The sequence below is a fragment of the Anaerococcus hydrogenalis DSM 7454 genome, from assembly GCF_000173355.1.
Taxonomy (GTDB): Bacteria; Bacillota; Clostridia; order Tissierellales; family Peptoniphilaceae; genus Anaerococcus; species Anaerococcus hydrogenalis.
The window spans coordinates 1-41,539 of sequence record NZ_ABXA01000004.1 but is presented as its reverse complement, the minus strand read 5'-3'; the positions used below and the strand labels follow the sequence as shown (position 1 = coordinate 41,539).

Sequence of the window (41,539 nt, the reverse complement as noted above, 5' to 3'; positions counted from 1 at the left end):
GTTCGACTTGCATGTGTTATGCACGCCGCCAGCGTTTATCCTGAGCCAGGATCAAACTCTCAATTAAAGTTTGATCTTGACTATTGTCATTTTCATTTGGTCTCAAAGTATTAACTTTGTAGTTTTATTTGTTTATTAAAGGTTCATGTGTCATTTGTAATGACTATTTAAGTCTACCACCTTTTTGAAAGCTTGTCAAGTTTTTTTAAGATTTTTTAATTTCTTTTGTTTAACACGACCTCTTTCTTGGTGCCGACTATTATATTATATCTCGTATTTTTTCTGTCAAGTTTTTTTGTAAGTTTTTTTAAAACTTTTTTCTTGACTTATTTTTGAGATAAAAAATATAGCTGTTAATCAAACAGCTATATTAGTATATTATCTTTTTTGACTTTTGTCAAATTGTTTTTTTATTTTTATTTTTCCCTAATTTTCAAGGAACTTACTACATAATATTCTCTGGCTGAGCTTATTAGGGCAGCATTTCCTATTCTCATATATGGGGAGATGAATTTTTTATTGTAGGCAAATAGGCCTGTTACAAAGGAAAAGTCTTCTAGTTTTGCTTTGTCATCTTCCATTTTTATAAATTTTATTGGTTTTACTGTGTAGTATTCTTGGTAGATATAGTCTTTGTCTTTTATTTGATCTAATATCTTTTCAAATTCTTTTTTATCGTGTTCTTTTCCTACATATATTCCATGGGATGCATAGCCTTGGATAGGTTTTAGGATATATTTGTCTTTTTCTTCTAATATTTTTTCTTTGTCTTTTTTATAATTGAATTTTTCTGTGTATGGTATGTGTTTTTTATAAATTCATTTTCTTTTTCTGATAGAATTTTTTGGCTTTCTTCTAGTCTTAGGATTCTAAATATGTCTTTTGTGTAAAATAAGGTTGACCTAAAGGAGCCTATTGTCATTACCTCATCATTGAGATAAGCATCTATTAGGTTTTTACCTATATCTTGGTTTTCTATTAGATCACTTGTCACAAGTCTTCTATATACTAGGTCTATTTTCATATCATCTATATATAGGCCGCCATCTTTTCTTTCTAGATCTTTTAGGTTGGCGATTTTACACCTATGTCCTTTTTTTTTCGAATAGTTTTTGTATGGTTTTAAATTCTATATTGTCAAATTCTACTATGTCTACTATGGCTATGTTTATTTTTTCTTCGGTTTTTTTTGTTTTGTAATACAAACCTTCTATAGAATCTACTAGACTTTCTAGTAGGTCTATGTGGTCTATGACATATTTTTCTTTTAATTTTTCTATAGCCTTTGTTTCTTTCATCAAGTCTGCTAAAGACTTGTCTTCTAGCATTGCAGATGATCCGTCTGTGTTTAATTCACAAAATTTATAGTCTTCTCTTCCATCATACATTACATCAAATCTTGCTATAGGTGTTGATATATTATAGCCTGGATCTTTTAATATTAATTTTTCTGTCAAGGGGTCTAGGGCAAATAATTTTCTGTAAGATTCATTTTCTACATATTCTCTAGTTACTTTTTCTACTATAGACATAAAGGTATCTATCATATCATCATAAAGTTTATAGTCTTCTTGGCTATAAAAATATGCATCATATAAGGTAGGAATTTCTTCTTCCTTATATGTTGCTCCATATTCTTTTCTATTATTTAGTAATTTTTCATAGTCTTTTTTATATTCTTGGTAGTTTTCATTTATTATCTTTTCATAATCAATTTTTATTTGGTCATTTATCATTAATTCCTTTTTCTCCTTTAGTCTTCTGGTTCGTAGTTTACTATTGATACAAATTTTCCTTCTTTGTTTTGTATCTTTCTAATTCTTTTGTCAAAGTCCATTCTTTTTAACCAAACTAATTTATCACAACCTAGACACCTTAGTTTCATATCTGCTCCCATTCTTTCGATTTTCCATTTATTTTCTCCACAAGGATGGGGTTTTTTTAAGCTTACTATGTCGTTTATTTTATATTTTTTCATATATTTCCTCTTCTAATAAACTGCTTTTTATATTTCTTTTTTCCATTTCAATTTTTATTAGCTCTCTTACTTTTCTTGAAATCTCCCACTGAGTTCCTATTTTTACTAGGGATGTTACCCTTACCTTATAGGAGAAGTCTTTGAATTCTGTTATTTCAAAAAAACTTAAGTCTTCTATAAAGGCCTTTTTGTATTTTGGCATATTTTTTATTTTTTGTGAAACTGTTTCAATCATAGCTTTTACATCTTCAAGTTTTGTATCGTTTGATACGCAAAAATATGCCTCACTTCTTTGGGCTCCCCTGTTGTAGTTTTGAACATTTGTTATATTTGAATTTGGAATTATGTGAAGAGATCCGTTGTAATCTCTTATTTTTGTAATCCTAAGATTTACTTCTTCTACTGTTCCTTCTACTCCAGAGCATACAACCCATTCTCCAACCCTTAGTTTATCATCAAATATTATAAAAATTCCCTTTACAAAATCTGCAATTAAGGTTTGGGCACCAAGGGCTATGGCTATACCTCCGATTCCTGCAGTTGCTATCAGACTTGAGGTATTTATGCCAAATATATCCAAAATTATTGTAATAGCTATAAAAATTATTATTACCCTAACTGTTGAATAGAATACTTTTGTTAGGGTTTCAAGTTTTGCTGCATTTCTATTTATTCTCTTCTTATTCCTATTAAAAAACTTAATTATAATTTTGTGAACAAGTTTTAGTACAAAAAAGCAAACTAAAACAACAATAGCTACTGAAATTATATCTATAATTATTTTATTTCTCATAAATTCAGGCAATAAGGAACTTTTTTCTACCATCTTATCAATATCATTTATTTCATCCATTTATATCATCCTTTATAATTTTCTCGATTTTTTCTGCTAACTTTTGGTGAAAAATCTTTCCCATATGAAGCCCATCTAGATAGTAGGGCTCAATTTTTCTTGAATCTAAAATAAGGGCATCCAAATCGTACAATTTCTCTGCAAAATTATTTATTTTTTCATTTACATAAGCATAAATTGGATAGGCATCTTCCTCTTCTAGAAGGGGTGGGATAATTATTAGATTTTTCTTGGCAGTCGATAAGTCTAATATACTTTTGACATTTGAATATGCAAGATTCACACTTTCTCCATTCAAAAAATCATTAGACCCACCAAAAATTATTAAATAATCAATATTCTCGTATTTATTTTTTATTTTTTTATACCTTTTAACCATATCAGAGCTTGTAGAACCATTTATGCCAAGATTTATAATTTCAAAACCCGCCTTTGTTAAAAAGCGGGTGTAATTATTGCATTCTACAAGATAACCTTGGGTAAAGGAATCTCCTAAGCAAATTATTTTCATTATTCTACCTTCTTTAAGGCAAGGGCTGTTCTTGATGGGATATAAATTTCAATTCCATCATAGTCAGTATTTTCCAAATTTTTAGATTCATAAATTATATCTTTAGATATCCTATCAAGTCCACCAAATTCTTCATCATCTGTATCTAAGATTACTTTAAATTTTCCCTTATCGTGGATTGGCACTTGGAAAGAGTCGTAGGAATTTTGTGGGTGGAAGTTGAAAATATAAACTATATCCTTATTTCTGTAGGCAATAACCTTCCTATCATTATCAAGCCATAGCCTAAAAATATCATTTCCTAATTGATCATATTCTTTTATTTGATCAAGCATTTTCTCGTCCCATTTTAAGAGCCAATCATATTTTAATAAATCATTATCTGCCAATGACCAAAGACGTCTTGCATAATGGAAGGAATAATTATTTCCTTCTCTTGGAAAATCTATCCATTCAGGATGGCCAAATTCATTACCCATGAAATTTAAATATCCTTCAGCCCCCATGGAAATTGTAATCCACCTTATCATCTTGTGAAGGGCAATGGCCCTATCTATTATAATATTATGGGTTTTCTTTTCCATATCCCAATACATAGCAGAATCTGCAAGCCTAAAAATTGTAGTTTTTGATCCAACAAGGGCTTGGTCGTGACTTTCTACATAAGAAATTCTTTTTTCTTCCGGCCTATAGGTTGAAAGTTCATACCACATCCTTCCCATATCCCAGTCTTCATCTCTTTTTTCCAAGACCTTTTCCCAAAAATCTGGCATGCCCATAGAAAGTCTATAATCAAAACCAATTCCTCCATCTTTTATTGGAAGACACATTCCTGGCATGGCTGACATATCTTCAGCAATTGTTATAGCATCTTTTTTAACTTCTCTTATAAGTTCGTTGGCAAGTTGGAGGTAATTTATAGCTTCAATGTCCGTATTCATAGAAAAATATTTTGAGTAATTATCAAAGCTTTCTCCTCTTCCGTGATTTTTATAGATCATAGAAGTTACCCCATCAAACCTAAAGCCATCAAAGTGAAATTCCTCTAGCCAATATTTTATATTTGAAAGTAGGAAGTGACATACTCCAGGTTTGTGATAGTCAAATAATTTGGAATCCCAATCAGGATGGTTTCCCTCATCTCCTTCATGGAAAAATTGGTATTCTGTTCCATCAAAGAGGTTTATTCCCTCGTTAGTATTTTTTACAGAATGAGAATGAACCAAGTCCATTATCACATTAAGACCCATTTCATGAGCTGTGTTAATCAAGGATTTTAATTCGTCATTTTCTCCATACCATGAAGATGGGGCAAAGAAATTTGAAACTTGATAACCAAAAGATCCGTAGTAAGGATGCTCTGCTATGGCCATAAGTTGGATGGTATTGTAACCTTCTTTTTTAATTCTTGGAAGAATATTTTTTTCAAATTCCTTGTAAGTTCCAACCCCTTCTCTCTCACAAGCCATACCTATATGGGCCTCATAAATTAAGAGATCATCTTTTTTTATCTTAAATTTATCGTCAGTCCACTCAAATTTTTTTCTAGGATTTTCTAGGATTGCTGAAAAATCGTGGTTTTCATCTCTTTCTACCCTTCTTGCAAAAAGAGGTATCCTATCTTGGAAACTATCTCCATAATCAACCATAACCTTAAGTCTGGATTTGTGGGGAATAGTTCTTATCCCCTTTATGAAAATTTCCCAATCACTATCATTTATTTTTTTTAAAGGATGGGAATGTCTATCCCAATTATTAAAATCTCCAACTAGGTAAAGTCCCTTAGCATTAGGTGCCCATTCCCTATAAATCCAACCTGTTTTTGTTTTATGAAAGCCGTAATAATTGTGGGCATTGGCGAAGTCTTTTAATTTTTCACCTTTTTTCAAAAGTCTATTCTTTTGTTTTTTATACTCTTCCATCCTAAGGTCTATATCATTTTTGTAGTCCTTTATCCAAGGATCAATTTCCAAAATTTTCCAGTCTTTCATTATTTTGCCCCTTTTCTAAACTATATTTTAAATAAGATTTTATTCTTTTTTATTAGCTTCAACTATTTTTTCAGTCAAATCTTTTGGCACTTCTTCATATTTCTCAAATTCCATTGAGAAAGATCCACGAGCCTGAGTCATTGACCTTAAATCTATAGAATATGTTAAAACTTCACTTTCTGGTGCAAGAGCTGAAATTATTTGGGAGCCGTCTTCTTGTGGTTCCATTCCCAAAATTTTTCCACGTCTCTTGTTCATATCTCCCATAACATCGCCCATGTACTTATCATCAACTTTAATTTCAAGTTTCATAATAGGCTCAAGTAGGATTGGTTTTGCTTCTTCAACTCCTTTTTTAAAGGCAATTCTTGCAGCAGATTTAAAAGCTTGCTCGTTTGAATCAACTGGATGGTAAGAGCCATCATATAAGGTAGCCTTGATTCCAACAACCTTATATCCTGCAAGAGGTCCTTCTTCCATAGAATCTTTAAGTCCCTTTTCAACTGCAGGGAAGTAATTTTTAGGAACTGCCCCACCAAATACTTCTTCTTCAAAAATAAACTCTTCATCACAAGGTTCAAACCTAACAAAAACATCACCATATTGGCCGGCACCACCGGATTGTTTTTTGTGTTTACCTTGAACGTCAGATTTACCCTTAATAGTTTCCCTATAAGGAATTTTCAAATCAACCACTTTTGTATTAACAGAATAATTATCTTTTAGCTTATCCATCAAAACCTCAAGTTGAACATTTCCAAGTCCTGCCAAAACTTCTTGGTGGGTTTCAACATCTCTTCTATCTTCAAAAGTTGGATCTTCTTCAGATAATTTTTTCAAAGCTGCTGATATCTTATCCTCATCATTTTTACTTTCAGCCTCTATTGCATAAAATAAAACTGGTTTTGGATATTTAATTCTCTTATATTCAATAGGATTATCCTTAGTGCATAAAGTATCTCCAGTTTGAAGGCTATCTTGTTTAGAAAATGCTCCAATATCTCCAGCAACAATTCTTTCAGTTTTAAATTGTTCTTTGCCTCTTAAATAGAAAATATTAGAAGCCTTTAACTCCTTATCCTTAGAAATATCATAGAAAGTTTGGTCTTTTTTAATAGCTCCAGATAAAACCTTAAATATTGATATTTTTCCCAAAAATGGATCTGCAATTGTTTTGAAAACAACAGCAGAAAAAGGACTATCTTCACTAACTTCAAACTCTTCATAATCATCAGTAACTCTAAATCCAATATTTGCAGCCTTGTGGTCTGGAGATGGCATAAATCTTGTAATAATATCTAATAATAAATCAAGACCAATTTCTTTTTCTAAACTTCCTGCCAAAAGAGGAACAGCGCTACCGTTTACAATAGCCTTTCTAAAACCTTCCTTGAATTCTTCTTCTGTAAAACTTTCACCAGAAAAATACTTATCCATCAAGGCATCATCACTTTCAGCAACAACCTCTAAAATTTCCTCATAAACTGCATCTACTTCTTCAAGTCTAATTTCTGGTATTTCGACTTCTTCTCTTACACCATCTTTATATTTATAAGCTTTTTTATCTACAACATCGATTAAACCTTCAAAGTCTTCCCCTTCACCAAGGGTTAAGGTTAGTGGGATTATTTTTTTAGAAAATTCAATGTGCAAGTCACTAACTGCTTGGTTAAAATTAGCATTTTCCTTATCTAATTTATTAACAAAAATTATTCTTGGCAAAGAAATATTTTCTGTATATTTCCAATATTTTTCAGTTCCAACTTCAATCGGATTTTCTCCATCAATTACAAACAAAGCTGATTCACTTGCCCTAAGAGCATTTAAAACTTCACCTTCAAAGTCAAAAAATCCAGGAGCATCGATAAAGTTTACCTTATAATCTTTATATTCAACAGGAATTATTGATGTTTGGATAGAAATTTTTCTTTTAATTTCTTGCTTCTCATAATCAGAAACAGTGTTTCCATCAGAAACTTTTCCTACCCTATCAATGGCCTTTGTATGGTATAGTAAAGATTCAGTTAGGCTAGTTTTACCTGCTCCTGAATGCCCTACTAAAGCTAAATTCCTTAATTTGTTTGTTTTATAATCTTTCATAATAAAATAACCTCCATTTAGTCGATGAAAACATTTTTTTCATTCTATGTATTTTATATACCCAATTTATCAAATTTAATTTATATATTTTTATAAAGAAGTCAGATTTTTTTGGTGAAAAAGTTTTTATTGTTAAAATATCTTCTAAAAAAACTTATCCAATTAAAATTTCCCATAAAAAAAGACCCAGAAAATCTGAGTCTATTTTTTTATTAAATTTTTAATCCCTCTTTTAATTACTTCAAAAAACGATAGGGACCTTCTTAATTTATTTGAATCTATATAATTATTTAAAACTCTTAAAACTTTTTTATTATCCCTACTTGTGAAAATAAAATTCCCATTTTTCTTTGTATGAATTGCAAACCTATTTATTTTTTTGCCAAATAAAACTGATGCGCTTACAAAAGAAATTTCATTGTAAGGAATTTGTATATAATCTCCTAGATTTTTTTTCATTATAATATTCAAAGGCCTTGTCCCCTATCATTATATCCCCATCAGAAGTAAATCCATTAAGGCATCTTGCCTTAATGGATAAATCTACTTTTTTATTTTGACTTTGAACCATTACATAATTCCAAGTACAGATGCTATAATTCCTATAATAAATAGGGCTATAATTATAACAATTGGTGATACATTTTTCTTTAATAATTTACAAATACCAAGAGTAAGTAACATTGGAACAAGTCCTGGTATTAATTGGTTTAAGTTATCTTGTAAAGTTGTAACTTTTACTTGGTCAAGTCCTGCTGATCCTAATTGATCATAAAGTTTGAAAGCTTCTTGAAGGCCCTTGCTTCCGCTTGATAGAGAATTCCAATCAATAAAAGATCCCGCTTGTTGGGTTACTTCTGATACATTTACTGTAAATGTAACATTTACCCATCTTTGTACCAAAGCTCCAACTATAAACATACCTACAATTGATGCAACTAGGTTTACCTTTCCTAAAAGACCACCTGATAAGTCTTTGGTAATTTCATTTCCTACCTTATAACCAAACTCTTGACTCTTCCATTCAAATAACATTCTTAAAACATTCCATAATACAAAGAATAATATTGGTCCAATAGGATTTCCTGTAAGGGCCATTGATGCACCAAGGGCTCCTATGATTGGTCTTGCTGTAAACCAGAAAACAGGATCTCCTACACCTGCCAAAGGTCCCATCATTCCTACCTTTACAGAGTTTATTGTTTTATCTTCGATTGGAGCCCCGTTTGCTCTTTCTTCTTCCATAGCAAGGGTAACTCCCATTACTGGGCTTGAAAGATATGGGTGGGTATTATAAAACTCCAAGTGTCTTTTTAAGGCAGCTTTTCTGTCTTCGTCTGATTTGTATAATTTTTTGATAGCTGGAATTATTGAATAACACCAACCGCCATTTTGCATACGTTCGTAATTCCAAGAACCTTGTAGGAGTTGATGACGATTAAATACTTTTATCCTATCAGATCTTGATAATTCTATTCTTTTTTCATTTACTTCAGTCATATTTCCTCCTAATAATCATTTATAATATCGCCAAGTGGATCTCCAGTATTATTTGATCCATTTGATGAAGATGATTCTTTAAGTTTTAAATAAATTAGGGCAAGTGAAAATCCTACTACACCTAGTCCTATTAGGGTTAGTTGTGGGATTGCTGCAACTGCAAAACCTATGGCAAAAAATGGCCAAGTTTCTTTTGTACTCATCATATTAATTACCATAGCATAACCTACTGCTGCAACCATTCCTCCACCTACTTCCATACCATGTGTTAACCAATCAGGCATAGAATTTAAAACGCTTGTTACAACTTTTGGTGAAACAAAACAAAGTGCTGCTGCAGGAATTGCAATCCTAAGTCCTTGCATTAAAACTGCAAGCATTTGTAAGACTTCAATTTTTCTAAAATTTCCTTCTTCTGCTGCTGCATCCATTCCGTGAACTATAGGAATTGCTAAAGTTCTTGCTATCATTGTTAAAAATAGACCTGCTACTGAAAGTGGAATTGCTACTGCTATTGATGTATTTATTGCGTTATTTACATTTCCTGTTCCATCTTGTAGGGCCAAAACCATAATTATTGCACTTGCAACTGATGCAAGGGCCGCATCTGGGGCTACTGCTGCTCCTATATTTGCCCAACCTAAAGCTATCATTTGAAGAGCTCCACCAAGCATAATTCCTTCTTTTAAATGTCCACTTACAAGTCCAATCAAAGTACAAGCTACTATTGGTTGATGAAATTGGAATTGGTCTAGGATTCCTTCCATACCTGCAAGTAGAGCAACTATAACAATTAAAATAATACTAATTGCTGACATAATTCCTCCTTAAGCCAAACCAAGTTCTGATTTTGCTTTTTTCATAATATTTTTAAAGTTTTCTGGTTGATTTGCTGGAACTTTTCTTACATCGATTTTTACTCCCTTATCAAGTAATTTTTCAAAAGTTTCAACATCTTCCTTACCCATAGAAACTGTAGAAGTTACATAGGCCTTTCCTTGTGAATGGGCCATTGATCCAAGATTTAATTCATCTAAATCTACTCCTAATTCTATAAGGGCTAGGGCATCTTGGGGTGTTTCAAATAATAACATTGCCCTTGTATCTCCAAAACGTGGATCTTTAAAAATTTCTGCCATCTTCCAAACTGGTACAACGTGAGCCTTAACTCCTGGAGGTGCTGCCTCTCTTATCATTGACTTACGAAGCTCATCCTCACTTACATTGTCACTTACTACAATAATCCTTGAAGGATTTGTTGCCTTTGTCCAGCCTGTTGCAACTTGTCCATGAAGTAATCTTGTATCAATCCTTGCAAGAACAATATTAATTTTTCCACTTCCAATTACAGTTCCTTCTGGAATCGATCCCGAAATTTTTGGAAGTTTTTCTTTTACATCTTCTTTTTGATTTGAATTATTATAATCGTCCATCAAAGATTCTGGTTTAGTTTTTACTCCTTCTTTGGCAGGTTCTAGTAAGGCTTTTGCAAGATCGTGTGATTTTTCTTCCATAAGTCTTGAACCTAAGGCCTCGATTAACATGGGTAAATTAAGTCCGGTAAGAACAGCCCAATTTTCTTCATGTCCATCCATTAGAGCTGAAACTTGATTAAATGGTGTTCCACCCCATAGGTCGACTAAGAAAAGTATCTCTTGGCAATCTAGTTTTTTGATTTTTTCTTCAAGCTCAGATCTTAAATCATCAGGGCCCATTGAAGGTAAGAGAACAGCTGTTTCGAGTTTTTCTTGTTCTCCGAAAATCATCTCGCCAGATTGTCTTATACCATTTGCAAATTCTCCATGACTTGCCAGTATAATACCTATCATTTACTTCCCTCCTTAAAATATATTGATTTATATTATAAACCTACTTTAATTTTACCCTATTTCTTGTAATTTATTAAATATTTTTTTAACTATGTTTTTTATTAATGAGATAAAATTTATTTAAGAGTATAGTCCTAGTAAATATATAAAGAAAGGATTTATTTATGGAAAAATATATCTTAATAAAAAATAAAAAATATGAAAAACTTGGCCTAGATGTTTTTTTGTATGAACACAAAAAATCTGGGGCAAGAATTAATTATATAAAGGCTGATGACAAAAATAAAACTTTTGCTATAGCTTTCAAAACTCCTCCAGAATCTTCCAAGGGAATTTCCCATATTTTGGAACATTCTGTTTTAAATGGGTCAAAAAAATATAGGACTAAGGAACCTTTTATGGATATGATTGGATCAAGTCTTCAAACTTTTTTAAATGCCATGACCTATCCAGACAAAACTGTTTATCCTGTAGCAAGCGAAAATGACAAGGACTTTTTTAATTTGCAAGATGTTTATCTTGATGCAGTTTTTAATCCAAGAGTTTTAGATAAGGAAGAAATTTTCCTCCAAGAAGGAAAATCTATAAAAATCGATGAGGATGGAAATTTCTCTATATCAGGAGTTGTTTATAATGAAATGAAAGGGGCTACTACAAATCCTGACACCATTATTATAAATGAAATAAATAAATATCTTTACAAAAACTCCTGCTACCAATATGTCTCAGGAGGAAATCCCTACGATATTTCAAAATTATCATATGGGGAATTTTTAGATTATTACAATAGATTTTACCACCCATCAAATGCCCAAATTTTCTATTATGGGGATATGGATATAGAAAAATATTTAGAAAATCTTGATGTGGAATACTTATCCCATTATGAGAAAAAGAAATTGTAGCTGATTGTAGGGTTTTTGAAAATTATTATAAAAACCTATCTTTACAAAATTCCAATCAAATAATGAAGATAAAAACAAGTCATACCTAACCTATTCATTTTTAACTAACAAAAGAGCTGATATAAAAGACCAGCTTGCAAATGCAATCTTATCTATCGCCCTTTTCAATTCAGATTCTTCTGAAATTTCCCAAAGAATTTACAAGGAAATTTCTCCAGAAAGTTTTTATGCAAGAACAGGTTATGGGGATATTTCTTCAATTCAAATTACAGCCCAAGGCACATCCTATGAAAATTTGGATAAATTTGTTGAAATAATTGAAGAAGAACTTGAAAAATATGCCAACCATATTCCAAAAGATTCCCTAAAGGCAGCCCACGCACTTTTTGATTTTTCTCAAAGAGACCAAATAAATTCAGCCTCAAAGGGAATTGAATATATACTCATGCACAATTTAGATAATGAAATTTTTGAAAGTTTAAATTTGATTGACTATATAAATGAACTGGGAGATTTGATTGAAACTGATTATTTTGAAAAACAAGTTAGGAAATATTTCCTTAATAACAAGACAAAATTAGTCTTAGTAGCAAAACCTGATAAGGATTATTTCAAAAATATAGAAGAAAAAATTGATCAGGACTTAGAAGATTATAAAAATTCCTTATCTAAAGATCAAATTGATGACCTAAAGAAAAAGGAAGAAAGATTAAAAACTTTCCAAGAAAGGCAAGATTCTAAAGAGGATAAGGCTACAATTCCTACTCTTGAAATTAGTGACCTTGACCTTGAAGTTGAAAAAGTTCCAAGACAGGTTGAGGATGATGATTTTAAATTTATCTACCATGACCTTGATAGTGCGGGAATGATTTATAGTGAATTATTCTTTGACGTAAATCACATGGATCTTGAAAATCTAAAATACCTTTGCCTAATATCAGACTTTTTGGGATCAATTGATACAAAAAAATATTCCTACCAAAAATTAGATGACTTAATTCCAATAAATATGGCAGGTCTTAATTTTTCCGTCCAAAATATAAAAAATAAAGAGGGACAAATCAATAATTTTATAAAAATTTCCTTTAAAACTACCCTTGATAGGTATGAAAACTCTCTTGGAATAATAAAAGAAGTCATGAAAAATACTGATTTTTCTGATGAAAAAAGAATTAAGGATATCTTAAAGCAAATAAAGGCCATGTTTGAAATGAACATGTATGATTCAGGTCACAGCCTTGCCCTAACCCGTTCTTTCTCACATTTTGATAAGCTTTCATACATCAAAGACCAGCTAAATGGTTTTGGATACTATGAATTTATAAAGAAAATTTCCAAAGATGTAGAAGATAATTTCTCTAGCTTCAAAGAAAAATTAGAAAATTTATACAAGGAAATTTTCTCAAAAAAACCTTCTAATTAATATTACAGGATCAAATGAAGATTATAAAATTCTTAAAACATATATAAAGAAAGAATTTTCAGACCTTGATAAAATAGAAAAAGATAAGGCTAAGATTGAATTTAATAAATCTTATTATAAGGAAGGAATTTTATCCGATGCAAATGTAAATTATGTTTCAATGGGGGCAGATTTAAAAGAATTTTCTGATAAAAAATTAAATCTTTTGACCCTTTCTTCATCAATTATTTCAAATCCCTACCTTCACGATTTAATTCGTGCAAAAGGGGGAGCTTATGGAGCAGGCCTTATGGTTGATAAGTATGGAAATATTGGGACCTATTCTTACAGGGACCCTAATATAGAAAAAACTGTAGAAAATTATAAAAAAATACCAGATATTTTAGAAAATTTAAGGCTTGATCCAAATGATTTAAAAAACCAAAAAATTTCAAAAATGGGTTCATATTTAAAACCTCAATCTATCCAAGCCAAGACTTCTTTGGATTTTCTAAGGTACTTGCAAGGATTTTCTTATAAGGAGCTTCATGATAAACTTTTTGATATAAAAAATGCTAGCTTAGATGATATAATAAATTTGAAAGATTCTTATAAAAATATTTTAGATAAAAACAACCTTACCGTTTTTGGGAATAGAGAAAAAATAAGGGAAAATAAAAATTATTTTGATAAAATAATAGACCTTGATTCTTAAATATATGAATATTTTTATTAATATATTTAAATCTAACAATCAAATATTAAATAAATATTAAAGATTATTTAAGATTTAAAGCTTTCGGGTATAATTTTATTAAGGAGTTATTATGACAGATTTTGATAAAGAAAATGAAAAATCTTTGGAAAATAGTCTAAATAAGGCTATTTCCGACATGGATTTTTCTGACATAAGCGAAAAATTAAAAAATAGTTTGGATAATTTTATTGATAGGACTATGGCCTTTGTAAATTATAGGCCAAATAATAAGCCTGTCCTTCAAACAAAAAATCCCCAAGTTTGCGCCCAAAATTTACCAGAAAAATCTAAGGCTGGACTTTTGAAAGCTGGTGGTATTTTTTCCTTCATAGTTACTTTTGCAAGTGGCCTTTCAGTTTTTGATGGTGGTCCTGATATGTTTACAGATTTAATTATGGCTATCGCTTTTGGAATTATGGGAGTTTTTTCTTGGAAAAGATTTAAAGAAGTTGATATGATTTCAAAAGATTACACAAGATTTTTAAAAGAACTTGGCCATAATACTGTAATTCCCATAAGAGATTTGGCATCAGCAGTTCAAAAATCTGAAGAAGATACAATAAAAGAGCTTATGTATATGATGAATAAGGGATATTTCAAACAAGCTAGAATTGTTGAAAATGATTCATTATTTTTGCTAGATATTCCAACTTTCAAATTATACAAAGACCAAAAAAGTCAAATGCCAAATTTGTCTTATGAAGAAAAAAAACAAATAGAAAATGATGCCCACAAGAATGTAAATATAGAAAAGGCAGAAAACATAATACAAATTGCAAGCAAGGAAATAAATTCTATAAATCTTGATATTTCGAGGATTAAATCTAGATCTTTTCTTGAAAAAGTAATAGAAATCAAAAAAAACATAGAAAATATTGTAAATATTATAAAAAGATACCCGGACAAGGCCTATGCCTTGGATAAGTTTATGGATTATTATTTGCCAACAACTGTAAAATTAATCGATGCCTACGCAGAATATGAAATTATTGAATCTAAGGACCCAAAAATAAAAAATTCTCTTTTTGAAATTGAATCTTCTATAGAAACAATCAACCAGGCTTTTGGAAAAATCCAATTGGAACTTATGGAAGATAGGACAATGGATATAAAAACCGACATAGATACAATGAAAATTCTCTTAAATCAAGAAGGATATTTAGAAAAAGATTGGAGCAAAGATGAGTGATATTAAATTAAGGCTAGACGGAGCCGACCAAGATCCAAAATTAGAAGCAGTTTCCTATAAAAATGAAATTAAAATAGACGAGTCTATTAAGTTTTCACCAGAAGAAGAAAAGCAAATTGACGATTTTTCTAAAAAAATTGACCTAGAAGATTCAAATATAATATTACAATACGGAGTTGGAGCCCAAAAAAAGATTTCCAATTTCTCAGAAAAGACCTTAAATACAGTAAGAAACAAGGACCTTGGAGAAATTGGTGGACTTTTGGATAAGGTAATTACTGAAATAAAAACAATGGACCAAGATGATGGTGGGGTTTTTGGATTTTTCAAAAAGCAAAAATCAAAGCTTGATAGTATGAAATTAAAATACCAATCAACAGAAAAAAATATTGATGAAATTGCCAAGGCCTTGGACATGCACCAAATAACCCTATTAAAAGATATTTCCATGCTAGATCAAATGTATGAATTAAATGAAGATTATTACAAGGAACTTTCCATGTATATAGAAGCTGGAAATAGAAAGCTTCAAAAAACTTTCACAGAAGACATACCAGAACTTGAAAACAAGGCCCAATCTTCAAACCTTCCAATGGATGCCCAAAAGGCAAATGATTTAAAAGCTCAAGCAAACAGGTTTGAGAAAAAATTGCATGACTTAGACTTAACCAGGATGGTTTCAATGCAAATGGCCCCACAAATTAGGATGGTCCAATCATCAAACTCAATTATGGCAGAAAAAATCCAAACAACAATTGTAAACACAATTCCTCTTTGGAAAAATCAAATGGTTCTAGCCCTTGGCATGAGCCACACAGAACAAGCAATCCGTGCCCAAGAAGCTGTAACAAATCTTACCAATGACTTATTAAAATCAAATGCTGACAAATTAAAACAAAATACAATAGATACAGCAAGGGCAACCGAACGTGGTATAATAGACCTTGATACAATTAAATACACAAACGATAGACTAATAGAAGCTATTGATGAGGTAAGAACAATCCAAATCGAAGGAAAGAAAAATAGAGAAGATGCCAAAAACGAACTTGGCAGACTTGAAGAAGAATTAAAAAGAAATTTATTAAAAAATAATTAGGAGAAAAAAATGGCAGAAAAAATAGAATTTAAATTTGATACCCAGCTTTTAATAGCAGGAGAAGACTTAGACGAAGATGAAATTTTCGATCACATAACAGAAAATTTCGAAGGAGATAGCCTCCTTGCAGTAGGAGATGAAGACTTAATAAAAATCCACTTCCACACAAATAAACCATGGGAAATATTAGAATACGCCCAATCAATCGGAGATATATTTGATGTAGTAGTAGAAAATATGCAAAGACAAGCAGATGGACTAAAGGGATAAATAAAAAGACAGGAATTTTTCCTGTCTTTTTTTGAATAAAATAAGAAACTCAATCTAGAGTTTTTAGAAATTTCTCTTTTATTTACTAAATTTATATAAATCATAATCCTTGAGATCTCTAACTTCATTCGAGATGGGTTTTTGTTTCACTTGCTTAATTACTAAAGTATATAGCTAACTATGATTTTAAATTTCACTGTTATTGTATTACTGTAAGTCTCACCATTAATTTTACTTAATTCAAAGTTAAAATATAATAAAGATACAACTCATTCGAAGTACATAATATAATAAAGACTAAGCTCCATTTCGAGCCTGTCGAGAAATCTCTTTGGTTATCTTCAGAGTGTAATTTATTTTTACCTTGGGTTTTATATATCGTATTTATTGCCTACTTTATTTACAGATTTACATAATTCATGAGATCTCTCCACTCCTTCCGTACGATAAATCGGGATAAATAACTGAAATCAACGGTTGTTTATCTGGTCGAGATGGGTTAGAGCTCTTTTTGATTTATTACTAAAGTCCTTATTTTCACAATATTCTCTTATTGACTTTTATAATTAATTATAATATCTATGTTTCTAGTAAATGGACCTAACTAAATCACATCTCAAGCTTGTTGAGAGATCTATAAGTTAACTTTATCTTATAATACGTACTTTCCTTGAATTTTCTTCTAAATTAAAATCAGATTAACTGTACCAATCAAAAGATAAATCTCTCCGTTTTGGATTTATTGAGTTTATTAATTTATTTTTCTTTTCCCTACTCCGTCTTTTTAATTGTTTTTCCCTTGATAAAGCCTCATATTTGTTGTCTAGATATTCATAATATACCAATTTTGTACAATTATATTTGTCAGTAAAGCCTTCTACAACATGATTTCTATGTTCATATAGTCTTTTTTCTAGATTATGAGTGTAGCCAATATATATGGTGGAATTGCTTTTATTTGCTAGTATATATACATAATAATCTGACATAATATTCTCCATATTTTGTATTTATAATAAAAAAATACCCATATTTCAATTTTTTAATGCACGTTCTAATTTTAAATGAATTTAATTATAAGCTATATTAATATCAGAGATCTCTCGACTTCGCTCGAGATGGGTTATGATTTTCTTTAATTGGTTGCTAAAGTATAAGCTTATTTATCATTTAAAGTTTCACTTAATTCTTTTATATTTTTTTTATTTATATTCTTAATTTTAATAATTAAGAATTTTCTATTAATATTTTTCTAATATCTTTTTATTAATTATGATAGTTAATAGTTTTCTGTTTTTATTTTAAAGCTTAATTTATTCCTATTCGTAGCAAAACCTATAAATAAAGATTAACCCCATCTCGAGCTTGTCGAGAGATCTCTGGATTGTATTGTGATTATAATTCCATTTTTACCTTGGATTATATAAGGATATTTCCTTAAATATTTACTTTTTCTCTTGATTTACTTATTACATGAGATCTCTCCACTCCCTTCACTCGGTCGAGATGGGTTAATGTTCTCTTTATTTTATTACTAAAGTCCTTATTTTATTTATATGCTCTATTTATTTTTATAATTCGTTCTATATTAAATTTTTAATAACCAACCGAAGTCTTATCCATCTCGAGCTTGCCAAGAGATCTCTCGGGTATGCTTTGCTTGTAATTTGTTTTTCCCTTGAGCTATCTTGACTTTTTTATTTTAGGCACAAAAAAAACTACCCTGCCAAGCAAGGTAGTCTTTTAAAGATTTTATTCTTTAGCCCTAACAAATCTTATTCCTACTCCTATCATCAACAAGGCTATTGCCATTATTAGTAGGATTGTGTTATCTCCGGTTTTGGCCATTGATTGTAGGTTTTTGCCTAGTCTGGATCCTACTGTTGTGCCACCGTTTGGGGTGGTTTTTGTTGGTGGGGGTGGGGTTGTTGGTTTAAAGTTTTTTATGCGGATTGTTTTTGTGTGTGAGTTTTCGTTTATTTCGAAATCATTTGGGACTGTGTTTTCGATGTAGCCTTGTGGGGCTTTGGTTTCTACTAGTCTATATTGTCCATAAGGGAGATTTTTTGTTTTAAATTCGCCCTTATCATCACTTGTTAGGGTGTAGATTTTGTCATTTTCCATGACATCTTCATAGCCCTTGTCGGTTTTGACTTGAACTTTAAAAACTGCTCCTTTTAGTGGGTCATCATTTGTGCCGTCGATTTTTATAAATGAAAAATAATTTTCTGGATTATCTTTTTCATTTAGCATTTCGATGCTACCAGTTTGAGCCGGGTCACTTTCTTTTCCCACTTGAGATTCATAGCCTTTTAGAGGCTTTGTCTCTTTGAACTTTACCTTTTCTTCTAGACCATAGATTTTAATTTGTCCCTTTTCGTCAGTGAAAAGCTCTTTGATTGTCCCGTCTTTTTTGTAGGTTAATTTTTCTTTTCCCTTATCATCTTTTATTTTTTAAAGTAAAGAATCTCACCTTTTTCATTTATCACCTCAAAGCCTACGTTTTTTAAAACTTCACCAGAATTTTTGTCCCTTTTGGTTAGGGTCAAGTCGTCTGGGGCTTTTTTGGGATAAATTGTGAGGGGATTTTCTGTATTTTCGTCAATTATTGCAAGGAAAGGAATATAAGGTTTATATATATCATTTGACCTATATCTTAATAGATAGGCTCCCTTTTCCAAATTATCAATACTTGCAAAATACATGCCTTCTTTTTCTTCTGATTCTTCTGACTTGCTTGATGATTTCATCTCACCCAAATCTTTTGAAATTTCCTCGTCTGTTTTATCTTTATAAAGATTAACAAAATCAAGATTTTTTTGAGGATCTTTCAAATCTTTTGCTTTGTCTTCTGGAATTTTCCAGTAATCTACATAATCTACAATAGTTTGTTCTTTACTTTCACCATCTGTGAAATTTGTATTTATTAATAGGCTATTTCCGCTTTCAGCCAAAGCTAAAAGAGGAGTAACTAGCTGTAATATTACCATAAAAACTATGGAAAATATTATATTTTTATTTAATTTTTTCATAGTAACTCCTCTGTTTAGTTAATATTATGCTTGTTCTTTGTTAGCTTTCATTTTGTAAGCTGCAAGTCCCATAATCATAAGACCAGCTACTACAAAGATGATTGAACCAATACCACCTGTTTGTGGGATTGTTACTTTCTTATTCTCTACTTGTGTAAATCCTTTATCATCAGTAAGTTTTGTTCCTTCAAGTTTTGTTGTACCAAATGAATCTTTACCTACTGTGAATGGAACTGGTTTAGTTAATTTAGCATAGCCTTCTGGAGCTTTCTTTTCTTCTAATTGATAATCTCCTTCTTCTATACCTGATACTCTAAAGTAACCGTCTGTGCTTGATTTAAATACTGTCGCATTATCTTTCTTATCACTGAATTCCCATTCGCTTTGAGCTTTAGCGTATGCTTTATCTCTAGCTGTTTTTAATGGTGCAATTTCTTTATCTGATTTATTATTTTTTACAGCATCTTTATAAGCTTTTTCTGCAGCTACATATTCTTTTTGGTCAGCTTCTAATGCTGTATTACCTTTTTTAACTAAATATAGAGTTTTATTTCCTTCGGTTTTAGAAATAATGAATTCTGCGTTTACAAGACCCTTACCTTCTTGGTCAACCTTTTGGAATCTGTGTCCATAACTTACAACACCTGGTTCTTCTGGGTCTTTTGGTTTTGGAATATCATTTTTGTAGTTTTTGATAGTAACTTCACCATCATCACCAAGTCCGTATTCTGCTTCGTTACCTGGTTTAAATGTTTCTTTTACTATATATTGTCTATCTGTATCTAGACCTGTCCACTCATGGAATTTTTTATCTATGGTTAGAGTTTGTGTTGCACTTTGACCATCAGTAAATTCTACTGGTTTACCTGTGTGAGCGTCGTAAATTGTTACTTTTACTTCTTCACCTTTAACCCATTCACCTTCAACATTAGGGAAGCTCTTTGTTACTTTTAATTTTCCTTCTTTAGGTTTTTGTGGTTTTGGTGTATTAGAATGTTCTTGCTTATTTCCATAGTGGAAAATTACGTCGTTTCGTTCTTGTCTTTGAACTTTTGCTTTATCATTTACTGTTGCAGAGTATGTGATGTGAACTCTTGTTTCAGCAGTTTGTTTATTGATTTTTCCAAGACCTGCTGTAGTAAATTCAAGTTTAAATCCATTTCCATCTTTTACTAAAGTATAATCAGTATCTTTTTTTAGATAGTTTTCTTCTGTAGCTGTTTTTTCAGCTTCTTTTGAACCAATATATACTTTTAAACTATTTTCATTAAATGTAAGACCTTCTGTCATTTGGTCTGTCCATTTTGCTGTTTGATAATCAGATCCAGCTGGAACTAATGTTTCAATTTCATAAGGTACTTCTTTACCTACAAATGCACCTTCAACGATATTATTTTCTATTTCTTTTCTATCTTTGTTTGCATCTGCTTTTCCTTTAAAGTCTTTGTCTACTTTTGGTTCTTCAGCTGTTGTATTTTTTGGATATACGTGGATAGCATTATTTACTGATCCATCTTTGTTGAATAATGGAAGAGCTAAACCAAATGGAACGGCCTTCATTCCTGTAATTGTTTGATCTTTTCCATCTTTTCCTTCGCCAGGAATAACTTTTGAAGTTTCTACAGCCCAGATAAATCTGTTTTCATTTGCTGGTATAGTAATTTTATCAAGTTCTACACCACCCTTAGCAGAAACTATATCTTTTTTAGTTAGGTTTTTAGCCCCTTTTAAATGAGCATCTACTTTTTCTACTGTATCAAATTTTGATGAATCTTTAATCATTTCTTTATATTTTGCTTCATCATTGAATACCCAGTAAGTAAATTTAACGCCTGCTAATTCTTCAGCATTATCATCAGAGAAGAAATCTTTTATATTGTTGATTTCACCACCAACATATTTTTCTTTTGGTTCTCCTCTAAGTCCTTCAATAAACTCTCCACTTTTGTCTAATTTTGGTAGAGTATCAAGGCTGCTTAATTTTAGTTTGTGTAAAGTTACAGTAGTCTCTTGTTGCTCTTTTGATGTACCTGCAACAACAGTACCGGCTTCATCAGCCTTAGCATTTACAAAAGGTGCTGCTATTATTCCGAACACCATTGCGAATGCTGTTAAAAATGACAAAATTTTGTGTTTCATAATTTTCTCCTTTATATTTTTTTGTCAATATGCATTGATATGTTTTGGCTTTCGCCTATCAATTATGTATAATCTGTATTTCAAGATTTATACTAGAAACGTTCCTACATTTATAATTTACCCTGCGACATTGGGCAAAAAGCCCAAAGACAAGGTTGACTAACTATTTTCTTACTACTAGTTTATCTTTTCTTTTGAAATAGGTCAATACTGATGTAAACATTACTATTAAACCTATCACCATAAATCCAATCCAAACTCCAGGTCCTCCTGTGGAAGGATACTGTGCTTTTTTGTTTGTGATTCGAAGTCGGTTATCACTAGAATTATCTGTTATTTCTTTTTCATTTTCTAATTTTCTCAATTTTTCCAATTGTGTTTTAGAAATATTAGATTCATTAGTATCTATATAATATATTTTACCATTTTTTACTTTAAATTTGAACTCTTTTTGACTAAATAATATATATCCTGATGGAGCTGTGGTTTCTTTTATCCTATATTCGCCATCTGGGATGGATTCAAATTTAAATTGACCTTTTATATTTTCATCAATTGATGAAGTTGCTGTCCATTTTTTATCTGTTGAAGTTGAATCCGTTGAATTTATTTCTTCTCCATTTTTATCTATGGATACATAAGATTCTCCAACTTTCTTTTGAATTTCAAAAACTGCTCCTGCTAAGGCAGTTTCTTCATTATCAGCGTCTACCTTTTTAAAGTAAATATTTGGTTTTTTGATATTTCCTATATCAGTTGTTAGTAGGTTGATGTCACGGGCTAGATATTTGTCTACTTGTTCATTTTTGTATAAGCTCATATCTACAATAGCATCAGATATAGTTAGATTTGCTTTTGTTGCATACTTGTCTAGTTCTGTTTTAATATCTTCTGTACTAAATGTGACTTTGCCTGTTGTCTCATCGACTTGTCCAACATCGTAGGTCGCTTTTGCTCCTATTCTACCATCTTCTTTATAAGGCATATCTACTATAAATTGATATTCTCTTTCAGCGTCGTCAACACCTGGAGTTTCCTCGCCTGCTTGTCCCTCGCTTGATCCTACAGGATTATTTTTCTTTTCCTCTCTGTATGGAGGGTTTATCCTTAGACTTAATTTATTTCCATTATTTATTTCAACTGTGTAGGTTGTATTATCTGGTTTTAATATATTATTATTTTCGCCAACTTGTACCAATCTTACTTTTGTATTTGTTTGAGATAATTTTAGTTCATCATTTGTTGAGTCTAAAATTAGTCTAGCTTTTTCAAGTTCGCTTGGTTTTGCTTTGATGGTTATTTTTTGTCTGAAGGTTTTGGTATCTTGGTCTATACCTAGGATTTCTGAGAATAACCTATCTTTGTAAGTATTTCCAGTGTATTCCTCTTTTGCATATTCTTTGACAGTTACTGCCTTCATATTATCTTTTGTATCATCAAAGGAATTTGTCCATTTGACTTTACCATCTTTTGTGACTTCTAATTCCCATTTTTTATCAGATTTAGTGTAGCCTGTTGGGGCTTTCATTTCTTGTAATTCGTACTTACCTGCTACTAACTTATCGAATGTAACAATTCCTGTTTTATCTGTTGTTAGTGTTTTAACTGGGAAGTTTTCGTCTGGTTTTTCTGGATTCTTTTGTCCACTCTTTGGAGTGAGGGTGAATTCTGCTCCAGCTAGGTCCTTGCCTGCTTGGATGACCTTTCCATCTTGGTCAGTTTTTCTTATTTTTATTTCAGCTTTTCTGTAGTTTTCTAGGATTTGTTTATTTTTTTTGATATTTACAATATTTCCACCCTCATCTACTTCAAAGCTTGAAATAGCATCTTTTGGCAAGTCATATATTTCAGAATCTGGTGATTCTGTTTCTTTGACTTGGTATTTACCAGTTGGTAGTTCTTCCCAAGAGAAGATACCATTGTCATCTGATGTTATTGGATCTCTGTAATTTTCCCCATCCTTAATAAGCTGGAATTTAGCTCCCTTTAGAGGATTTCCTATGCCCAAATCTTTTAGGTTTTGAGGATTTTCTTCTGATTTATCAACTACATTTGATAGGACACCGCCATCTACTTTTGCAAATTCAATTTTGTTTTTGAAGTTTACAAGTTTGATTTCTTTTTTAGCATCTCCACTTGCTCCCGGGTTAAAGAATTGTGACCAGGTTTCGAAGTGAGATTTATAAGAATCTTTGTAGGTAATATTGTTTACTGTCCTATAATTGTAGTGAGTTTCGTCTGCCCTAGTTTTTAGTGACTTGGCATTTTGGTTTAACTCACCCTTAATTTCTATTACATAGGTTGCAGTGCTTGAATCGCCTTTTCTATTTAAATATCTTGCTGGGATATCTATTTTTCTAGTGATATTATCAGCTCTGTTGTCCTTGGTAACATATTTGTAATACCTATATTTACTATAATTGTAATCATATTGAGAATAATCATAACCGTAATAAGGATTAACTTCTTCTGATTCTGTCCAAGTTTTGGTTGGATACCAGTTGTACTTATCACCATTATCGCTTATTAAACTTAAATCAGAACGTACTTTGAGCTTACCATCTGAATCTTCTTCGTATATATCGTAGGAATCTGGTAGGTCTCCATCTTTCCATCCACCATTTTCACTTGTAGTACTTCCTGTCCCCTTCTTGATATAGGTTTTGACTGATAGATTTTCATTTACTAGGATATCTTCATCTGTTGTGAATGATAGGGTCTTGCCTAACATCTCTCTATTCCATGGGTTTAGATATAAAATCGCTGTGAAGGTCTTACCATCTGGGTTTAACCTTAGCATGTAGGATGATATATCTGAATCTGGATTTTGGTAACCATTATATCCAATCTTTTCATTTCTTCCTCTGTAGTCTATGTTTATAGAGTCTGAGTAATGATAATCGCTAGAATTTATATCAATATTCTTTCCTATATCTGCAGTGACCGTAATATCTTGGGTGTGGTCTACTTTTCTTCTGTTAGGGAAGAGTTGTAGGAACATGGACATTGCGTCTGGCTTGTAGTCTTTTACATATTCTGTAAAGGTGTAGGTGATTGACCTTCTGTCATCATTTACCTTTGCCTTTGCAAGAAGTCCTGCAGGGCCTATGATATCGAAGTATTGGTCACCTTTTTGACCCTTGTCATCATTATCTTTGTTGATTCCATCTAGGTCTACATTGTCGGAGAATTTGATTGTGAAGAAGTCTCCAGGTTTGATGGTTGTTTTTTCGTCAATCTTGAAGTTGAATTTGGCAAAGATACCCTCGGCCTTGTTTGGATATACTGTATCCTCATTAGGTGTATCAGCTGTTGATACAAGCTGGTCTTGGGTGTCATCAAAGATGATTGATTTTGAAACATCTTCTCTTTTATCTGGAACATTCCATTTTTTGTCACCACCTAGGGCTATTAGTTTCTTTTTGGTGTCTAGGATGTAACCGTCTTTGGTTTTTGTTTCCTTTAGCCAATAGTAGCCATAAGGTAGGCCTGTGAATTTGATTTTACCATCAGGGCCTGTTGTTTGTTCTCCAACTTTAGTTTCGTCTGCGTCTGTCTTGTGGAGAGTAAATTTAACTCCTTCTAATTTACCACCTTTTTCATCTTCCTTGGTTAGGGTAAATTCACCCTTGCCTGGTTTTTCGTTGATGATGTTTGTAACTGTGGCCGAGCTTGTGCCATCTACTTCTTTTTCTATGAGCTTATTTTCTTTGTCGATTGTGTAAATTTTTACCTTACCATCTTCAACTCTGAATTTTTTGATTGGGCCATTGACTTTCATGTACTCGTCGCCATCTTCGTCTGTGGCTGCTTTTGGTTCTATAAGTCTATAGTAACCGTCGGTTAGGTCTGTTAATTTGAATTTACCGTCTTCTCCAGATTTGTAGATTTTTATAGGATCACCAGGATTATCTTGGTCGAAGTTATTAACTATTATTTCTTTTCCAGTTTCCTTACTTATATAATAGTAAGTTGTAGTTCCATCATCGTTTTTCCTTGGTTTTATCATTTCCATGTTTGCTGTCAATGGATAATAACCTTGGTTTGGCTTTCCTATATCATCTGGGTCTTGTTTTTCAAGGTAGAACTCGACATTTGCTAGATTTGTTTCTTTATCTATTAGTTTGTCATCTTCTATCTTGACCTTTTCTTTTCCTTTTTTGGTAAAGACAACTTCGGTTTTCTTGTTGACAATTTGGAATTTGAATCCATCACCAATATTTTGTCCACCTGCTATTAGCTGACCAGAATCACTTATATTTTGTTTGTTAGCATTTTGTAGTGGAACCCATTCCGTAGTACCATCTTCCTTTTTGACTTCCTTTAGGACTGCTGTTAGGGTTGCTACAAATTGTTGAGTACTTTGTAGATATGCAAATTTTAATCTGTACTTATAATTAGTCTTAGCATATCCATCTGGGGATTTTACTTCTTCTAGGAGATAGTCTCTTCCAAATTGGATATTGTTGTTTAAGTCTATCCTGTAAGGAGCCTCTTCTGATAGGTCTATGGTTTGTTCATAGACATTTTTATCAGTGTTTTTTGTATCCTTAGGATCACGATAAATTTTTACCTTTAGCTTGCCCTTGGTGATATTTTTAAACACTTTACCTTCCATAAAGCCCTTGTATAGGTTGAAGAAATATGGTTTGGACTTATTAATTACATAGAAGGTGCCATCTCCATCAGTGTCAATTTCTGGATTTTGTGCATTTCTATTTAATAAGTATTGGAAATCTCCAGGAGTCTTTACTAATTCCTTAGTGTCTTTACCATCTACCTTTGTGGTCTTTATTTCAAAGTATTCTTTTTGTAAGGTTCCCTTTGCATCTTCATAGACTCTTATTCCTATTTGCCTATCCATCTTGTCGTAGCCATCTGGGGCTTTGGTTTCTATTAATACATAGACACCCTTGGCTAGGTTGGTGATTTCAAAATTACCATCTTCGCTTTCCACTTGGTAAGGTGGGAATTCTGATTGGCCTGACTTGGCAGATTCAAGGTCATTTGGATCGTTTGAAGTTTTTAATAAGAGGAACTTGGTGTCCTTCTTTATTTTATTAGATTTATCCCTAGATCCAATTTTCTTCCAATTAAGGTCTGTGGTTGTTTTGGTGTTGGTAATCTCGTAAGGATTGGTCTTGCCATCTCCTTCGATATTTGAATTTTTATTAAACTTATTATCTACATACTTTTTGTAATAGTCTGGATCATATTTTTTGAAGTATTCATCTTCGACATCGTGACTTGTGCCATCTTTGTCTTTGTAGGTACGAACTATTTGTAGGCCATCATCTGTCTTTTCGACTTTAAATATCCATTTAAACTGCTTGGTGTTAGATTGGTAGCCTTCTGGGATGGTTACTTCTTCTAGCTGGTAGATACCTTCGCCTAAGTTTTGGAAGTCTACCTTACCTGATGATTGGGAACGACGTAGGGCACTGTACTTACCTGTGGCATTTGTGATTGCATCCGGTTTGACTTTTTTGTCTTCTTCTGTTGGTGTTTGTCCCCCTACGCTAACAAGATTATTATTCTCGTCATACTTATATTCTTTATTATCGTAAGTGAATTTTGTTATCTTGCCATTAGAATCATATTCTGTGACTTTCTTACCATGGACATATTTTTTAAGTCCTGCACCGTCTTTTTCATTATGATATTCGTAGGCTTTGGCTTTCTCATCCATTGAAAATCTTACTTTTGTAAGTCTAAAGTAGGCGTCCTTTAGTGGGAGCTTGTTGCCTTTTTCATCGGTCTCATTTCTAAACTTCATGAAGGAGAAGTTGGTCTTGGAGTAGTTTCTGATTTTGATGTCTTGGTAATTGCCATCCTTATCATAATCAGGCTCTCCATTTGCCTTAGTTTTAAAGCCTATGGACTTATCAAGGGTTCCATCTGGGTCATTTTCGAAGACTATTTTTAGCTTATGAGTTTCTTCGTCTTGAACAACATTGAAGAACCATGGATCTGGTTTTTCAAATTTTGTAATAGCTCTAGTTTCTTGGAGCTTGTAGCGACCTATAGGAAGGTATCTGAATTCGAAGTTGGAGTTGGCGTATGAATAGATAGTCTTTTCATATCCACCCTCAACCTTCTTACCATTCTTATCGACTTGGGTTAGCTTAAAGTCGGCAGATTCTACTGGTATATCCTTTCCTTTTTCGCCCTTCTTTCCTTCGATTTTTTGGAATTTGAGGTCGATGTAGGCTTTTTCATTGTTTACACTTACAAATTCGCCCTTTGTATTTTTAGAGAAAAACTTGTTTGTATCAGACATCTCTTGATAGCTGCCTTGTTTGTTTTTCTCGTAGCCTTTTACCTCTTGCTTCCATGAACCTTTTTCATCTTCTGTGAAGGTGATAGCTAGGAAGGAATCGGTAGGCTTAAAGCCTTTGGCTGGTTTTATTTCTTCTAGGATGTAGGTGCCTTCGCCTATGTTGGTAAATTCTACACCTAGTTGGTCATTTGAAATTGCCTTGGCAAATTTCTTGTCCTCATCATAAGGTTGGACTCTCATTGAGTCTAGCTGTTCTGGTGTTAGAGGCTTGCCATCAGCGCCCTTTGTTGGTTCTTCTTCATAAACTGGCTTGTTATTTTCAAATACTAGCTTTCCTTCTTTATCAAGCTTAGCCTTTCTTAAGGAGAATTCTGCTCCTCCTATATTTTGATAAGATGCCTTATCCTTTTTGAAGAAGTTTAGCTTTGTTTTATTTTTGTAGTTGGTAACTCTAGCATCGTGGATCCACTTGTATGGGGCGTCTGGCCTTGCTGGGTCGGAACGACCATCATCTTTTACTTCCTCGATATATCTAGCAAAGTCTGGGTCTCCTTTTTTGAAGCCCTTGATAGTTTTGCCTATAAGTTCTTTCTTTTCAGCTTCGCTTATGCCGATATTGAAATCGTCATTTTCAGAGAAGGTGTGTTCAAAGTCAAAGGTGATATCCATGTAGTTGGCATCTCTTGGTACTTTTTCTTTGTTTATTACTACCTTGAAGTACCACTTCATGTTATTACCATTTTTATCTTTTGGAGGTCTGTAGGTATTATCTGGGGTCTTGATTTCTTCAAGCTCGTAGATACCTGGGGTTAGCTCTCTGAAGTAGTTATCTCCTGGCTTACCAGTAGCTTCTGACACTCCGTCGAATTTCTCATCGTAGTATTTAGGGAAGCCTGTTTTGCCTGTATCGGTGTAGGTGCCATCTTTGTTTTTCTTATAGATTGGAACTCTTTCACCATTTACAAGCTTACGAGCCTTAAATTGTGAACCTGTTAGAGCAGCCTTATTTTCGTTGACCTTGGTAATTCTTAGTGGAATCCTAAAACCTGTTTCATCGTGGTTGAAGATTTCTACTAGGTTACCATTTGTGATATTGACTGTAACTGTATTATTCTCATCAGCATCTCTAGATTCAAATCGGTATTCTGATACTGTCTCAGATCCCCAACCTCCAGCAATTTCTGTATCTCTGGTGTAAACTAGTTTGTAATTAGAGTCTAGGTCAAGACCTGTGTATTCTAAGGTGCCCTTATAAGGAGCTTCTTTTTTGCTATTTGGAACTTTGACCCAATTATCAACTAGACCTTGTCTTTTGTTGACGAAAAGTTCAACTGTACCTGGAGAAGAATCTTTTGGGACAGACTTACTATCATCTATGCCATCCTTTTGGTTAGAATAAATGAAGTTTGCCTTTAGAATCATGTCACCTGTTGGATGTGGGGTATTTTCATCTATAAAGCTTGCTTCTACATTTACATCATGATCAGGCATTTCGAAGGTGCATTTAGATCCATCAACATCTGCAGGGTAACCATCAATTAGTATCTCAGATAACTTCTTGCCAGTATCTGGTGTGATTGTTATCGTAACTTCCGTACCTTTTGCGACAGGATTTTGTGGACTTGCACTAATTCTTCCTCCACCTGTACTACTTGTTATGACATTGTGGCCTTCTTGTGTTCCAGGGTCTGGTGTTGGAGTATCTTCTTTTATTTTTTTAGTTATTAGATAATTACCTGTGGAGTCATGTCTTTCTATAGGGATATCTTTCCCATCTTTTGAAATTTTCATTCCATCGAAATCGAGTATTTCGTAGTCAGTATTATATTGAGCATTATTATTTAATAAGTCTACTGTATAAGAAAATTCTAGGTTTTCTCCTTTTTTTAAATTGATCTTATCTAATTGTAATGAATTAGCCTTGCTATCTTTTGATATATTTGAAGTTAAATCGTTGGCTCCAATATTAGCCTTAGCCTCTACTAAATGTATAACACTTTTTAGGTCTATTTTTAGGCTTGCATCTTTTACTAGGTAAGATTCTTCGTTTCTTTTGAAAGCCTCATTTTCAAATAACTTGTTAATCATATTTGAATAAACATAGTATGACGCCGAGTTTCTTCCTGGTGATCCACTATTGTTTTTATATTCAAAATATGGAAGTTGTGGCATTATCTCATCTACATATTGTATTCTATATCCACTTGCTAAACCAACAGTCCTTTGGTCAACATGACTTACAAATGTGTCAAATCCATTATTTTTGAATTTCTTTACAAGGTCAGCCTTATAAAATTCATATTTTCCAGATTTTGGACTATGCTTCTTAACATCACCTACATTAAAGTTTGCAAAATCAATCATGATTTTTTTATCATATCCGTTTTTTGCAGAAATTTGGCTTAAGTAGGTATCAATATTTTTATTTAGGTACTCAGATCCATCGGCAATACTGTTGTTTCTTGATGATAAATTAGCTGCTTTCCCAATATAATCTTTGTAGCTTACTGATTTTCCACCTTCACCATCAACATAGAAACTACTATAATCATTATCTTCTAGATTTTGTGTCATATCATTTAAAGATACGTTTGTTGTTTTTAGGCTTGATGCATTATTAGTATATTCCACAAAGCTTACATCTATACTTGTGCCTGTTTCTTTCGCTTTTTTAGCAATTTGTGTTATAGCATAGTTGATGTTTTTATCTTGAGTTCTACCGTCTGAAATGTTCGAACCAGCTGAAGTCAATGAAGAATCTTTTGATCTTTCTACCAAAAATACCATTTGAACTTTTTTGCCTGGTAAGACTTTATCTTTTGGACTTATTGATAAGTTAATTGTTCTATTTCCATCTTTTGTATCAACATCACTTGCCTTTACTGTGATGTCTAGGTCCTCAGTGTTGTTGGCTTTATATGATAACTCTTTTAGTCTAGAATCTTCTGTTGGATTTGCCATCAATCTAGGAGTTGGTAATTTTTCAGATATATCTAGACCTGCCATCCTGAATCTTACGCTTTGGGTAGAGTAGTCCATTTGTTTTGGATTTCTAGTTGTTTTTGGGTTGTCGCTGTATTTTTTGACTGTTCCATCTCTTTCTACTAGGATGTACCATGGGTTTGGATCTCTTTCGTAACCTGCAGGTCCCCTAAATTCTTCTAGGACGTAGTGGCCTGGTTTTAGTTGGTCAAAGGTTACTATACCTTGGTTTGGTGGGAGTTTGTCAGGGTCTTTACCCTTTTGTCCACCCTTGCCGTCATCTTCTGTGATTGGATCTCCAGGTGTTACCTTTTGGATGTATTCTTTTGGATATTTTTTATCCTTATCCTTGTACTCTATTTCGTAATTTTCATTTGCTGTATAGAGTCTGAAGTAGGCACGTCTTAGGCCGACTCTGATTGGATTTCCTTTTTCATCGGTGTAACCTATTGCATTACCGACTTTCTTTATGGAGAATTTTCCTAGTTTTTCTTTTTCAAGGAAATCGACTACTCCCTTAAATACTGAGTGGAGGTCGGTTTTGGCGTTGGTGTTAGGGTCTCTTACGATTACCTTCATTTGGCCTTCGTTGGCTATGGCTTCTGCCTCTACCTTTAGAAGGATGTCATCAGCCTTGTTGTAGTCTTTTGGTGGGTTTGTTTCTCTTAGGATATAATATCCACCAAATTCTAGGCCTTTTAGGTGGAAGATGCCCTTATCATCTTGGATTATAGGTTCTTTATTGATTGGAATAAAGTTTCCTTTTTCATCCTTTTCTCCTATTATTGCCCCATAGAAATCTGACTTGTAGAGGTTAAAGCTTACCGGCTGATTGTTTTTGCCAAATAATTTTTCATTGACTTCTGTAGCTTCTACTTCTGTTTTGCCATTTTCTTTTTCTACGATTTTTCCCTTGTATTTTTTGAAGTCTATATCTATGGTTCTGGCGTCGTTTCCTATTTGGTAGGCATCAACTTTTTCATGACCCTTAATTATATTAGATATTTTAACTTCTTTTAGATCCTTGGAGTTGAAGATTTCATCTTGGTTTTCGCCTTCTTTTGCCTTTGGAACTTCGTAGAGCTTGTGGGTGAAGTTTCCATCTTTATCTAGACTTACTACAAGTTTCCAACCGTAGAGGTCGGTTTTTTTGTAGCCTTTTGGAGCTTCTAGCTCTTCTAATAAATATTCGCCGACTTTTAGGTCTTTGAAGGTGATATATCCGCCACCCTCAGCTTGTTGGCCATCGACCTTGGCTCTTGGAGGGGTGGTTTTGGTAGAATTGTCTGTGTAGGCTTCTTCCATGTAGAAGTCACCATCTACCATTTTTAGGGACATTAGTCTAAATTTAGCATCTCCTAGGCCTAGGTGTTCTTTGTCTGTTCCTAGGTTTTCGGTTCTTACTTTTCTAAATTTGATCTCTGTCTTTTTGGTTTTGTTCCTAATTATAGGAAGGTCGACTTTTTTACCATCTCTGGTGGCCTTTTCTGTTTCAAGATTAGCATCTGCTATTTTTGCTTCTTTTTTGCCCTTTTCATTTGTAACTTCTTTGTATTCTTGTACAAAGCTTACTTGAACCTTTTTCTTGTCAGAAGTATCTCTTATCTCTTTTGCTTCGATTAGGTAGAGTGGGGCTTTTTCGTAGCCTTCTGGCACTTTTGTTTCTTCTAATACATAGAAACCAGCTGGGATTTGGTCGAATTTAAATTCACCAATATTGCCCTTTTCAGTCTTATCGTATTTTGAATCATAAGTTAGTTTAGATGGATCTTTGAATTTAGTTTTAGCATCATTTAGGTCCTCAGCTTTTATTTTTCTAAGTCTAAATTCTGCTCCGTCTAGTTTTATAAACTTATTTCTTTTTATAAATTCAAGTTTACCAAGGTTATCTTCTATATTTGTAACCTTGACTTTAATTTTGTTGTCTTTATCAAGGGCTACAAGAGGGGTTTTGCCGTCTGTATCTTTTGGAACAGTTTTTTCATCTATTGATACTTCTGTTTCAAAACCATCGTTTACATGGATTCTTGGAAGTTTTTTGGCATCGTATGAACCATTGTCTGGATGGATTTCTTTTCTTATTACTTCTATATCGAAGTCTTTGATTTTTTCAAATCCCTGTGGAGTTTCTATTTCTTGGACTTTGTACTTACCTGGTCTTAGGTAAAGCTTGTGAGCCTTGTTATCATCTGTTGATGTCCACTCTTTTTTCTCACCTGTATCGATATTGGTAAATCTGAATTTGGCGTCTTTTAGCTTAGTGCCATCTTTCTTATATTTATCAATTTCGATTGGAGCCATTACACGACCTGCGATTAACTCTTGGTATTTACCTTCGTCGGTGTGGGAGTAGAATACCAATTTTACAGAATCTGCCTTGTCAGCATTCCAGTCATTTCCATCCCTATAAGAAGCTATTACCTTATTATAAAGATTTTTCGCCATATCATATTGGGTGGATTGGACTGGTGGGTAGTTTCCTATCTTAGTTTCATTGTCTTTTAATTTTCTAGGAGCGCCTGGCTCATTATTTATTCTCCTGCTTTCGTCACTTCCTGCAAAAGATCCATCCCAGCCAGTGTTTGGATAGGTTTGACGGATACCTGATAGGGTGTGGTCTACCTTCCATTCATCTATGTTGTAGGATGATGGGGCTTGGAAGTAGTCATCTTTTAGGGACTTACCATCTGTAAAGTGGTGGATTACCCTTTGGTACATGGATGCTTCTATCATCCTGTGCATCTCTTGTCCCTTGGTATTAGAATTATACTTACCTTGAGTGTATTCTTTCTTTACTTCCTCACCATAGAAGTAGATTTTTTTCATAAGCTCTTCCATGGCTTGGCCCTGGCTTAATGTATTATTATGGTTTAGAGAAACTCCATTATATGGAGTCCCTGCCAAGAAATTCCTTAGTCTATAATTATCTGTTGGCCTACCGTGGGATTCGTTTAGCCTTGTGATTAGGTAGTCACCTGATACATCCTCGTGTTTATCTAGGAAGACCTTGGTGTTTCCTGTGTATACCGGGGCATTGACACGGTCGTTGAAACAAGATACCAAATCGAAGTTTCTATTGATACGCATGATTGGGTATGGGTTTTCTGTGTAGGCAATGTAGCCGTTGGCTAGGTCTTGGTCGGAGATTTTTTCTGTAAAGAGGTTTACTCGGCCACCTTCATAATCGTAAGACTCATCGACATTAAATTTCTTTTTGTCTTTTAAGTTAGGTCTGAAGTTGTAGGTGTCGTCTCTTTTTCCTGAGTGGTTAGGATATTCGTAAGAAACTATGGTTCCTGGGAAATACTGACCATTTTGTAAGACAACATCTCCTGCTTGAGTAGTTCTCCTATAGCCACCATCTTTTAGTGGTAGGTAGTAGACCTTTTTTGCCTTAATAGTTTTCTTGTCTTTACCATTATTTCTATCAAAATCAGGCTTATCTAGGGCTGGGTCTTGACTCTCACCACGTCTTAATAAATCTAGGGCGTACCAATCTACCTTAGTATCTGATTTTCTATTTGCTGTTATAGTCCTCGTGTTGTCGTAGTAGAATCTCTCGTTGGTAAACCTATCTGTTAGGCCGAGGAAGGTTGCAGGAATATTTGTTTCTACCAAGTTGAATGGCACTTCTGCAAATCTTCTAGCATCTTCTACACCCTTCAACCACTTAAGTGGTGGTGGTACTGGGATGCTTTCGTATTTTTTGATAATATCTTCAAGCATCTTTTGGATGTAGTTAGAATCTGGATTGATTCTAAAACCTATGGAGTAGGTTTCGTGAACTTGGTTAGGGTCAATTGTTGCTTTGACCTTGATATATAATTTATTTCCAAGATCATTTTTACTTATTTGTGAGTTTTGGCTTAAAAGTTCTCCAAGATTTGTTGAAGAAATATAACCATCTGTTGTCTCTAGGTCAGTTTTGTTTTTGGATGCCTTGTAGTAAATATTTGTAAGGCCTTGGTTGGCTGACCCAAAGACTGTTAGGTTTAGATTATCAAATTTAAGTTCATTCTTAGGGTCAACAAGCTTATCTGTATCGACTTCTATATCCCATTCTACATAGGCTCCTGTTAGCTTGGACTTATCCAAATCAACTAACTTTTCTATTGGGTTTCCCTTATTATCCTTAAGTTTTTGGGAGGTTGTTCTCCAGTCTAGTTGGTAAGGGTAGGTGCCTGTTTGGGTCTCTCCCTCATCTTTTATTTCAAAGCTTGACTCTACTGGGGAATCTTGATTACTTCTTACAATAATGTCCGGCATAGATTGGACCGGATTGTTTTTAGGAACTACTTTGATTTTAACTGTGATTGGGTCCAAATTTCCAATTGCATTTGTATCAAATGCTAATACTTGGTCTATGTTTAGGTCTATAGGTTCTGTAACCTTTCTAACATAGGTATATCTAATAATATTATCCTTACCATTTTTAAAGATTTGGGCAGTTGCTACTAGACCGAGTTTATCATGGTAAAGATTTTCTATCTTTTGTTCTGTATCTTCCTTTAGGTATGGACCAAGGTTTATATCAAAGTACCAACCAGATGGGATTGGCCAAGCTGGTGCTGCCTTAACTTTCATTGTTGTTTTTAGATGGAATGCTTTATCAGCAAAGCTATTTGATTCTCTTTGAGTTAGGTCTAAAAGTATATTAGCCCTAAAGTTTTCTTCCCTATCTTTTTCTACAAGGTCTCTTATTGACTTATCATTTTTAGTCATAAGTTTTTCTTGGTCGGCCTTGTTTAATTTATATTTTTCTCCAAGTGTGGTTAGGAGTTTTTGTAAGTCCTCCAAGCTTAGCTTTTTATTTTTAAGAGCCTCTTTTAATTCCTTATCTGCTTTTGAAAGGGAAGATTCTTCTATGTCTTTATCCATTATGGACTTAGGACTTTCTTCTTTTTTAGGGAAGTAGAGTTTCTTGTCAGCCTCTTTCTTTTTTCTTGGGCTTTTTTCTCAGCATCTTCTTTTGCCTTTTGAGCCTCTTCTTGGTTTTCTTTTTCTTCTTGGGCTTTTTTCTCTTCTTCTTTTTTATCTTTTTCCTTCTTCTCTTCTTCAGATTTTTCTTGGGAAGGAGTTTTTTCTTCTGTTTTAGAATCTTCTTTTGATTCTTTTTCTAGTTTTTCTTTTTCAGCTTCTTCTTTCTCAGCTTTTTCTTTTTCATCCCTTTCTTCTGCTAATCTCTTTTCTTCTTCGGCTTTGGCTTTTTCTTCTTGGGCCTTTTTCTCGGCTTCTTCTTTTTGCTTTTGGGCCTCTTGCTCTTTTTTCTCTTCCTCAGCCTTTTTCTTTTCTTCTTGAGCTTTTTTTCTCTTCTTCTATTTTTTTTCTTTCGTCCTCAGATTTTTTATCTTCCTTGTATTGGTTTAGTTCATTAAAATCATTTGACAAAGAAGATGTGTCATAGATGTTAACTTTGTCATTATTGATTAGGGCAAAGATTTGTCCATGATTTTTAATCTCATAATTTCCATCTTGGTCTTTTTCAATCAAGTTGTAGTTTGGATCTGGGGATATGTTTTGAGTAAATTCTAAATTGAATACCAATTTATCTTTTTCTAGTAATTTTTGATTTCCTTTTTCATTAAAATCAAAATTGTCTATTATTTTAAAGTCTATGTATGAATAATTTATCCCGTAAGGATTTTCTTCTGGGTCTTGGTCTTGATTTTTTCCTACGATTTTGTAACCTTGGTCATCTTTTATTATATCTATTTCTATATCAAGGCCTTGGTCTTTGAGCTTATCTTTGATTTTCCAATATTCTTTGGATGCTTCTTCATTTGTAGGAAAATACCTATCGTCATATAATTTTAGGTCATTTCTTTTTACCAGCCTAAAATTTGTACTTGTATCAGAAAGACCTAGGGCAATAGTAAATTTACTTTCATCCTTTTTCTTCTCTTTTTTGTCATAGATTTTTTGCGAATCTGTGAGTGAAAAGTATGAATCTGGGTCTTGGTCTAAATTTTCAATGTTTTTTATGGAATTAGGCTCGGCTTCTTCTGCCTTAGACTTTGTCGCAAAGGCCGGGAGCATAACTTGCAATACCATAAAAAGGGCCATAAATAATGACATCGATTTTCTCAATAACTTTTTCATGATAACTCCTTTTTTATTTTAGCTAATTTCAGTTTGTTTGAAATTACCTAAAATTTGATGACTGATTGCTTGCACTTTCTTCTTGATTTTTATACTTACGGGATATACAATTAATTTTTCTAACCTTATATTTTTTTCTTGTACTTTGATAAAGTTATTGGGTAAAAAATATAAGTTTTAAAAACGAATATTAATTTAGATATAGTTTTATTCTATGTTTATATAATTATATAACTTAAAAATTTTTACGTCAACATATTTTTTACATATTTTTTAGTTTAATTTATATTGCTAAAATTTTCTCAATATTTTATAAGTTTTTTATTAAAAAAAGGAATTTTTGAGTGAAAAAGTTTTATAAGATGGTTGGATATAAATTTTTTTGATTTTTTATTTATTTTGTAAGCCAATGATTGTAGTTTATTGTTTGACATAATTTGTGCATGAGATCTCTCGACAAGCTCGAGATGGGTTATGGTTTGTCTGGGTTTTATTGCTGAAGGTCATTTTTGTTTTTTGCTTGTTCAGAGATTTTATTTTTATATTTGCTATAATTTTCGCATGAGATTTCTCGACTACTAAAACTCATTTGCTTCGCAAATTCTTCCGTGCTCTCGCACTAGTTTTCAGGATTTATAACCGAAATCAACGGTTATAAATCTGCACTAGTTTTAGGGATAAATATGCCAAATCAAGGCATATTTATCTGCTCGAGATGGGTAATTGTTGGATTTATTTTATTGCTAAAGGATAAATTTTTTAGTTATTAGATAGGTAAAAAAATCCCACCTTTGGCAAATTATTTTGCTTTAAGGTGGGTTTATTTTTATTTTCTTATTGTTTTTATTAAGCTTCTTATTACAAGGATTATTAAGATTAAATCTATTAGTAAAAATCCTATATAGGCGTAGTTTGTTATTTTTACTTTTTTACTTATCTCAGTTTTTTGAATTTGATCTTTTGGATCTTTGTTTTTGTCTTCTACTCTTTTGGCATTTATTAATAATCTGTTAGGCCTTGGCCATATGAATGGGTGACAAGTTAATAAAGTTATAATATCTTCACCTTCTATAACTTTTAATTTTTCCCAATCATAAGGTCCAATTACTTCTTTTGAACAAACTGAATATTTTAATACTTTATCAGATCTTTTTACATATATCATATCTCCTTTTACCAAGTCATCAGCATATAAGAGCATAGTATCGCCCCACCATCCCCTATGTCCAGCTAGAACACTTCTAGTAGATTCACCTCCAATTGGTACAGATGTTCCTGATACTTGTCCAAGTCCCCAAGCTAAATGATTATAAGAGGCATTTAAATAAATAGGAATATTTTTATCCAACTTTGGTATTTGCAAGTATGCAAATATATCATCTTGGTTTTCTAGGATATTTACTGAGCCTAGGTTTTTGCTTGTAAAGGGGTCAACCATTGATATATCTGAATTTTTTACAATTTCGTTATATTCTTGGGCCTTTTTTTCTATTTGGTCGAATTGTTTGTCTTCTTTTTGGGCCTTGATTACTTTTTCTATTTGGCTTTTGTTTTCTATGTTTGAGTATATTCTTCTTGAAAATGGAAAGGCTAGGGTTAAAAGTCCTAGTAATATCAGGATGTAACCTATTATTTTACTTTTCTTTTTCGTTGAGTTTTTGTTCAATTTCTAGTACCTCCATATTCATCTTTTTGGCATTTCTTTTTTCTCTTAAATATACCATTATTGTAAACAATAATATTGGCAACAATACTAAAAATAATTGGAAAAAGTTTGGTTTCAGTCTTGGTGTATTTGCTGATCCATCGTCTATGGCTTGGGTGTAGGGAATCCTATATCCTCTTACCAAAAGTCGGTGGGAGTTTATCATGTAGGGAGTACAGGTTAAAAGGGTTGCGTAGTCCTTTTTTTTCTACTACAAAAATCGGTTCAAAGTTTGATGGTTCTACTACTTGGATTTTATCGACCTTATAAGCTAAGGTTTCTTTTATGTTGTGGATATAAAATATATCCCCTTCAACCATTTGGTTTAGGTTTCTAAATAAAAGAGCATTTGGAAGTCCCCTGTGGGCTGTTATTACCGTATGGGTTGAAGATCCTCCGATTGGAAGGGAAGTTCCTTCCAAGTGGCCTGCCCCTTTTTCCAAAACGTCATCGCTTGTTCCTGCATAAATAGGAAGGTCTACTGCAATTTTTGGTATTTCTATATGGCCCAACATTTCGTGGACTTCTAGCATTTTTGCATATTCTGCCTTGGCGTCTTTTACCTTTTTATCGTATGGATCTACAAGTTTTGATGGGTCAAGAGTTTGGTTATAAATTCTTGCAAGCTCCATCCTTCTTTCCAATTCTTTCTTGTCGATTTCATCTTTTGCCTTATTAAAGACAACAATCTCATCGTTAGCCTTTATTTGGTAATATTTTTGGCTTATAAAGGGGTAAGAAAAAATCAAAAATCCTATCAAAAATATGATTATGAAGGGAAGATTTTTCTTTATATTAGTCTTTCTTCTCATCATTTTCACCTAGTTTATCTAGTTTTTCTTTGATTTGGTCAATTTTACTTGATGTTTTTTTGTTTTCTTTTCTTAATTTTCTAATTCTTAGCAATAATATGATTATAATTATTAAGGCTAGGAAGAATAAAATTCTAAATATCCAATTTGTTTTGTTTTCTTTAATCAATTCTTCATCTACACTTTCTACATATTCTACCCTGTGGCCCCTTACCAAAAGTCTGTGAGAGTTTATCATAAAAGGTGTACAGGTTAGAAGGGTCGCATAATCATGGCCTGGAGCAATCATAAGATCATCAAAATTGCTTGGCTCAATTACCTTTATTTGGTCAACTTGGTAGGCTAAAGTTTTTTCTATATTATGGATATAAAATTTATCGCCGACTTCAAGTTCGTTTAAATTTGTAAATAAAGTTTTTTCTGGTAGTCCCCTGTGGGCTGTGAGAACTGTGTGGGTATTGTTGCCCCCTATTGGAAGAGAAGTTCCTTCCAAATGGCCAACACCTTTTTGCAAGACATCTTCGCTAGTTCCGGCATAAATTGGTAGGTCCTGGTTTATTTTTGGAATTTCTATATGACCTATCATCTCCTCAACTTCAAGCATCCTAGCGTATTCTTTCCTACCTTCCTTATATCTTTTTTCTGTAAAAGGATCGTTGGTTGGTCCTCCCGATAAGGAATCATTGTAGGCTTTGGCAAGGCCCATTCTTCTTTGAATTTCTTCTTTGTCTAGTTTATTTTTTCCTTGATTGAAGACTTCGACTTGGTTATTAGAATCTATCCTATAATAAAATCTTGAGATGATTGGATAAAGTAGGACAAGAATTCCAATTAAAAATATAAGTCTCCACAAGATAATTGATATTTTTGATTTTTTCTTTTTATTTTTCATTGTATCACCATTTTAAAATTTTCTTACTCGAATTAATCTTACACTAAAAAAGATTATTAATAAAGGTTTTTTTAAAATTCTAAGAAAATTTTGGGACATTTTGTCATTTTTCTTTATCTATATATGAAAGGAGCGATAATATGAAACTTAGAATTAGATATGAAGTAAACGATGGTGAGAAGCTTAGAAAATTTTCAAGAACATTTACAAATCTTGATGATAAGCTTACAAATGAAGATTTATCAAATTTCGCAAAGGCCTTTGTAGCCCTAAGTGAAGTTGAAAATCACATAGTTGAAAAAGTCACAGAAGAAAGAATCTAGGCTTAGAAAGGAGCAAAAATGAATACAAAAATATTAAAGCTATCTTTTAAAGATAGCAAGGGAAAAGGAAAGATGGTAAGTATAAATCATCCAAAGGCTGATTTAAATGACCAAATTGTAAAATCTCAAATGCAAGCTATGGTAGATTCCAAGGTCTTGCAAACTAAAGATGAGAAGGTTACAGGTTTGAATAAGGCTTATATGGAAAATATTTCTAGAGATGATTTTAATTTAGGATAAGAAGATAAGAAGAAACCGGGGTTTGGCCCCGGTTTTTTTATTGGTAATTTTTATTATTTTTTATTTATTTCTTTAGTAATTCAAGGATTTTATTTTAATATTAGCCTTAGTTAATGTAAGAGATCTCTCGACAAGCTCGAGATGGGTATGTATTAGCCTTATTTTATTACTAAAGATTTTTTTCAATATTCATATAAGTCAGAGCGTAGACAAAGTATGAAACTAGATAATATTTATTTTGAAATAAAAATTAAGCTAAGTACCATCTCGACTAAGTGAGTGAAACGAACGCATGGAGAGATCTCTTTGTATTTTTTATTTATTTGTTTCTTTCTTTAGTAATTCAAGACTGACCCAATGAATTATGTTTAATATTTGCCTTGTTTAATGTATGAGATCTCTCGACTGCGCTCGAGATGGGATATGTCTTACCTCGTTTTATTCCTAAAGGATTATTTTATCTCAAATTTCTTTATTTACTTTCTTTTGTAAAGTCCTTTTAGCTTAATTTTTATTTATTTGCCTTTATCCGATTAAACTTTTAAAATTTACTAGAATTTAGGTGTCGACAAATTTAAGCGATCGCAGTTAGGAAATTTTATGAAGATATGTTTGGAAAATTTGGATGCGATTATTGGAAATATGAGCCAC

General features: G+C 32.6%; 29 protein-coding genes, 1 rRNA gene and 1 pseudogene. 8 read left to right on the top strand and 23 right to left on the bottom strand.

From position 1 onward, the window contains the following. The 14 genes from ANHYDRO_RS01220 to ANHYDRO_RS01170 all read right to left on the bottom strand — a co-directional run. Positions 1-67 (bottom strand): 16S ribosomal RNA (locus ANHYDRO_RS01220); the annotation flags it as partial. Positions 68-416: 349 nt separating this feature from the next. Next, complete coding sequence (locus ANHYDRO_RS10255; protein ID WP_004812642.1) at positions 417-581, bottom strand: hypothetical protein; 165 nt, start codon at positions 579-581, stop codon at positions 417-419. Between the two features lie 170 nt (positions 582-751). Continuing rightward, positions 752-1,024: a hypothetical protein gene (locus tag ANHYDRO_RS10250; RefSeq protein WP_004812640.1), complete on the bottom strand. Its 273-nt coding sequence runs from the start codon at positions 1,022-1,024 to the stop codon at positions 752-754. A 61-nt stretch (positions 1,025-1,085) separates the two neighbouring features. Next, positions 1,086-1,736 carry a glutathionylspermidine synthase family protein gene (locus ANHYDRO_RS10245; protein WP_004812639.1) on the bottom strand — a complete coding sequence of 217 codons (651 nt, stop codon included), beginning with the start codon at positions 1,734-1,736 and terminating at the stop codon, positions 1,086-1,088. 17 nt (positions 1,737-1,753) lie between these two features. Beyond that, positions 1,754-1,978, bottom strand: coding sequence for a DUF951 domain-containing protein (locus ANHYDRO_RS01210; protein WP_004812637.1), 225 nt, complete (start codon positions 1,976-1,978; stop codon positions 1,754-1,756). Next, positions 1,965-2,831 carry a mechanosensitive ion channel family protein gene (locus tag ANHYDRO_RS01205; RefSeq protein ID WP_004812634.1) on the bottom strand — a complete coding sequence of 289 codons (867 nt, stop codon included), beginning with the start codon at positions 2,829-2,831 and terminating at the stop codon, positions 1,965-1,967. Before ANHYDRO_RS01205 ends, ANHYDRO_RS01210 begins: the two co-directional genes overlap by 14 nt. After that, positions 2,824-3,342 carry an SGNH/GDSL hydrolase family protein gene (locus tag ANHYDRO_RS01200; RefSeq protein WP_004812633.1) on the bottom strand — a complete coding sequence of 173 codons (519 nt, stop codon included), beginning with the start codon at positions 3,340-3,342 and terminating at the stop codon, positions 2,824-2,826. The genes ANHYDRO_RS01205 and ANHYDRO_RS01200 overlap by 8 nt, the downstream gene beginning before the upstream one ends. Continuing rightward, positions 3,342-5,333, bottom strand: coding sequence for an alpha-amylase family glycosyl hydrolase (locus ANHYDRO_RS01195; RefSeq protein ID WP_004812631.1), 1,992 nt, complete (start codon positions 5,331-5,333; stop codon positions 3,342-3,344). The genes ANHYDRO_RS01200 and ANHYDRO_RS01195 overlap by 1 nt, the downstream gene beginning before the upstream one ends. A gap of 39 nt (positions 5,334-5,372) precedes the next feature. After that, positions 5,373-7,433 (bottom strand): elongation factor G, encoded by a 2,061-nt coding sequence (gene fusA / locus ANHYDRO_RS01190; protein WP_004812630.1) that lies wholly within the window; start codon positions 7,431-7,433, stop codon positions 5,373-5,375. Positions 7,434-7,634: 201 nt separating this feature from the next. After that, positions 7,635-7,904, bottom strand: a complete 270-nt coding sequence (locus ANHYDRO_RS01185) for a DUF956 family protein (RefSeq protein WP_262359394.1) — start codon at positions 7,902-7,904, stop codon at positions 7,635-7,637. Beyond that, a complete protein-coding gene (locus ANHYDRO_RS11050; protein WP_262359393.1) occupies positions 7,849-8,004 on the bottom strand; it encodes a DUF956 family protein in 156 nt (51 codons plus the stop codon). The genes ANHYDRO_RS01185 and ANHYDRO_RS11050 overlap by 56 nt, the downstream gene beginning before the upstream one ends. Further along, positions 8,004-8,933, bottom strand: a complete 930-nt coding sequence (locus ANHYDRO_RS01180; protein WP_004812625.1) for a PTS system mannose/fructose/sorbose family transporter subunit IID — start codon at positions 8,931-8,933, stop codon at positions 8,004-8,006. Before ANHYDRO_RS01180 ends, ANHYDRO_RS11050 begins: the two co-directional genes overlap by 1 nt. An 8-nt stretch (positions 8,934-8,941) precedes the next feature. Further along, positions 8,942-9,751 carry a PTS mannose/fructose/sorbose transporter subunit IIC gene (locus ANHYDRO_RS01175; protein WP_004812623.1) on the bottom strand — a complete coding sequence of 270 codons (810 nt, stop codon included), beginning with the start codon at positions 9,749-9,751 and terminating at the stop codon, positions 8,942-8,944. Positions 9,752-9,760: 9 nt separating this feature from the next. Next, complete coding sequence (locus tag ANHYDRO_RS01170) at positions 9,761-10,762, bottom strand: PTS sugar transporter subunit IIB (protein ID WP_004812620.1); 1,002 nt, start codon at positions 10,760-10,762, stop codon at positions 9,761-9,763. A 164-nt stretch (positions 10,763-10,926) separates the two neighbouring features. Between ANHYDRO_RS01170 and ANHYDRO_RS10240 the strand changes: the two genes are divergently transcribed. From ANHYDRO_RS10240 to ANHYDRO_RS01150, 6 genes are all read left to right on the top strand, one after another. Then, positions 10,927-11,667, top strand: coding sequence for an insulinase family protein (locus tag ANHYDRO_RS10240; protein ID WP_004812618.1), 741 nt, complete (start codon positions 10,927-10,929; stop codon positions 11,665-11,667). Positions 11,668-11,704: 37 nt separating this feature from the next. Beyond that, on the top strand, positions 11,705-13,090 hold the full coding sequence (locus ANHYDRO_RS10235) for an insulinase family protein (RefSeq protein ID WP_262359395.1): 1,386 nt from the start codon (positions 11,705-11,707) through the stop codon (positions 13,088-13,090). After that, positions 13,050-13,784, top strand: coding sequence for an insulinase family protein (locus ANHYDRO_RS10230; RefSeq protein WP_341864581.1), 735 nt, complete (start codon positions 13,050-13,052; stop codon positions 13,782-13,784). Before ANHYDRO_RS10235 ends, ANHYDRO_RS10230 begins: the two co-directional genes overlap by 41 nt. Before the next feature lie 112 nt (positions 13,785-13,896). Next, entirely contained in the window at positions 13,897-15,015 is a 1,119-nt protein-coding gene (locus ANHYDRO_RS01160) for a 5-bromo-4-chloroindolyl phosphate hydrolysis family protein (RefSeq protein WP_004812610.1), read from the top strand. Then, positions 15,008-16,114 (top strand): toxic anion resistance protein, encoded by a 1,107-nt coding sequence (locus ANHYDRO_RS01155; protein WP_004812607.1) that lies wholly within the window; start codon positions 15,008-15,010, stop codon positions 16,112-16,114. The genes ANHYDRO_RS01160 and ANHYDRO_RS01155 overlap by 8 nt, the downstream gene beginning before the upstream one ends. Positions 16,115-16,123: 9 nt before the next feature. Beyond that, positions 16,124-16,384, top strand: coding sequence for a hypothetical protein (locus ANHYDRO_RS01150; RefSeq protein ID WP_004812605.1), 261 nt, complete (start codon positions 16,124-16,126; stop codon positions 16,382-16,384). A 698-nt stretch (positions 16,385-17,082) separates the two neighbouring features. Here ANHYDRO_RS01150 and ANHYDRO_RS01145 read toward each other — a convergent pair. The 9 genes and pseudogenes from ANHYDRO_RS01145 to ANHYDRO_RS01110 all read right to left on the bottom strand — a co-directional run bounded on the left by ANHYDRO_RS01145 (position 17,083) and on the right by ANHYDRO_RS01110 (position 40,325). After that, entirely contained in the window at positions 17,083-17,373 is a 291-nt protein-coding gene (locus tag ANHYDRO_RS01145) for a GIY-YIG nuclease family protein (RefSeq protein ID WP_148315716.1), read from the bottom strand. Between the two features lie 763 nt (positions 17,374-18,136). Next, positions 18,137-18,637: a SpaA isopeptide-forming pilin-related protein gene (locus ANHYDRO_RS10225; RefSeq protein ID WP_244261610.1), complete on the bottom strand. Its 501-nt coding sequence runs from the start codon at positions 18,635-18,637 to the stop codon at positions 18,137-18,139. A gap of 194 nt (positions 18,638-18,831) precedes the next feature. Next, a complete protein-coding gene (locus tag ANHYDRO_RS10220; RefSeq protein ID WP_004812600.1) occupies positions 18,832-19,416 on the bottom strand; it encodes a hypothetical protein in 585 nt (194 codons plus the stop codon). Between the two features lie 24 nt (positions 19,417-19,440). Further along, positions 19,441-21,555 (bottom strand): isopeptide-forming domain-containing fimbrial protein, encoded by a 2,115-nt coding sequence (locus ANHYDRO_RS01135; RefSeq protein WP_004812596.1) that lies wholly within the window; start codon positions 21,553-21,555, stop codon positions 19,441-19,443. Between the two features lie 163 nt (positions 21,556-21,718). After that, positions 21,719-35,695, bottom strand: coding sequence for a SpaA isopeptide-forming pilin-related protein (locus tag ANHYDRO_RS01130; protein ID WP_004812594.1), 13,977 nt, complete (start codon positions 35,693-35,695; stop codon positions 21,719-21,721). A gap of 396 nt (positions 35,696-36,091) precedes the next feature. Beyond that, a complete protein-coding gene (locus tag ANHYDRO_RS01125) occupies positions 36,092-36,916 on the bottom strand; it encodes a hypothetical protein (protein WP_004812591.1) in 825 nt (274 codons plus the stop codon). An 826-nt stretch (positions 36,917-37,742) separates the two neighbouring features. Then, positions 37,743-38,582 carry a class C sortase gene (locus tag ANHYDRO_RS01120; RefSeq protein WP_004812587.1) on the bottom strand — a complete coding sequence of 280 codons (840 nt, stop codon included), beginning with the start codon at positions 38,580-38,582 and terminating at the stop codon, positions 37,743-37,745. After that, positions 38,551-39,433: pseudogene (locus tag ANHYDRO_RS01115) on the bottom strand (class C sortase). Before ANHYDRO_RS01115 ends, ANHYDRO_RS01120 begins: the two are co-directional and overlap by 32 nt. Continuing rightward, the gene (locus ANHYDRO_RS01110; RefSeq protein ID WP_004812581.1) at positions 39,417-40,325 is read right to left on the bottom strand and encodes a class C sortase; all 909 of its coding nucleotides are present in this window, start codon (positions 40,323-40,325) and stop codon (positions 39,417-39,419) included. Before ANHYDRO_RS01110 ends, ANHYDRO_RS01115 begins: the two are co-directional and overlap by 17 nt. Positions 40,326-40,465: 140 nt before the next feature. On the opposite strand from ANHYDRO_RS01110, the gene ANHYDRO_RS01105 reads away from it, so the two are divergent. Further along, positions 40,466-40,648 (top strand): DUF1659 domain-containing protein, encoded by a 183-nt coding sequence (locus ANHYDRO_RS01105; protein ID WP_004812579.1) that lies wholly within the window; start codon positions 40,466-40,468, stop codon positions 40,646-40,648. Positions 40,649-40,666: 18 nt separating this feature from the next. Then, positions 40,667-40,888, top strand: a complete 222-nt coding sequence (locus tag ANHYDRO_RS01100; protein WP_004812576.1) for a DUF2922 domain-containing protein — start codon at positions 40,667-40,669, stop codon at positions 40,886-40,888. Positions 40,889-41,539 lie beyond the last annotated feature (651 nt).

Bases quoted from the DNA above. Each gene is read 5' to 3' on its own strand.
- ANHYDRO_RS11050 (WP_262359393.1), bottom strand. From the start codon at position 8,004: ATGGTTCAAAGTCAAAATAAAAAAGTAGATTTATCCATTAAGGCAAGA.
- ANHYDRO_RS01150 (WP_004812605.1), top strand. From the start codon at position 16,124: ATGGCAGAAAAAATAGAATTTAAATTTGATACCCAGCTTTTAATAGCA.
- ANHYDRO_RS01175 (WP_004812623.1), bottom strand. From the start codon at position 9,751: ATGTCAGCAATTAGTATTATTTTAATTGTTATAGTTGCTCTACTTGCA.
- ANHYDRO_RS01125 (WP_004812591.1), bottom strand. From the start codon at position 36,916: ATGAAAAAGTTATTGAGAAAATCGATGTCATTATTTATGGCCCTTTTT.
- ANHYDRO_RS10255 (WP_004812642.1), bottom strand. From the start codon at position 581: ATGGAAGATGACAAAGCAAAACTAGAAGACTTTTCCTTTGTAACAGGC.
- ANHYDRO_RS10225 (WP_244261610.1), bottom strand. From the start codon at position 18,637: ATGCTAAATGAAAAAGATAATCCAGAAAATTATTTTTCATTTATAAAA.
- ANHYDRO_RS01180 (WP_004812625.1), bottom strand. From the start codon at position 8,933: ATGACTGAAGTAAATGAAAAAAGAATAGAATTATCAAGATCTGATAGG.
- ANHYDRO_RS01105 (WP_004812579.1), top strand. From the start codon at position 40,466: ATGAAACTTAGAATTAGATATGAAGTAAACGATGGTGAGAAGCTTAGA.
- ANHYDRO_RS10245 (WP_004812639.1), bottom strand. From the start codon at position 1,736: ATGATAAATGACCAAATAAAAATTGATTATGAAAAGATAATAAATGAA.
- ANHYDRO_RS10250 (WP_004812640.1), bottom strand. From the start codon at position 1,024: ATGAAAATAGACCTAGTATATAGAAGACTTGTGACAAGTGATCTAATA.
- fusA (WP_004812630.1), bottom strand. From the start codon at position 7,433: ATGAAAGATTATAAAACAAACAAATTAAGGAATTTAGCTTTAGTAGGG.
- ANHYDRO_RS01195 (WP_004812631.1), bottom strand. From the start codon at position 5,333: ATGAAAGACTGGAAAATTTTGGAAATTGATCCTTGGATAAAGGACTAC.
- ANHYDRO_RS01135 (WP_004812596.1), bottom strand. From the start codon at position 21,555: ATGAAACACAAAATTTTGTCATTTTTAACAGCATTCGCAATGGTGTTC.
- ANHYDRO_RS10240 (WP_004812618.1), top strand. From the start codon at position 10,927: ATGGAAAAATATATCTTAATAAAAAATAAAAAATATGAAAAACTTGGC.
- ANHYDRO_RS01130 (WP_004812594.1), bottom strand. From the start codon at position 35,695: ATGGATAAAGACATAGAAGAATCTTCCCTTTCAAAAGCAGATAAGGAA.
- ANHYDRO_RS01100 (WP_004812576.1), top strand. From the start codon at position 40,667: ATGAATACAAAAATATTAAAGCTATCTTTTAAAGATAGCAAGGGAAAA.
- ANHYDRO_RS10220 (WP_004812600.1), bottom strand. From the start codon at position 19,416: ATGAAAAAATTAAATAAAAATATAATATTTTCCATAGTTTTTATGGTA.
- ANHYDRO_RS01145 (WP_148315716.1), bottom strand. From the start codon at position 17,373: ATGTCAGATTATTATGTATATATACTAGCAAATAAAAGCAATTCCACC.
- ANHYDRO_RS01110 (WP_004812581.1), bottom strand. From the start codon at position 40,325: ATGAAAAATAAAAAGAAAAAATCAAAAATATCAATTATCTTGTGGAGA.
- ANHYDRO_RS01160 (WP_004812610.1), top strand. From the start codon at position 13,897: ATGACAGATTTTGATAAAGAAAATGAAAAATCTTTGGAAAATAGTCTA.
- ANHYDRO_RS01205 (WP_004812634.1), bottom strand. From the start codon at position 2,831: ATGGATGAAATAAATGATATTGATAAGATGGTAGAAAAAAGTTCCTTA.
- ANHYDRO_RS01170 (WP_004812620.1), bottom strand. From the start codon at position 10,762: ATGATAGGTATTATACTGGCAAGTCATGGAGAATTTGCAAATGGTATA.
- ANHYDRO_RS01155 (WP_004812607.1), top strand. From the start codon at position 15,008: ATGAGTGATATTAAATTAAGGCTAGACGGAGCCGACCAAGATCCAAAA.
- ANHYDRO_RS01200 (WP_004812633.1), bottom strand. From the start codon at position 3,342: ATGAAAATAATTTGCTTAGGAGATTCCTTTACCCAAGGTTATCTTGTA.
- ANHYDRO_RS01210 (WP_004812637.1), bottom strand. From the start codon at position 1,978: ATGAAAAAATATAAAATAAACGACATAGTAAGCTTAAAAAAACCCCAT.